This is a genomic window from Ruegeria sp. BHSA163 (assembly GCF_059613365.1).
This window is the reverse complement of the sequence record NZ_JBXWSJ010000030.1, coordinates 1-57,671: the sequence shown is the minus strand read 5'-3', so window position 1 is coordinate 57,671 and position 57,671 is coordinate 1. Positions and strand designations below refer to the sequence as shown.

Sequence of the window (57,671 nt, the reverse complement as noted above, 5' to 3'; positions counted from 1 at the left end):
CTCGGCGACAAATTGAGGGTAAGTCAGCGTAACCCGTCCGTCCAATTGAGAAATTCGCAAGCTTATCCGTCTGGCGCGGGACGATTTGCGCAGTACAAGCGGTACCGTGGGCGTTCCGGGCAATGCGTGTCGCCCCATACTTTGCACTCCTTTGCTCAAAGGCTTTGACAGCGCCTGCCGCTTATGGCAGGTCACCTGAATCATTTATAGGATTCACCTGATATCAAGGGGATTTGATATGCCCAAGGAAGAATGGGGCGTAAAGCGCGTTTGCCCTACAACAGGCAAACGGTTTTACGACCTGAACAAGGACCCGATCGTTAGCCCATACACCGGCGAGATTGTGGAGCTTGAAACCGGCAAAAGCCGGATGATCGCCGCTGATGCAGAGGATGCCGCCTCGGTCAAGGCGCGCGAGGCGACCTCGGACGAAGACTTGGTTCTGGAAGATGACGACGATGTCGATGTTGAACTGGACGACGATCTGTTGGAAGAAGATGACGACGATAACGTTTCGCTGGACGACATCAAAGATATGTCGTCAGAAGACGAAACCTGATTTTAGAATGAGGCGGCTCTGCCGCCTCGGATTTCTTACCCGATGCAGGGCAGTATCTTTTTGCTTGTTTCGGATTTTTGGACTTGCGCTTGTCGGCGACGTCTCATAAACGTCCGGCACCGCAATTTGGTAATGAGTTGGGGCCTTAGCTCAGTTGGGAGAGCGCTTGCATGGCATGCAAGAGGTCAGGGGTTCGACTCCCCTAGGCTCCACCAAAACCTAACAGAAAAACTAGATAGCAAGCATTAGAGTGGTGTGACACACAGTTGTGACACAAAATGAAGCTGCATGCGTATCTCTCACTGTCCGGACACGGCATCCATCGCTTCTGTTGGCTACCACCCAATACGAAACGAAATCTCCTACCAGGTACATGACAATCAACTTGTTGCTCACCACTCGTCGTCCTAGATAAGCTGTATCTATCTTCATACAACATGCATCATACGGCTACGCTTTAGAACGGTACGTTAGAATCCTTGGGATGAAGCACAGTAAGCTGCTGAGGCACGCCCTGAGGGACTGCGAACAAACGCAGATGTTGGACTAAATGGATGCACCATGTTTCCAAAAATATTGGAGACCTAGGCACGAACGCAAAACGTGAAAAATTTCACTCACTCTTTCATAAACATACGAATTTTGCATCCGGGAAAAACTTGCGGTTAAGGGCGCGCTATCGACAGAAGTCTCGCGACAATTAAACGTAATCTAGTAGGACCGGGTACTTGCGAGTGCCTAACTGTAGAAGAGCTTACTCAATTGTAACGCAATGACCCTCTCGAACAACGCCGTGGTGAGGCCCATAGCAACCTTCTGCACCGTGTCCATGCCAGTCACCATTGTGATGCCTGCCCGTGCATGCGGCCATAGCTATCAGTACGGCCAAAAGCGTCACCGTTCTCTTGAAATTTTTTATGCAATGGCTCTCATCCATATGCGAGCCATCTTAATAGCAGTTTGGCAACCGACGCTTTGACGTAAGTCAACGCTCAACTGCAAAGTCGTCCAAACCACTGCAGCGATCATGTACGGCGTTATCGATGTTCAGCAGCACTACCAACTTCCACGAGGTCAGGATTAATCACGAAAAAAGCTACTTACTAGTCGGCGTATGCGCTGTCGCTGCCATTGCCGTCTTTGTTACTCTTCGCCCCGGCCCAATCGAAGACGCCGAACCGCCTGAGACAGGCAAAGGCGACGCCATGGTCGCAATTCAAGTGCCGCCTATCGCAGGTAATGCAGCAATCGGCCAACGTATCTTTGATGCCTCCTGCGCATCTTACCATGGCGTTAATGCGGTCGGAGTAGAAGGCGCAGGCCCCCCTCTGGTCCACAAGATATACGAATCCAGCCACCACGCTGATGAAGCCTTTCAGAGAGCCGTTTCTCAGGGAGTTATAAGTCATCATTGGCGGTTTGGTGACATGCCGCCCGTAGAAGGTTTGACGCGAGGTGACGTGGCTATGGTGATCGCGTACATTCGTGAAATCCAGCGTGCCAACGGAATAAATTGAGGATAGGCCTATGAAGAAGATCATAACGCTCGCACTCGTGGTTGCGCTTCCCAGCGGCGTACTGGCGCATTCCAAGGTCGAAGGAACGACACCTGCCAATGGCGAGACAATGGCTGCTGTACCCTTTGAAATCGGCCTTAACTTTGACAAGGATATCAGGTTAACGCGGGTTAAGATGGAGCACGATGCAAATCCTGCCGTAAACCTCGAACTGGGCGACCAAACAAAATTTGGGCAAGAGTTCACGATCCCTCTGCCGAGTAAGGGAACTGGCACGTATGTCATCCAATGGCGTGGTTTAGGTGAAGACGGTCATGCGATGCAGGGCGAATTTTCCTTTACCGTGGAATGAGCATGCCAGACATTTGGGGAATTGCCGCAATCATCACAAAGCTAATGCTCTACATCGGCTTTGCGGGGTCAACCGGGCTTGTCATCGTTAAGTGCCTCTATTCCAGCTTGGTCACACCGATGAACCTTGTGATGAAGCGCCAAGCAAGGGCTTTAGCGTGGTTGGCTCTTACGGCCACTGTAGTTGGTTTCATGCTTAGTGCAGCCGTACTAACAGGCGGAGCGGATGGCATGGTCGATCCAGAAATGCTTGGCTTACTTTGGCAGACACCGGCAGGCGATGTACTCGCATACCGACTTGCAGGCGCGGCATTGATCCTAATCGGATTGTCTATATCACGCTTTGGTTGCTGGATTGCGGCGGTGGGTGGAACATTGGCTCTTTGGTCCTTTACCCAGATAGGTCACGTGCCAGAATTGGAGAATTTTGGTGTCCAACTCTTGCTACTGTTGCATCTACTCTGTTTAGCCTTCTGGGTGGGTATCTTTACCCCGCTGCGGGGTATGGCTCTCAAGGTTGAATACCAGAAAAATGGCGCCGAGCTGGGTCAAAGGTTCGGAAAAGCTGCTGCACTGGTTGTACCAACTATGATATTGGCAGGCCTCTGGATGGCTTGGTCGCTTGTAGGCAATATCCAATGGCTCGTCTTTACTGGCTATGGGCAGGCGCTGTTGTCCAAAGTGTTTCTAGTTGGGCTGCTGTTGATCCTCGCTGCTGCGAACAAGCTCCGATTTGTTCCGGCCATGCACAATGGAGATGCAAATGCAGCGCGACACCTCGCCCGATCCATCGAGGTTGAGGCAATAATCGTATTAATGGTGTTGGCAACATCAGCGACACTCACGACCGTTCTAACGCCTCCGAACTAAGGTATTTAGAAATGAATAAACACCTGTTTGCACTTGCAATATGCAGCATTGGTACGAGCATCGCTGCAGATCACGAGTTGATTGAAAGAAACTTAGCGAATGGGCAGGAACTCTACGCAGACCACTGTGCCTCGTGCCACGGAGTTAATCTGGAAGGCCAACCCAACTGGCAAACACCGGACGAAGACGGAGTACTGCCTGCGCCACCACATGACGTGACAGGGCACACATGGCACCATGATAACAAGCTCCTGTTTGACTACACCAAACTTGGTGGGGCAGAGGCGTTGGCAGCACGCGACATCAAGGACTTCAACAGCGGTATGCCGGGCTTTGAGGGCACACTGACTAACGAAGACATATGGGACGTTCTGGCCTATATCCGCTCTACTTGGCCTGAAGATGTTCAGCAAATGCAGGCTACTCGTAACGCCCCGCACGAATAGAAAAAAAGTGGAGTGCCCTGTTTGGCCTCCAAGAAAATTCGTCCCGCGTATACGACCTTGAAAACGAAGTGTTTTTGCGCAAACATAACGCGAAAAATTCCGATTTTTTGCAGGCGAAAGCCGCTAAATTATCGCAAAATTGAAGCAAATTTGCCCGAATTCCGCCTTTTTCTCTATATAGCGTGAGCCCCTGCCGATAGCTTTGTGGCCGGTCTGCTCGGCCAAGAGAGGATAATGCATGCCTACGGATTTCGAGAGATCAATTTGCAACTGCGACACCCCCTCTGTCCAGGCGAAGACAGGTGCGCAACAATTTGCCAGAGACGAGAATGGTTCGATTACCATTTTAGTCCTCTTTATGTTTGTGGCCGTCATCGTCTGTGTTGGCATCGGCGTAGATTACATGCGCTTTGAGAAAGAACGTGCAAACTTGCAGTACACGTTGGACCGGGCTGTTCTGGCCGCAGCGGACCTTGATCAAAAGGCAGAACCGAAATCCGTCGTTCGTGCATATCTAGAAAGGATGGGCCTTCTGGAAAATGTGACCAGCATCAATGTGGTCAACGATGTGGGCTATCGCGAAGTGTCGGCGACAGCCCTTTCCGAGTTCCCAACCCAATTCATGCACCTGTCGGGCGTCGATACACTGGCCGCCCCTGCGGCAAGCACCGCTGAGGAAAGCATCGGTTTGGCTGAAATATCAATTGTCTTGGACTTATCTACTTCGATCAATGACGAGGTATTGAGAATTGCTACGGAAAAAATGGTAAAAAGTATCGCAATAAAAAACAAACAATGGAGCGACGAGATTTCGTTCTCACTTATCCCATATTCCAGCCAAGTTAACGCTGGTCGCGATTTGCTGAACCAATACACTCTCGACCGCTTCCATGACCACTCGAACTGTGTCAACTTCATCGACAACGAATTCAGCAAACCTGATCTTTCTACGACCAGATTGCTTGAACAAACGGCTCATTTCGACCCTTACACCACGTCTAGGGAGCCGATTGAACATCCCGTCTGCCCAACACGCAAGTATTCGGCGATCCTGCCATTCCAGAACGACCCAGAAGTTCTTTTACCTTACATACGAAACCTCAACAAACTCAGCAACCCAGTGGCGGATGAGGACTCGGGCTTGGACAATGGCGCGAATTGGGGCCTTATCCTGCTGGACCCCAGCACACGTCCGGTACTCAAAGCTCTAAGCACGACTGAGTTTGCCGATCCGGAGTATACCATTCCGGAAAAATTCCAAATGCAAGATCGCCCGATGGACTACGGTAGTAATGTCCTCAAGGTTATGATCCTCGTTTCCGATGGGGATAATACAGATCAGCACATGCTCAACCCTTCGATGCGCACTACTATGTCGGATTTCTGGTACAACCCAGGAACCGATACCGATCCCGCTCGCTTCTCGATCTACCAGTCGAACGGCAACCCCAACTATTGGTGGCCGCACGACAATAGCTGGCAGGATCATCCCTATGGAAATGGAAACACACACTGTTCAGGCAATGGCGGTAAAGTTGAATGCGTCGAGGCAGAAGAACCCGGCGAGGCGGTGCAATTGTCTTACGTTGAACTTCTGGACCTCGTATCCTTGGAATATATCGAACACAACATCTTCACCCACTCACCAAGTGCTTACGGTCAGTGGGAAGGTAAGGCGTTCAGCAAGAAAAGTGCGGTCGCCAAGGATCAGCGAACCAAACACGTATGCAAGGCCGCCAAGGATGAGGGGGTGATCATCTTTAGCGTCAGCGTTGAGGCGCCGCCAGCTGGCCGGGATGTACTGGAAAACTGCGCAAGCTCGGACAGTCATTATTATGAGGCGGATGACGCAAAACTCGAAAAAGCCTTTACCTCGATCGCGTCATCGGTCCGTATGCTGAGGTTGACTCAGTGATGCTTAGGTTGTTTTCCGCTCTGGCCCGGCTCTGCCGAAAGGAAGACGGAAATGCAACCGTCGAGTTTGTCATCGTCTTCCCGGCAATCATGTTTTTGGTTCTTTCGGGTTTGGAGCTTGCCTTCGTAACGTTGAGACACGCGCAGCTAGAGCGCGCGGTTGACTTGACCGTGCGCGACATTCGGCTGAACACCGGGACCAGTCCACAACATGACGAAATCAAGGCTCTCATCTGTGACCGCGCCATTTTCATCAATAATTGCGCAGCCAACTTGCGTCTGGAAATGATCCGGCAGGATCCTTTTGCCACTGTTACAGTACCAACGGACCCTGATTGCACTGATCTGGCCGAAGTGGCGCGCCCTGTGCGGACTTTCGAAAACGGCCTTGAAAATGAGTTGATGGTTCTTCGGGCCTGCGCCAAGATCAATCCCGTTTTCCCAACATCCGCAATGGGCAGAGCATTGGTCAACGAAGAAGGCCAATACGCGCTGACCGCTACAACCGTTTTCGTCCAGGAGCCTTTATGATCAAGCGAATTTCGACGCATCTCCTGAAACGTTTCCGAACTCGGGAAGACGGCGTGATCGCCGTCGAGGCACTCCTTATTACGCCAATCCTCTTTTGGACTATAATGGCGGGTTACACGTTTTTCGAAGCTTACAGGCAGAGTGCCGCGAATATCAAAGCGGCACACACGATTGGAGACCTGATTTCCCGTGAAACCCGGGAAATTGACAACGTCTATATCGACTCGATGCAAGAAATGTTCGGTTTGATGGTGGTCAATCATGCAGACCTGAAATTCCGAATATCCGTGGTTCTTTACGACGAGGCCTCCGACAGCCACACCGTGAACTGGTCTGCAATACGAGGTGGGTATGTCGAAAAGCTGACGGACGACAATATTGTCAATTATCGAGATGCCCTGCCTCCGATGTCTGATCAGAACACATTGATACTGGTCGAAACGTCCAACACGTTTATCCCCCCCTTCAGGGTGGGCTTGGACAACGTCGAACTGAATAACTTCATTTTCACACGGCCGCGTTTTGCAAACAATATCAAAGGGAACGTCTAAGGTTATTTGCCTTTGATGCGCGGCATGACTTTGTCAAAGGAAATAGGCGTGAGGAGGGCGCGGAGCTTTTGAGCTTTTAGCTGCGACCAAACGATCCCTATTTCGCTGTATCAAAACCGACCCTGAGGCAATCCGCTTTGCGAAGATGATATATGTCCGGGTTCCGCTGCTACTTCGAAACATGGAGGACAGTAGACTTGGCCGACAGGCTGCACATTTGAACAAGTTCATCAGTGGAGAATTGCAGAGAATTGGAAATGCACTGGTCAACGGAAATCGTTGTGGATATTCGAGTGTGACACTAAGGTCGGAACACGACAAGCAGTACATCACAATAGTGCATATTATCAAAGCGTTAGCCGTTCAGCGGCATTTCCCCTAATCACCGCAGTTCTCGCACGAAAATACCTAAAATATGCAACATTGTCGTTGGTAACGGCATTTCTAAGTGGTCGATAACTTAAAACCGCGCGACAACATGCATCCTTTGTTCATACCGTCTTGAACCGACTTACTTGTACCTCGCGGCAATCTCAAAACCGCAGACGGTTGGACCGGGAGGATTTTGAAGCTATGGCTGAATACCTGGCTTTAATGTCAAAGTTTCTGATCAGCCAACACCAGGTGTGGCAGAGTTTAAGAATGGGTTCGTTCTTTAGGTGTTCTGAGGGGGGCAAGGAGAGCAAAAAAAAGCTGTTGCGACTGCGTATTTTCAGCTTCACCCCATACCGCCCGAGAACACATCGCCAAGCGTCGACATGACACTTGCTTAATAAATTCATATTTTTGACTTTGTTGGGCGAGTGGGTACAATTCGGTATGAATTTCGAGTGTTAGTGCAATGAATTGAAAAGTTTCCGTTCAGAATCACGGAGAAACATAGACCGGCGCGGGAGGGGAAATGAAGAAACTGTCTTTTGGGTTATTTGCCTTCTTGTCGCTTTCAGCGTGCTGGGAAGAGGAAGAAGAAACAACCGAAATGGTTGTCCGACCTGTAAGAGCAACTGAAATTTCAGACCTCTCCAGTTTGCATGATCGCTACTTTGTTGGCACGGCCAGAGCTGCACGCGAAGTTTCATTGGCTTTTCGTGTTCCAGGCAATGTCGTTGGCGTGGATGTGCAGGTCGGTGACTTGGTCGCTAATGGAGATGTCGTCGCGGTATTAGACCCTGCGCCCTACCAGGCGGAAGTTGATCGGTTGTCCGCGGAATTGGAAAGTGCGCAAGCAACCTTTGAAAATGCGAAATTGCAAACCGATCGGCAGCGATCATTGGTCGAGAAAGAAGTAGCCGCGCAGGCGACACTTGATCGGTTTATCGCGGGCGAGACATCTGCCCAAGCGGCAATAAATTCCGTACAAGGTGCTTTGGATCGAGCCACACTGGACTTGACCTACACGAGCCTGGAAGCGCCTTTCGACGGCCGGGTAGTCGCAAAATACATTGAGGACTTTGAGGAGGTGGCAGCGCAGACACCTGTGCTGCGGATACTGGACGCCGAGCATATCGAAGTGGTCATCGATGTCCCCGAGCGATACATCGCCCTGATCCCGCACATCGAAGATATAACGGTGACATTCGACGCGTTGGGCGACGTGGTCCTGTCGGCAGAAATCAGTGAGATCGGATCAGAAGCTTCTGCAACGACCAGAACTTTTCCGGTAACTTTGATCATGCAACAACCAGAAAACTCGCTTGTACTTCCCGGAATGGCGGGGCGTGTCCGAGGCAAGCCAAAAGAAGGGCACGAACCTTTTGACGCGATAATGGTTCCCGCAAGCGCAATTTTTGTGCCCGAGGGGGAAACAGATCCCCATGTCTGGGTGTTTGACGCCTCTTCCGAGACCGTGAAAGCGCAGAAAGTTGCGCTTGGAACGCCACGATCACAGGGAGTCGCCGTAAGCGACGGTCTGGAATTTGGCGACGTTGTTGTGACCGCAGGAGCGAATTCTCTGAGAGAGGGACAGAAGGTTTCACTTCTTTCTGAGGAAACTGAGTAATGGGTCTCGCCGACTTCTCTATCCGCAACGCCAAATTCGTTTGGTTTACTGTCGTAATGCTGACGTTGGGTGGTATTTCAGCATTTTTCAGTCTCGGACAGTTGGAAGACCCCGAATTCACGATCAAAACGGCAGTCGTTACGACGCCCTATCCCGGTGCAAGCCCCGAGGAAGTGGAGCAGGAAGTCACCGAAAGGATTGAACTGAAGCTTCAGGAAATCAAGGAAATAGACTACATCTCGAGCGAAAGCCGCGCCGGATTATCTACTATCAAGGTTGAAATCCGTCCAAACTATTGGTCCGAGGAACTGCCTCAAATCTGGGATACTCTGCGTCGCAAAGTCAGAGATGTGGAAACTCAGTTGCCCCCGGGCGCTGGCCGACCAGCCATCAATGATGATTTTGGCGATGTATTCGGCTTGTTGTTGGCAATGACATCCGATGGATTTTCCGCGCAGGAACTTGATGGGTTCGCCGAAGACTTCAAAAGAGAGCTATCGTTGATCGATGGTGTTGGACGTGTCGATCTATGGGGCGAGCGCGACAGGGTAATCTACTTGGAAACAAGGGAAGAAGCCTTGGCCGCGCTGGGTGTTTCGGCTCAGACCATCCTAAACACCTTGCAAACACAAAACGCAATCGTGGACGCAGGACGTGTCAACATTGGTGACTACCGTATGCGCATTGCGCCGAGCGGCACCTTTACCAGTCCAACCGACATTGCCGATCTGGTTGTAAGGCCCAGCGGTCTAGATCAGGCCCAAAGTGGCCAACGCAGGGGGCCAGAGCTGCTGCGGCTGGGTGAAATTGCAGAGGTTAAGGAGGGATATGCTGATCCACCAACGACAATGATGCGCTACAACGGTCTTCCGTCCATCGGACTAGCGATATCCTTTCAGTCCGGTGTCAACGTTGTCAGCGTCGGGCAGGCAGTGGATGCGAAAGTATCAGAGCTGATAGCAAGTCTGCCAGTAGGTATTGAGATCGAGCGAGTTCATTGGCAGTCGGATGACGTGAACCTTGCGGTCAGTAGTTTTCTAGTAAGTTTAGGTCAGGCTGTCGCCATCGTGTTGGTAGTTCTAACCTTGGCAATGGGTCTTCGGATGGGGATTATCATCGGTAGCGGTCTCATCCTGACGATACTCACGACATTTATTCCACTGGCGATGCTGGGAATAGATCTGCAGCGTATGTCTTTGGGAGCATTAATTATTGCGCTGGGGATGATGGTGGACAACTCAATTGTTGTGGCGGACGGCGCAATGGTTCGGATGTCACAGGGGGTGGATCGTGCAAAAGCCGCGATCGACGCAGCCACTCGACCGGCTATGTCATTACTTGGGGCCACTTTCGTGGCAGTAATGGCCTTCTACCCGATATTTGCATCTGTTGAGAGTGCAGGGGAATACTGCCGAACCCTCTTTTCGGTTGTAGGTATAGCGCTTTTGGTCAGTTGGCTGTTGTCCATGACGGTAACGCCTTTGCAATGTGTCGCAATGCTGCCAGAGCCAAAGGGTGAAAGCAGCGAGAATTTCGATACCGGGCTTTATGCCGTGTATCGCCGGTTTCTGGCCGCCGCGATCAGAGTTCGTTACCTTACCATCGGAGTGGCCGTGGCCGCTCTGGTCGTTGCAGGTGTTGGGTTCGGCTCTGTGACGCAGTTGTTTTTCCCAACATCATCCATGACCAAGTATATGATTGACTATTATGCGCCAGAAGGAACCCGGATTGAAGCCGTCTCCGAAGCCATAACACGTATTGAAGAACAGGTTGGAATGGATGACCGCGTGACTGGCATTGCAAGCTTTATTGGCGCTGGTCCGCCACGTTTCTATCTGCCTGTCGACCCGGAAGGCGCAAACCCGTCCTACGCCCAAGTCATTGTGAATGTGGAAGATTACCGCGATATTCCCGAAATGAGCAAGAATGTCTCGCTTTGGATATCGGCCAATATGCCAGAGGCGACGTCGTTCACACGGCAGTTTGGTGTCGGTCCTAGTAATACATGGGCATTTGAGAACCGTATCATAGGTCCTGCAAGCGCTGACCCAGAGACCCTACGGGAACTGGGTGACAGGGCCGTTGCCATACTTGACCAAAACAAATGGACGAAAGTCGCCCGTACGGATTGGCGCAACCGTGTGCTGAAGACTGTTCCTGATTATGATCAGGACCGGGCTCGTTGGACGGGCATCACTTATGAAGACCTCGGAAACACAACAAAGCGGGCGTTTGACGGGCGTTCTGTTGGCCTCTATCGCGAGGGTGACGAATTACTGCCAATTATCGTTCGGCCCGGGGCTGAAGACGTTGCTGCGGTGGACAATTTCGAACTGCTGCAGCTGCAATCACCATTTTCTGTTGAGCCAGTGCCTTTAGCACAAGTTGTCAGCGGCGTGAATATTGAACCAGAGGACCCCACGATAAACCGCCGCGACCGTCGTCGCGTTCTGACCGTTCAAGCTAACCCAATCGACAGCGTCACTTTGCCAAGCTATCGCGCGGCTGTACTTGCCGACTTTGAAGCTTTGGAAGCAGATTTGCCGCCAGGCTACAGCATGGAGTGGGGCGGAGAGTACGAAGATACGGTTTCCGCACAGGCGTCTTTAATTCCGGGGATGGTTCCGGCATTCTCGATCATGGCGCTAATCGTTGTTGGACTATTCAACTCATACCGCAGGCCACTTGTTATTTTCCTGACTGTTCCCTTCGTAATTATTGGTATTGTCCCAAGCTTGCTCCTAACCAACACGCCATTTGGGTTTGTCGCGTTGCTCGGTGGCATGAGCTTGGCCGGAATGATGATTAAAAACGCAATCGTCCTTATCGATCAGATCAACGACAATTTGGCGGAAGGTCAGCTGGGTTATGACGCAGTATTGAACGCAGGTGCTTCGAGGCTCCGACCCGTCGTACTGGCAGCGGCGACCACTGTTCTGGGTGTCATACCGCTACTTCCAGACGTTTTTTGGGTGGGTTTGGCGGTTACAATCATGGGCGGATTAACAGTTGGTACAATGCTCACTATGATATTGGTACCGGTTTTGTTCGCAACGCTAAACGGTATTAAGCCAACGACCACGGTCGTTTGATTTGGGATTCAATCCAATTTTGGATTGGTTTGATGTTTGAGGGATGCAATCAGACTGAAGGCTTGCGCAGCTGAAGTTGTTTTTGGGGGTATAAATTGGACAATACAGTGCTGTTCTTTTTGGTGGGCATTTTTGTCGTCGGTCTCTTGATGCTGGGATATTTTGCCAGGGGCAATGGTGCTTTGATGGTGATAGCAATCCTGATCGGTGTTTTGTTGGCAATGATAGCTTTCTTTGGGGGTTATTGGGGTGAAACTCCGAAGTAATGCTGGAGCGTTTTATGCTTGCGCTCGCGAAGCGTTTCAAACCAGACAATTAACGGTTTTTTTATTTTCAGAAGTGCGGACAAGCCGCCTTTGAGCATCAACGAAAGTTATGCAGGCAACGCTGCTATGAGGCCTCTACGGATTGCCAGAAAAACATTCTAAGCTCATGATAGAACCAACCAACAACAGTTAGAGAGATTGGCTGTGGAAGTACTAAGAACTCCTGAGGAGTGTTTCGACAACCTTCCTGGCTTTAGCTATTCACCAAACTATATCGACGACCTCCGAGGTTATGAGGGTTTGCGGGTTCATTATGTTGATGAACGGCCAAAAGACGCGATCAGAACCTTTCTGTGCCTGCCAGGGGAGCCGACATGGGCTTATCTATATCGGCGGATGATACCGGTTTTTGCGAGTTCTGGGGCTCGAGTAGTCGTTCCTGATTGGTTGGGCTTTGGCGGGTCAGACAAACCAGTTGATGATAGTGTTTACAGCTTCGACTTTCACCGAGAAATGATGCTCGAGTTCGTGGAAAGGTTGGACCTTCAGAACGTCACGCTTGTGGTGCAGGACTGGGGCGGCATTTTGGGGTTGACCCTTCCGATGGACCTGAACGGTCGAGTTTCCCGGTTGATCGTGATGAACACGGCAATCCCGGTTGGTGAACCTCTTGGCGATGGTTTCCAAGCGTGGAAAGAGTATGTGGCTAACCGTCCGAACTTGAATTGTGCGGCGTTGATGAAACGAGCCTGCCCACATTTAAGCGAGGCGGAAGCGCTGGCTTATGAGGCGCCTTTCCCTGACCAGCGATATAAGGCAGGCGTTCGAAGGTTTCCGCAGCTGGTAATGATCCAGCCGGGAATGGGAGGCATCGAAACGACAATGCGAGCTCGGCTCTTCTGGGCCGAAGTTTGGGAAGGTGAGAGCTTTATGGCCGTCGGTGCCAAAGACCCGGTTTTGGGCGTTCCGGTGATGAGTCAGCTGCAAAAGACAATCAGGGGATGTCCCGAACCGATGGTTTTAGCAGAGGCAGGCCATTTCGTGCAGGAATGGGGCGAACCAGTTGCCCTGGCGTCATTGAAGTTTTTTGGCGACATATCTTAAGCAACGCTGTCGCGGAAACATTCGCCGATTACAGTCAAAGCGTTGGCGATTTGTCACACGGACAAAATTTAGCCGGAGCAAAAAACAATTCGCTGACTGACTTTGATGGCAACCGCTACATTCCAGTTTCACATGGGAAGGCTACCCGAAGACTCTCTGTGATGATCGAGCTGGCGCTGTCATTCCTGGTGTCAGGATGTTGAATTATATAGTTGATTACGACATCGCGCATTTGGTGATGAGGAAGCCTAGGAAACACGCAGCTTTCTTCAATTTGGGTGTCTGACGATCCTGAATCTCCCTCAGCATTCAGACTACCCAAGCCCCGTGGCATTATGGCTTTTGAAGGATTTAATGATTTCCCTTCGCGATACCCGACCATATACCCAATGCAATAACCTTTTTGCAGGGCATCTTCACTCGTGCAGATGTTCAGAAGTGTTCCTCCATCCATTCCGCCTTCTGTTTGCGAAACCATACTCGTTGCTAGTGTTGCAGCGAATAAAATTACATATCTGGCTTTCATTTGACGCCTCCTTCGTTTCGAGCATTCGCCAGAAGAAGTGGCAGAGCTTTTAGGTTTCAATTTTTGAAACCAAGCGTAGAATTCTTATCACAATCTGTGTTTTTCTGCGTTGATGCAGATCATGTAGACAATCTTTTTGACGCGACAATTTCGGTAAATTTCAATAGATGGTGACCTCTTTCCGGACGTCTACATTGAGCTCAATATGGCCGATTGATGTACGGTTTGGGTTATATCAGCAACGAACAACAGGCAAAGTTGTACGGCAGGATCTGGTTGGTTCTTGCGGGGGAAATGCGTGAACTGACTTTTGTTGATATTGAGAAAATTCCTTGGTCCAACGTCAGATTACAAAAAGGCGAGGCGCGTTATGGGTCGTTGCAATCTTATGACTTTGTCCGGCTATGGTTGTTTCGGCTTGATTTGCTGATGCGGCTGTCCGATAGGGCGTTATGTTTAAGAACCGAGCTATTCTTTTTATTCTTATAACTCTGGTTATCGACGCAATCGGCATTGGTATCGTGTTTCCAATCATGCCAGATTTGATGGACCGCGTTGGTGCTGGCGATACCGGGCAAGGGGCTTTTTGGGGCGGGCTGTTAATGACAGCTTATGCCGGCGCGCTGTTCCTGTGCGGGCCAATAGTAGGAAGTATATCGGATGCAGTTGGCCGCAGACCGATATTAATCGCGGCGCTTGTTATGCTTGCGTTGGATTACGTGATTATGGCTCTTGCAGAAACATTCTGGCTGCTTTTGCTTGGCCGGACTTTGGCCGGACTTGCAGGGGCAACCTACATTACCGCAACCGCTTACATTGCTGATATATCATCTCCGCAGGAGAAGGCGGCAAATTTCGGACTAATTGGGGCTGCCTTCGGGATCGGGTTTGTGCTTGGTCCCGCAATCGGTGGCGTCGCTGCTGAAATCAGTATCGCCGCCCCTTTCTGGATTGCCGCACTTCTTTCAGCGGGCAATGCTCTGTTTGGTGTTTTTGTTCTGCCCGAGAGCCTTGCGCCAGACAAACGTCGGCCTTTCGGCAAGCGCGATTTGAACCCATTTAAGTCCATTTTCGATGCTTTCCGGTTTCCCGGTCTTGCAGTCCCGCTGATTTGTATCTTTATTTTTGAATTTGCCAACATGGTTTACCCAACTCTTTGGGCATTCTGGACCCGAGAGGTATTCGACTGGCCTACACTTTACATCGGGCTTTCTCTGGCGGCATACGGCGTGCTATTGGCCTTCGTACAGGGGGTTCTAATGCCGATTTTCATACGGTGGATAGGGGATTACCGCACCCTGATGCTAGGTATGATTTCAGCTCTGATCGGAATGATCGGTTTTGGTTTCACCGCGTCAATTGCGGCCCTTGTAATATTTCTGCTGCTTGCAGCTTTGTCTGATCTTGTTCCTGCCCTCATGACTGCAATGGCGTCAAATCAAGCAGATGAAGATAGGCAAGGTGTTGTGCAGGGCGTCATTGCATCGCTGTCATCTGTTGCCGCGGTTTTGTCACCCCTTGCGATGACTGGAATCTTTCAGGCCTCAGTGGATTCCGAAGGCGTCTATCTGCCGGGTGCACCGTTCCTTTTTTCAGCCATTTTGGTGGTTGTAATGATGCCGTTGGTATTTCGGTTGCGGCGGTATGCTTCGGTTTGAGGCTTGGAAATGTCAGCACAGTCTTTTCACGGTTTGCTTTGATGCGTTTTTGCAAGCTGCAAAAATAAATTTGTCGCGCGGTCATCACAAGCAAATACAGCAGACCTGATAAACTGCTGGTTTCAGCGCAGCCAAAACTCAAAAAAAAGGGCAACACAAGTCGCCCTTTTTTGAAGACCTAAGACAGTCCTAGCCCGGCGTATACCAAATCGGAGATGTATATGCCCGCTCTGTGGTCGTCATCGGGACATAATCAGGCATCTCTACACCAAATCGTTTAGCTTCGTAGGCCGTCCAGCGAGGCGTCGGAATTTCGATCACCCGAGCATAGTAAAATGCCTGAAGACTTGGATCAAAGTCAGGGTCTTGCCAAACACCGATCAGCTCTGCAGCTCCGATTGTATTGGTCCAAGTTGCATTCTCGATGTCGACAGTGTTGCCAACATCAGGCAGCTTGCCATCGGCGTCGAGCGCGCGATCGCCGGACCACACGACGTTATAAATCTTTTCCTGAGTTGCCCCATCCGCATCAACCCAACCTTTTACAATCTGGATACGATCAAGGTTGCCGGATAGCGGATCTTTGAGTGCTGCCAGAAGAAAATTCGGAGCGCGCCCATGGGTGGCCGCCCCAAGATCTCCTCCCATTGGTACGCCCTTTTTGTATCCTGCGTCGGCGGGAAGGCGGAGGGTGGCATCCTCGGGTATGAAATCATAGCCACCGAAAAATCGAACCAACATACGCGAACCAGTGGTCGCGTACGTCTCTTTGCGTTGCATCGCGTCAAAGATCGCCGCCCGCGTGTTTTCAGTCGCCCAGACTGCGCCTAAACCTCCTGCAGCTTGTTTCCAGCCATATATGGACAGCTCCGGGTCAGGAGCTTCAATGACCAGATGCTCCCATCTGTTCGGCTCCGGCTCGACACCGGAGTGCTTTCCAAAGAAGTTGTCTTCCTGAGCGGTCGCCATGCCGGTGTGTGCGTCCGTCGCGCCCACCATGCCAAACTTGAAAGGGTTGACCCCGAGCTTCTGCTCGATAACCATGCCTCGCTTAAGAGCTTCCCGTGCGTACTCTCCTGCGAGCATTTCTGGAACTTTTAGTTCCGTGCCGTTCAGGTTCGCGGCATCCCATGTGTCAAAATCGGCGAACTCGTCGTCTGGGCTGAGGAACGGGTGTGCCTCTCCATCGCCTTTTATCTGCGTCGCCTCATAGAGCGGTTCGAAACGCGTTCGAAGATTTGCGATTTCTTCGGTCAATTCCGATCCGTCATACGCGTTGAACGAGAACATGCGACCGTTTGACAAATTCCCGTTATGCGCAATCGCGAGAACTTCGCCGCCGGTCCGTTCCTCGTATTCAGCAAGGAATGCCCAAAGGTCTTCTGGGTTCTTGCTGTCGTATTGTGAGAAAGGTCGTGTTTGGTTCGCCCGGAACCGTCCATCGCGGAACAACACGTTCCGGTGCAAGTTGTTGGCGCCCTCGGTTGTATATTCATAACCGATTATTGCGGAAAACACGCCGGGTTCGTTGTAGCTGTCCGCCAGTTCAGTATATTCCTCCCACGCGTGTTTTATGGCCTTTGGGTTGTCAATTGGAGGTTCGTCACCGGAGAGCGAAGCGACAATTTCCATAGCCGTATCAAAGGCCAATTGGGCATCTCCCGACGTTAAGGCCTCGTACCAGATCTTGCCCTGTTCATTTGACAGTACTTCTGCGTCACCTGCCAGCAACTGTGGCATAAGCCCGTACATTTCAGCGTGGTCAGATACAACCAGCCAATCTAGGGGGCGCGACAGTTTCGCCCGTAATCCATGGGTTGTTGTTACTTCTTCCCCTCGCGCGAACCGAAAGGCCTGTTCCTGAGTGAGCCTTGTCATCGTGCCCGCGTCAACCGACACAGCTGTATGCAGATGGCTGTCGCCCCACAGCGGAATCTGCGGAAAATTGCGACCGGCATAGGGAGAAAATGCGTCAGGAGCCAAGACCACCTGGGTGTTCTCCTGCTCGGTCTGAAATTCCTGTGCCGTAACAGGCCCGACGGAGAATGCGACCAGCCCTGTCGTCAGATATACTGCTGCTCTTAAAGAATTTCGCCAACCTTTAAGCGATGTTTTGTGCATAAGATTTCCCCCCAAAAAAAGTATTTGCTACTGCACCAACAGTGCCACCTAATTTCAGAAGAGTATCACAAGTATAGAAAGTGGAATACTTAAGATAAATACGCGATTCAGGCTGTCTTGGTGAATTGCCAGTGATCAGCAGTTCATTCTAACAAAGACCGAAATTGGGGAAAAATTTAACACAAATATTTCAATGCCATGATATTAGTTGAATGGAATGTATAGTTGGCGGCGCTGCCTGCCGGATTCGTTATGCTGCAGAATTGGGAGGTTCTTATGCTTCGAAATTACGCGTGTTTGGTTGCTATGGTTTTTGGCCCGGCGAGTGTTCTTGCCGACGCTGTTCCCAGTAAAGAAGCGGCAGAAGGTACCTTTGCCGAGCGGCCATTTTCTCCTTATGCCAATCGAACTTTTCCAGAGCGTCCGCTTTGGGGTGACACGCATTTGCACACCGGTCTTTCGCTGGATGCCGGAGCTTTTGGCAACACGCTACTACCAGACGAAGCATGGCGTTTCGCCAAAGGGGAGCAGGTTATTTCATCGACTGGGCAACCCGTAAGGTTGGCACGGCCGCTTGATTGGATGGTTCTGACAGATCATACGGACTTGATGGGATTTGCGCCCGATCTTCAGGCTGGCAAACCTGGCGTCATTTCAGACCCGAAAGGTTTAGAATGGTACGAGGGATACAAAGCAGGCGGTGAAGAAGCTGGGAAAACAGCTTTCGACATAATCACAAACTTTTCTCAGATGACCTTGCCCGAGATTTTGTTGGAGTCATACAGCCCAGGAGCGGACGCTTTTGCGTTTACTTGGGAACATATTGTATTGGCCGCAGAGCGGCACAATGACCCCGGTAATTTTACGGCGTTCATAGGCTTTGAATGGACGTCGGTGCCGAAAGGTTTCAACCTACACAGAAACGTCATGCTTCGCGACGGACCGATCCGCGCCTTGCAAGTCGTCCCGCCGGTCACACAACCTCCGTACGGAGATACCGACCCAAAGGCGCTCTATGCGTGGTTGGAGGAGTATGAGGCCAAAACCGGTGGCCGGGCGGTTGCCTTTGCCCATAACGGCAACCTGTCCAACGGTTGGATGTTCCCTACGGAGGATACCTATCACGGCGGCAAGGTCGACGAGGAATACGTACAGAACCGCGCAAGATGGGAGCCTCACTACGAGGTAACGCAAATTAAGGGAGACGGAGAGGCACACCCGTACCTTAGCCCTGATGACCCGTTTGCCGATTATGAAAATTGGGATGTCGGAAACCTCGATATCACTGAGTTGAAAACCGAAGACATGCTGGCCGGCGAATATGCCCGTGAAGCATTGAAGCGTGGCCTTATGCTTGAAGAAAAATTTGGGGTGAACCCTTATAAATTCGGGATGGGTGGCGCGACCGACAGCCATACTTCCTTGGCTACCGCAGAAGAAGATAACTTCTATGGAAAATCTGTAAGCGTTGAACCTTCACCCACAAGGATTCAGCATCCGTTTATTGCCAATGATCTTGGGGAGATACCAGGAGACCTGCTTGTCGCCTCAGGTTACACGGCAGTATGGGCCACCGAGAACACACGCTCGGCCATATTCGATGCTTTCAAGCGTCGGGAAACCTATGCCACGACTGGCCCAAGAATTGGCCTGCGCTTTTTTGGTGGTTGGGAATTTGATGAAGGCGACCTAGAGACCCGCTTCCTGGCAGACGTTGGCTATACCAAGGGCGTGCCAATGGGCAGCGACCTGCGCCCGCGTGAAGGTGACGGCGCGCCAAAGTTCCTGATTGGTGCCTTGCGCGATCCTATCGGTGCAAATCTGGATCGGGTGCAGGTCGTCAAAGGATGGTTGGATGCCGAAGGTGAGTTACAAGAAAAGGTGTATAATGTCGCATGGTCGGACGACCGTCCTTTGGATTCCGAAGGTAACCTGCCCGATGTCGGCAACACTGTGGATATAGAAACTGCCAGTTGGAGCAATACAATAGGCGCGTCAGAACTTATTACTGTATGGACTGACCCAGAATTCGATCCTGCTGAGCGTGCCTTCTACTATGCACGGGCCTTGGAAATTCCGACGCCTCGTTGGGTCCTTTATGACAAACTCCGGTTTGGGATTGACCTGCCCGAAGACGCGCTGCTAACGCATCAGGAAAGGGCATACTCCTCTCCGATCTGGTACACCCCCAGCGAGTGAATGGATAATTGTGAATGTTGTAATCACGGGATGAACGATTTCGTCCCGCGATTTCTTTTGCCAAGTCGGAGAAAATGTAAAATTGCGTTAGTCGTTTGACATGTCGAACAGCTCGCATCAACGTTCGGGCGTCGAATTATCGACTAGCTGGGGATATTCATGCGTGTAATTAAAGAGCCTTTATTCCATTTCATTCTTATTGGCATTGCCATCTTTGGTTGGTTTAACTGGGTATCGCCTCAAAGTGAGGGCGATGATAATGGTGAGAAGATCGCAATCAATGAAGTCGATGTGGACTTATTGAGCACTCGGTTTGAAGCCAGTTGGAAGCGAGCACCAAGCGAAGCTGAACTAGAAGCACTGATCGATGCTTTGGTTCGAGAAGAAGTATTGGTCCGAGAAGCGCGCAAGCTTGGCCTGGACAAGGGCGATCAAGTGATCCGGGCAAGGCTTGCTCAAAAGATGGAGTTTCTGACCACGGCCATAGCCTCGTCGGTGGATCCGGACGAGGCCGAGTTGCAAGCTTATCTGGAAGATAATGCCGAGCGTTTCATGACGCCATCTCTTGTCGCCTTTGATCAGGTTTTTCTAGGAGAAACCGCTGAACCCAGCGAGGTGGCAGAGGTACTGTCTGCACTGAATTCTGGGGAAGACTGGTCACAACTTGGAGTTCCGTCGCTGTTGCTCCAAACAATGCCTCTATCCGCGTTAAGTGTTGTAGACTCGGCATTTGGCCGCGGGTTCTCGGGAAACCTGACAGACTTGGAAATGTCGATTTGGTCTGGTCCGATACAATCAGGTTACGGACAGCATCTTGTTCGAGTCACAGGCATTCAGGCCGGAGGCTTACCGTCGCTGGATGACATTCGTGAAGCAGTATTGTCGGAGTGGCGCCGTGAAACCGGTGACGATTTGGCACAAGCGCAGTATGAAATTCTGGCTGCTCAGTACGAAATCCAGACGCCCACTGGCGAAGGTGATGATCAGTGAGGTTTGTACTGGGTTTTCTTCTTGCGTTGTTGTTTTTCTGGACTCCGCAAACGGTACGCTCCCATGCGCTTGATCCAGGGTATTTGGATCTCCAACAATTGGCAGAGGGCACCTGGCAGGTCCTGTGGCGTGTTCCAGACGTTAATGGCAGGCCAATGGAAATCGGCGTTGTTTTGCCCAATCAGTGCGCTCCTGCACGCGGCCCGCAACCTGCGTCAGACAGTGTTGCATGGGTGTCCAGGTGGGTCGCTGAATGCGAAACTGAGATTGCTGGACAAACGGTGGCCATAGAAGGCTTGGAGAAGCAGCGAAACGATGTGCTTTTGCGTATCCAACCATTGGAATCCGAACCAGTCACACTGCGTTTTACTCCCGAAATGACGGTTCTGACAGTTCCTGAACGTCCTTCGATCTGGTCGGTCTTCACCAGTTATTTTCAACTGGGTTTCGAGCATATCTTGGAAGGTTGGGACCATTTATTGTTTGTATTTGCCTTATTCATACTTGTCCGAGATCCTTGGCGGCTTGTGGGCGCGATCACAGCGTTCACAATTGCCCACTCGATAACTCTGGCCCTTGCGACCCTCGGGGTTTTAAAAGTTCCAGCCGCCCCGGTGGAAGCTGTTATAGCCTTGTCGATTGTATTTTTGGCTCTGGAAATACTGAGGCATAAGGAAGGTCAAATCAGGTTGTCCGAGCAGTATCCCTGGATAGTTTGCTTTTGCTTCGGACTTCTGCACGGGCTTGGATTTGCCGGCGCGTTAAGTGAAATCGGACTACCTTCGCAAGACATTCCTGCCGCGCTGTTTGCGTTCAATGTAGGTGTCGAGGCTGGCCAGCTCGCCTTTATTGCTGCAGTTTCGTCAGCGCTCGCGGTATGGCGACTAATCGCGCCCTCCGGATTCCCAAGAATCTATGCCAATGCCACCCCAGTGATCGGCTATGCGATTGGTTGCGTATCTGTTTTCTGGCTTGTCGAACGTGTCAACGGATTTTAGCGTAATAACTGAATTATTGCATGATCCGTCAGTTCAATAACCGCTGTTTCTCCAAACACTACAAGTCTTTACCTCTTAACGGAAAAACCTTATCGGGTGTTAGGCATTGACCTAAGATATACTTTACCAACTCGCCAATCTGGGGGGCTTCTGATTTTCGAGGACCTGCGATATTCAAAACCGACACGGGCGTGGACAACAACCAACTTCGTATAGCCCGCGCACATTTCTCCACGCCATCTCTGACATCAACTACCAAGTGCGACTTTCCCAACTCTCGTGCGAAAACGATAGTTTTATCAGTTCCTGGACTGGTTGATCCATCTATGAATACAAGGGTTGCGTCACTGGTTGCCACATTTAGCCGGGTCCTTTCGATCACATCGTCTGTATCCGTCTCCTTCAGCCCGGGGATGTAGTCGGGAATTTTTCCAGCCTCATTTGTCCGGCCATTTGGAACCCAGCCTTCGCACGGAATTGAGTGCTCAACGGCGAATTCCAACGCGGACATGTCAACACCGGTTTGTCCACCAGACACGATTTTCACAGGGGATCACCCAAAACCAAATGCGGTACGAATAGTTACAGTAAATTTAATCGTTCGCACGCCCGAGAGCAAACGCTAGAACCAGATCGCGGTATGTAAAAGTAATCCCGGTTTTCCAACGCTTAACTGTAGATTGGAAGCAGGTCACCCTCGGCGAGCTGAAACCCGCCCGCGGCGACTTCGCGCCACGAGCGGGAAAAGATTAGGCGAATGCGACTCCATTTTCATTCATTGGCAGTTCGGACACGCGCAAATCCAGCTGAGCGATGGCATTGGCCAGCGCCGGGGCAGAAGGCGGTGTACCCGGTTCACCGATACCCGTCGGGGCCTCTGTTGACGAGATGATATGCGTTTCGATCGACTTGATGTCTGAAATGCGAAGCGGTTCGTAGTCAGGAAAATTAGACTGCTCAACCGAGCCTTGGTCCAAGGTTATCTGATCGCGCATTGCATGTCCGATGCCATAGCCAATGCCACCCTCGACCTGGGCTTTGATCACGTCCGGGTTGACTGCAATACCGCAATCAACCGCGGCAGTTACTTTTTCAATCTGAATTCCATCGTCCAGATTGCCGGATATTTCGACGACTTCGGCCACGTAGGAACCGAATGACTTATGAACAGCTATGCCTTGGACATTGCCATCGGCGAGCTTACCCCAATTTCCTTTCTCGGCCGCAAGTCTTAGCACCGCGGCTTTGCGTTGCTGATCCTTTCCGCCCGCAAGATAGCCCAATCGGAATACCACAGGATCAATGCCAGCGGCTTTGGCTGCCATATCCATCATAACCTCCATTACATATCCGGTGTGTGTATGCCCGACCGAGCGCCACCAAAGAACCGAGGTGGCTTTTTCCGTATCCGTCAGGCCGATTGCCATACTGGGAATGATATAAGGATTTTCCGTTACTCCCTCGACAGTCGAATGGTCGACTCCGTCCCGAACGGCGAACGCCTCGAACGCGGTACCTTTCATGATGGATTGACCTGCAACTTGGTGCTCCCAGCCGACAATTTTTCCGTCAGCGTCCATTCCGACGCGGACTTTGTGACCGACGGCGGGTCGGTAATACCCGCCTCGGATGTCGTCTTCGCGGTCCCAGACCAGTTTAACTGGGCGCGACCGGTCCGTCATTGAAAAGGCCAAAGCCGCCTCGACTTGGTAATCGGCGTCCGGAGTTGCACGACGCCCGAAAGAGCCGCCAGCCAGCATAGTCTTGATATGAATCTTTTCAGCTGGAAGGCCGAAAATCTGCTGGTAGGCCATGTGTGGACCGGTTGGCATCTGTGCGCCGTCATGCAAAACGATGTCGCCATCAGCAGTTTGCTCGATCGTGCAATTTATTGGTTCCATCGGGGCGTGGGCCAACAACGGAAAATAGAATGTCTTTTCAACGATGGTCGCAGCCCCTTCAACTGCTGCTGTGACAGCGGATTGATCGGCTTTGTTCACGTTGTAAACAGGTGCATTGTCCAACGCAGCCAAGATCTCATCCCGGATTTCTTGCGAGGACCGTGTCTCCGCCGCAGACATGTCCCAGTCAACATTCAGCGCTTCGCGGGCTTGCATCGCGGCCCATGTATTTTCTGCGTACACGGCAACACCATGCTTCGTAGGTAGAGTTTGGGCCATAATGAAACCCTTAACGTCCCTTGAACCGGTGTCATCGAAGCCAATGACTTTTCCACCTTGCTGTGGCGTACGTTTGACCATGACAACCATCTGATTGTCCAGTTGCACGTCCATGGCGAATTTCGCTGTGCCGTTTACCTTGATCGGGCTGTCTTTTCGGCGTGTCGCCTCGTTGCCAATAATTTTCCATTCGGACGGATCGCGCAGACGTGGGCTTTCCGATGGTGCCAGAGCGCTTGCGGCGGCCACAAATTCTCCTAACGGCGCTGAGTTGGACGACCCGCTGATCACTCCGCCCTGAATATCCAGTGCCGTGGTTTCGACGCCCCAAGCTTCCGCTGCGGCTCTGATCAATACTTCGCGTGCCCCGGCGCCAGCTGTTCGGTATTGTACCCAAGAGTTTGAAATGGCCGTAGAGCCGCCAGTTCCCTGAAATGGTCCAAAAAGTGTATTGTTGTAGACGTTGGGATCTGAAGGTGCGAACTCGTAATCGATCTGATCCATTCTGACCCCCAGCTCTTCGGCGATCAATGAGGTAAGACCTGTAGCTGGTCCCTGACCTTTTTCGAAGTGTTTGACAATCGCAACGACGTTGCCGTTGCTGTCGATCTTTACGAAAGGATTCAACATCGCATCGGCCGAGCTAGACGCGGCCATTGTACCATTTGCGCTTGTTCCGACATACAGAACAGCACCTGCGGCGGCGGCTGTTTGTAGGAAACCACGGCGGGAAAGTTTGACGGTCATAGTTGTTAGGCCTCCAGAATTTCGGATGCGCGCAAAACCCCGGCGCGGATTCGTTGGTAAGTCGCGCACCGGCAGGCATTGCCATACATGTACTCATCGACTTCTTCTGCCGTGGGCTTGGCGTTTTCGCGCAGCAGCCCAACTGCGTTCATGATCTGACCTGACTGGCAATATCCACATTGAACCACATCCAGTTCTATCCATGCCTGTTGAACTGCGGCCCCGATTTTGTCCTGATCCATTACCTCGATCGTCGTGATTTCCGCGTCTTCAACGTCTTCAATGTAGGTCTGGCACGAACGCACGGGCTCGCCATTCAAGTGAACAGTGCAAGCGCCACATGATGCGACGCCACATCCGAATTTGGTTCCCGTCAATTTTAACTCGTCCCGGATAACCCACAGCAGTGGTGTGCCGGGCTCCGCCTCGACGGAATGTGATTGACCATTTAATTTAAGCGTTAATGCCATGGCTTTTGGGGCCTCCCTATTGGCTGTTGCTTATTCAAACTTCTCGAATTTAGCGAAGGTATCTGCATAATCCGGATGCCATCGGGACAGGGCAGGGCGGTTTTCGATAATGTCACCCAATGCCCAGGTTACCCGGCGCTTGTCGCGTTCAGGCGGCACGTCATTGTCAGGGCAGAGGATATAAAAATCCCCTTTCGATATGCGCGTAATCAGGTGGTCGACAGTTTGTTCCGATGTCCAAGCGGCAGCGGGTTTGTCGGGGATATGGCGCGCAATCATTCCGGTATATGTAAAGCCCGGAACGAAGAGATGGGCCGAGATTGGTGCTTTTTCCTGACGTAGATCGTGCGCAAGCATCTCGGTCAGAACTTTGACACCTGCTTTTGAAACATTGTAGGCGGGGTTGCCTGGTGGCGTGGTGATCCCCTGTTTTGAGCCGGTGTTGATGACAACGGCGGGGCGATCTGCGGCGATCATGCGCGGTAAAAAGGCTTGAACACCGTTGATCACCCCAAAAAGGTTCACTTCAATGATGTCGCGCCAGGCGTCAGGCTTTTCCCAACTGCCGCTGGGACGTGCTATCCCAGCATTGTTCATAAGCACGGCCACTTCACCGGCCGCGAATGTTGCATCGGCCAGGGCCTGCACCGCCTCGGCATCGCTTACATCGGTAGGAACAGTAAAAACCTGAGCGTTGTTTTGCAGATGGCCACGAACTTGCTCCTGTGCCTGATCCAAAGTCTCACCTGGCAAGTCGGCTAGCATGACACTGAGCCCCGCTTGGGCAAAGCGTTCAGCAGCGGCAAGTCCGACACCGCTTGCTCCACCTGTTACAACTGCAATGCCGCCTTGTTCTATCGATTCAAAATACATTTCCGTGCCTCCCGATCTGAATCTAGAGCCCCAGATTTTGCTTCAAGGCTCCGATAAAAGTCGCGTCGTCCTGAGTTTTTCGAGTGTCCAGCAATTCCTCTGCGTCCTGTCCAGCGCGGTATCGCAGTTGAGAACTGCCGTCAGTCACGGCGTCCCAGATAACCTCTGCCACGACAATGGGTTCAGATGCGGATTGTGCTTGAGACCAAGCACCGAACAGCGCTTGTACAACAGGTTGATATTCCGTCATGGTCTCGTCGTTCACCATATCGAACGAACGGCCGCCGAAATCAGTTTTGATCATTCCGGGTTCGACGATCTTGACCTTTATTCCCGCAGCTTCGAGTTCGAAATGCAGCGCCTCTGAAATTCCTTCGACGGCGAATTTTGTTCCATGGTAAAGCGTTCCCAGCGGAAAAGTCATCTGTCCGCCAATCGAGGAAATATTAACGATCGTCCCAGTGCCCTGCCGACGCATATGCGGCAAAACTGCCTTGGTCGTTTCTAAAAGGCCGATCACATTTGTGTCGAATTGTCGGCGAATGCGGTCCATGGGAAACGCTTCCAACGGACCATATGCGCCGTAACCTGCATTATTGAGTAAAACGTCAATTTTTTCGAAAGCTTCAAGGCCCGCAGATACAGCGGATTGAATCGAAACTGGATCTGTTACATCCAAGCGGGTCACCATAACGTTATTCATGCCAACCAAGTCTTGCTCTTTTTCAGGGCTGCGCATTGTGGCAATCACGTTCCAGCCTTTTGAGGCGAACAACCTTGCTGTCTCTTTTCCGATGCCTGAAGAAGCACCTGTGATCATTATTGTCTGCGACATGAGATAAATCCTGATTGAGCTATGAAACAAAACTAGTGTCATTGCCCACAAGGTCGCTGCCTTATCCTCCAAATGATCTGCCTAATTCTCCGACCATTTGGTGTTTGCTGTTCACGAAACGCCTATTGCGCCTATATTTCTAAGGAACAGGAGGCCTGCCATGGTATCGAAAAATCTGGTCTACGATGTTTTTAACCTTGTGAAAGCCAAGGGTGCGCTGGGCGTAGGCTGTGAAACTGGCGTGGACGGCTTTTACGCCTTTGGCAGCCTTGAGACTACGGAATGTGCGGCCGGTTTTTATGAACCGATTATGTGCTTGGTCCTGCAAGGCGCTAAAGAGGCCTACATCGGTGGACGCGTCGTGCGATATGCCGCAGGCGATACTTTGATTGTCAGCCACGCGGTGCCTGTCGACGCAGCAATAATTCAAGCCAGCCCTGACGAGCCTTATACAGCGCTTGCACTGAAATTGGATTTGGCGCTGGCGCGCAGTCTTTACGACGAGATTGGAGAAGTCATTGAGAACGAAAGCGACGCCCGTACGCTGGATGCAGACGTTTCGGAAGAAGCTGTAGTGGATGCCGTTGCACGACTGTTCCGCTTGGCTCAGGATCCAGTCGAGGCACGGGCGTTGGCACCATTGGTTCTGAAAGAGATTCACTTTCGTCTGTTGCGGGCACGTCATGGAGCGATGCTGCGAAAACTTTTGCGGCATGAAAGCCCGGCGAGCAGGATTTCGAAAACCATCGCGTTCATTCGTGACAATTACAAAGCCACCATCCCGGTGGCTGACTTGGCAGCCGAGTCAGGTATGAGCCTGTCCGCGTTTCATGAACACTTCAAAAGCGTCACGTCGACATCCCCGCTTCAATACCAAAAAGAACTTAGATTGCTTGAAGCACGCCGTCTGCTTTTGTCTGGACATGTATCGGTCGCATCCGCTGCATACGACGTTGGATACGAAAGCCCCACTCAATTCAGCAGAGAGTTTTCTCGCAAATTTGGATTGTCTCCCAGCGAGCAAAAATCAGGAGCGACCCTGCTGGCTGGATAAAACCGAGTTTGGCAGCGACCTTGTCGTGTCTAAACGCAAATGGCTACAGATCGCTTTAGCGTTGAACGATATTGAAAAATCCGGCAACCGTGCTTTCCATCGCGCGGTATGTCGCATGTATGACATCTTAAACTGCTGCTCTGGTTACAAATATGTTTGATATGCAGGCATATGGAGAGTTCGGGTATCATGTCTGATAAGAAACCTAAATTTGCCACTTTTTTCAGGTGCCGGCCCCGCGGTTTGGTAGTCTGCAATGATCGTGCAAACAAGTTTTCGAACCACATTAAGACTTGCTCCGGCGCAATCCTGCGTCGCACACATATTACCGGAGTCAATTCATGACCCATGTTTTGACCTTGAATGCGGGGTCCTCGTCGCTGAAATTCGGCTTGTTTGCTTTAGGGGCAAGTGATCCTTCAGCAGTCAGTACCGGGTTGGTGGAAGAGATTGGAAGCGATTGCGCGCGCATTCATGCGAGTTCTGGCGACGGTGAAGTAATTGCGGACAATCGGCCAGAGCCGATTCAGGATGACGCAGTGGCCCTTGATCGGGTGCTTGCGCTATTAGGCCATCATTACCCAGATGTGCGAATCTCGGCAGTAGGTCACCGAATTGTACACGGCGGCCAAGATATAGTTTCACCACAGCCGTTGAGCGAGGAGGTATTAAAGAAGCTTGAACGGTTATCACCGCTTGCACCTTTGCACCAACCGCAAAACTTGTTGGTTGCACGGATTGCGATGGCGCGGTTTCCGAAGGCGCTGCAAATAGCATGTTTTGACACCGCATTTCATCGTCATCACCCTTGGGTAAATGATGTCTTTGCCTTACCAAGAGAATACTACGACAAAGGCGTGCGCCGGTACGGTTTTCACGGGCTGAGTTATGAATACATCTCTGACCATCTACGAAGAACTGCACCATTATTTCATGCTGGCCGGGTCATCGTAGCGCATCTGGGAAACGGCGCGTCAATGTGTGCAATGGTCAGTGGCAGATCCGTTGGGTCGACGATGGGATTTTCGGCCCTTGATGGGCTGCCAATGGGTACACGTTGCGGACAGCTTGATCCAGGAGTCTTACTTTACCTGATGGAACAAGAGGGTATGAGCGCCAGCGAAATAGCGGACCTACTTTATAAACATTCGGGTCTGTTGGGTTTGTCCGGCCTGTCCCACGATATGCGCACACTTGAAAAGGCCGACACCCCTGAAACCCGACAAGCAATTAGTTATTTCACCTTTCGTATTCGCCGCGAGTTAGGCGCATTGGCAGCGGTTCTTGGCGGATTGGATACTGTGGTATTTACGGGTGGAATTGGCGAAAACTCTCGTCTTATCCGAGACCGGGTATGCGGTGACATGGGGTGGCTGGGCATCGAGCTGGATCACGATGCGAATGCCGACAACAACCGCATCATCTCGACCGATTTGTCGCGGGTTTCGGTCATGGTTATCCCAACCAACGAGGAGCTAGTCATTGCCCGCGCAGCGGCACTGCATCTGGCATCGGAAGCTACTAAGGTTCATGACAGATCGTAGGGCTAAGCGACCTGATGAAGCCTAATTCATGACAGCCTCTTTCTCTGCGCGTCTCTGATCAAGGCTGCGAGACGATAGAAACCGTGCGCCATCTTGGTATAGGGCGTCAACAGAAAGAAGGTCAGGACAGATCCCAGATGGATGGCCAGCAATGCGGGCATAAAAGAGGTCGAACCAAGAGCATAAAGGACAAGTCCGCTCAAACCTACAAACCCAAGTAGCAGGATAAAACCGAATTCGCCTCCCCACGCCGAAGGGTCGCCCAGTTCGCGGTCGGACTTTTGCTTCAGAAACGCCATCGCCCCACAACCCACGGTCAGCAATAACCCACCGGAAATCCCGAATAATTTAGGCAATGACCAGAACCCATAGGGTGCGTGCATTCCCAAACCGTAATGCATAATTGTCGCCGCCGAAGTCGACGCAAAACACAACAGGAAACCGTACATGATGGATTGGTGAATGTGACGACGCGCCTGGCTAAATCGGTCTTCGTCCTCGAAATTGCAGCCGTCACCATGACCAGCGGCGAGATCTTGCATCTGACCAACGCGTTTCAAAGCAGCCGTCACGTCAGAAAATTGGATGGGTTTTCCACTGACCTCGGTCCAATACCGCTTAAGGCTTAGGCCAACGCTGATCAATGGAAGAAGGAATGCAGGAGCAAAAATCGCCACCATCGCGTTATGGGAAAGAACGGCATAAAAGCCGTCCCCATCGCTAGATCCAATTGCACGAGCTGCCCAGAACAAAAGGGCAAATCCGACTACTAGCGCCAGCGCGATGGCCCCTCCATCAGTGTGAAAACGACGCGCCAGTGGTTGCGGCCAAGCAAAACTTTCCCAACTGTCGCGTCGCACCTCAGCAAGTGCTTTTGGCAAGTTCAGATCGAATTCATGCGGGGCGGTATACTGACACGCATAATAACAGCCCCGGCAGTTGTGACAAAGATTTGCAAGCTGAGTTATGTCGCCAATCGAAAATGCCCGTTCCGAATGAAGGGACGGAAATACCGAGCAATAACCCTCGCAATAGCGGCACGCATTGCAGATTTCAGCCTGACGGCGGGCTTCTTGAATTAATTCAGTTTGCATAAGCAGCGGCCTCACGTCCTGCAATCCGTCCAAAAACGGTTCCAATTGTCATCCCGAACCCTGCAAGATACCCTTGGCCTAAGATCGATCCCGCCATGGTTTCTCCGGCCGCCCATAGGTTTTGGATTTTTCCCGAGGATGTCGAACACTGTGCGTTGTCGTTCACTTTCAACCCCAAATAGGTGAAAGTTACGCCTGTACGTAAGGTATAACCGTAGTAAGGCGGCTTGGAGATCGGTCTCGCCCAGTTGGTTTTGGGCGGCGTCAGGCCAGAGGTACTGACACCGTCCAATTCGGTTGGATGAAACCCGCTTGTATCGCCGCAGGAGGCATTGAATTCGGTGACTGTCGCGATCAGCTTTTCGGCCGGCAGACCCATCAAGTTTGCTAGGTCTTCAAGCGAATCCGCCTTCAATGGTGGAAAGACTGACGGCATGAACAAGTCCAGCGATTTTGCGTCGATGATCACGTATCCCACCTGGTCTGGTTGGGCCGCCACCAGCCGACCCCATATGGCATAACGTTTGGGCCAGACATCCTCGCCTTCGTCGTAGAATCTTTCGGCATTCTTGTTCACGACGATTGAAAACGGCACACAGTCCAAACGCGTGACGATGCCACCGTCGAACTTTGGCGCGCGGCCGTCGATTGCAACGGCATGGCATTGTGTGGGATCTCCTACGCTTTCGACGCCTTGATCCAGCAGGTCGGCCAACACTACACCTCGGTTATAAGGCGTCCCCCGGATCAAAAAATTCTTTGCAGGCTCACCCCACGCCCGGGTTAACCAGTCAGTGTCGGCCTGAAACCCGCCTGAGGCAACGATTACTGCCTTTGGTGCGATCCGGTGGGATTGTCCTTTGTAAGTGTAGCCCACCCATTCAACTCGATCATCGTTCAGTTCCAAATGCGTGACGGCGGCTTCATACAGCACCTCGACGCCCAATCTCTCAGCCGTTCGGTAATATGCGTTAACCAGTGATTTCCCACCGCCCATGAAAAAGGCATTGGTTCGCGCCAATGACAGAGTGCCGGACAGCGACGGCTGGAAACGCACCCCATGTTGTTCCATCCAAGGCAGGCATTCCTCAGATGAGCGGATTGCCATTCGTGCCAGATTTTCGTCGGTTTTACCGCCAGTAACCTTCATAAGATCGGACAAGTATTCTTCTTCGCTGTATTCTTCGATCAGTGGTCCCAAAGGTCCGGTATGCTTGCAACGAAAGTTTCTGGTGTGCCGGGAGTTTCCTCCGCGATAGGGTTTGGGCGCGGTTTCGAGTATCAGAACCTTAGCGCCTGCTTCAGCCGCTGTAATGGCAGCGCAAAGCGCTGCGTTGCCGCCCCCTATGACCGCGATGTCGTGTGTCGCCGTTTGATTGGCCGCATCCGTTGTTTTCATCAATCTTGTTCCGCGTTGCGATTGCGTTTTTGCAAAGCGCGAATCCTGATACGCTGTGCTGTCTGGATGTGGGCGCGCATTTCCGCCTCGGCTGCCGCGCCGTCCCGTTCCAACAGTGCTGACATTACCCGCCGATGTTCGGTTACAGCTTCTTCGGCGCGTTCGCTGTCCAGCAGTTGCGAGGGCCCAAGGATCAACAGCGCTTTTTGTAAGGACAGCATTGACTTGGACAAGAACCGGTTTTTGGCTGCATCCAGAAGTGTATCGTGGAAAACTCGGTTGATACGAGTGGCTTCCGGACCTGTTCCTGCCTGGGCCAATTGTTCGTTCAAATGCGCAAGCTCGCTCATCTCAACTTCTGACGCTGCCCGGGCAGCGAGCCGTGCAGCGGTACCTTCAAGCACCGCGCGCATTTCATACAATTCCATTACTTCGGCATATTCGAGCTTGCGGACCGTCGCGCCCAGCCTTGGAATGTGGGAAACGAGCCCATCTGCCTCAAGATTTCGGATCGCTTCGCGAACGGGGGTCCTGCTCACGCCTATCCGATTGGATAGTTCAACTTCTCGCAATCGGTCACCCGGCAGAAGAGCGCCGTTTCGAATCTCATCCAGTAACCGCTGATAGGCGGAACTGCCCTGCGGGCCTGAGGAAAGCGAGTCGTCTTGATTGGTCACCGATAATAATCCTCTATGCATCCGGTTGCATACATTTGTATTCAAAATTTGTCAACAAGCCCAAACCTGTTGGTTTTCGGGGGGTATTCAAAGGCGAGATTGACCAACTCAAAAGCCGCGAACTTACGGTAGTTACGGGCTTTCGCTACAGTAGATTTGCCGGGAGGCAACTTCCTTGACCGGGGTCACCTGAGCGCCGGGGTCGACATCAGTCCAGAAATACGGGCACGTGTTTTGGTCTCAAACCAAGCGCCTCGGCCACGCGCCGTTTCAGGCTGCGCTGCGGCGCGATATCTTGGTTCATATCGAACACGAGACCGTTCAATTCGGGGTTTCGCAGCAAGGCGAGTTCAACTCCCCAGACTGCAGCCTGCTTGGGGTCAAGGCCCTCGGGTCTGCCCATTTTTGTATCGAGCATTCCCGGGACCCAGTCATTTATTATTATGTTTGGAAATCGCTTACCGACGTCTGCGACCAATGCGGCAGAAAACAACCTGAGTGCACCTTTCGAAACGCTGTAACCGGTACTTCCCGGCAAAGGGGCCTGATCAGCAAAGCTGCCGACGTTTATTATTCTGCCCTGGCCATTTCTGATCATGCGCTGCAAGGCAAGATGAGAATATGAAACGGCACCGCCAAAATTCGTCTTTATTTCCCTCTCAAAAAAATCCAGCGACGCAGTCGCAAAATCATAGCGATCATAGACACTTGCGTTGTTGATTAGGATTAGATGGCTGAATTCAAGTTGATCTAGTTGATGAAACACGCGTTCTGCCGCAACGTGGTCCGACACGTCTGCAGCAATGGAGATAATATTTTCTGGGTGCTTACATGTTTCTTTAGTGCCAAGAATCGAGTCATTGAGTCTTGCTACACCGACAGCACGAATGCCACGCTCGGCAAACTGGTGACACAGCGCGCGCCCAAGGCCCGAGCCGGCTCCTGTCACAATCGCAAGCGTATCATCAAATTTTGCGGCCATTCGGTCTCCTTGATCTGTCATCAGCAATCAGGTGGAAAACAAAGCGTTTTCAATTATATGATCTCCGACCCGTAACGCATTTGCCGCAATAGTCAGACTTGGGTTCACACCATTCGAGGTTGGCATAAAGGACGAGTCCACGCAAAACAGGTTATGCAGATCATGCGCCCTGCAATTTCTATCCAACACGCTTGCGCCTGCGTCGTCTCCAAACCGGGCAGTACCGCAGGCATGCGCATGATTGATTTGAGGAAGTCTGTTCAGGTGCAAGCGCCGCCGCCGCGGAAGCGCCGCATTGATCATTTTGGTGAACACTGCGCGCCGAGACATAAGCTCATCTGAGACGTTATAAACGACTTTTATCTGATCGGTTCTTTCCCCGCCATTTGCGACGTGATTTTCCGTATTCGGAAAATCTTCGAGTATGCCGACATATAATTCCGCATTTCCCAAAACCTTTGCGGCAATCGTCGATACGAAGTGCGTGGAGTGGTGTTTGAAGGTCTGCTTAAGCGAACTTCCTTTTTCAACCGATTGAGAAAGAAAATGCGAAATTGTGCGATAGTCTGCAGATACGCCCAAGGCTTGAAAAACGCCTAGTCGGAATTGGCCCGAAGTGTAAAAGTCCTTCATGGAGAATGTTTTACTGTATTCTGATCCATCATGGTGCAACCCGGACCAAACCGCAAAAAATTCATTCAAATGAAACATCAAATTTTGGCCGAGCAGACCAGACCCGTTCGCGCATCCATTTGGCCAATATTCGCTAATTGATCTTTGGAGGATGCGCGGCGAGTTCAATGCTCCGGCGGAAAGAATGAAAACCTTGGCATTCAAAAGAAATGTCTTGCCTTTGCAACGGACTTCAAGCTGATCGATTGCGTCCGTCGTTCCGTGGAACCTAACAGCCTCGCACCAATCTAAAAGTTCGGCGTTTCCGGTCGCAAGAGCTGGATCAACCCCCGCAGTGCGCCCATCCATCTTGCAACCGCGCGGGCACTTTCGCCCAAAACACATCTTGCAGTTATCAAGGAACTTTGCCCCCGTTGGGCTTCGATAAGGGTTCAGGCCATAAGTTTGGAAAAACTGTCTTAGTTTCTTTTGATATTCGGTGTCCTGCTTTGGCGGAGCAATTGCATTTTTGCCTGACGGTTCTACAGGGTTTCTTTCCCCCACGACATGATACAGATGTTCTGCTTCCGCAAAGTACCGATCAAATTCCGCGTATTTCACGGGCCATCCCCCAGTCGGGTGAGGCCGAGAATCGGTTTCGTCAATGTCTTCCGGAGCCGGCCTTTCCAACGTGGAAGCATAAAAAGACGATGTACCGCCTACACCGGCGCCAATCCCAAAGTCCACAGAGGTTGTCTCACCGTTTGATGTAATTGACGCGTCGCTGGGCCATATCCCGTGCAGCATACGCGAATACTCGTCACCAACCGGGTAACCGTCTTGCTCTTCGGTACTCGGTCCATACGGGCCATATTCAACAAACAAAACTTTTGCGCCGGCTTCGGCAAGTCTTCGACCAATCGTACCGCCACCGATTCCTGTGCCTATTACGATGGCATCCCATGTCTTGGAAAGGATTTCTTCAATGCTCATCTTTTTTTCTAGGCCAATACTCGTTCACTGGATTTCTGGGTTTCATTATGCGTCTCGAATAGGTGTATTCTTTGGACGCAAGAAGGTTGTGGTTAAGGGGTTCAATTCATCATGCGTTTGATTTCATTTGCTACTGCTTCTGCGGACTTAGCCTGTCCCTTCGCGTTCCAGTGATCGTCTCCTCCTTTAAGAAACAAGTCGTTCACATCGCCACTTTTCAAGACGGGATATAGATTCAAGACCTCTTGATCATGGTCGACTACCGAAGCTTGCAGCAGGTTCGTCAGGTTTTTCGGATTGTAAGTTGGATACTTTTCCTTGTTGATCTGCCCCGATGAATGGGCACCATCCAGCAGATCCATCGGATGTGGAATAACAACGAATAGTAAAGGTACGTTCGCATTCGCAGCTACAGTAGATATCTCGCCTATGATCGCGTCCATCAGTCTGATCTTCAAGTCAGCCGATGCTGAGCTCGGGGAAACGGCAATATCCGTTGAATAGGGGTCGACAGCGAATTCTCCAACGATTTTCTCACCGGCAACAAAGCTTTGGTATTCTTCCTGATGCCTGGCCATAGCCCAGTCAATCCACGCCTCGGGGTCGAATTGTTCGGGTGTCGTTCCGCTGTTTCGTAGCGCTTTCAACGTACGTCGAAGCACCCGGACAATCGCCAGTTCGCTTTCGTTTAACTGCCCCTCCCTTGCTTGTTCGGCGCTCAGAAAAAACTCGCGCTCAACAAGACTGCCGTCACCGTCCAGATCGTACATACGGTTGCGCAGTAAATCCCCAAAATCGTTCCCCGAGAAAATGGAAACAACCACAAAATCCGGACTGTACTGATCCAGTTCTGTTTGCATTCGCCGCAAAATCTGATCTGGGCCATAGCCCGAGATACCCGCGTTTATAACTTCTGAGTCAACTGCCAGCTTTTCGGTCAGATCTTTCTGCAATACAGATGTAAACCGCTCGTCGAACGGAGTGTAATTCGCATGAATAAACGAGTCACCGTAAACCAAAACACGGAACTCAGCTGGTGGATCGCGCAGCTCTGGGCCTACGAAACCGTCGGTGTTTACCTGATAGAGAACGGTTGCGCCTCCAAATTCTTGCGGATGGGTCAACACACCAGATGAGCCTGGCTTTAGTTGAAAAAGCAACCTGTCGTCATATTGGTAATTAGTAAAATAGTTTGGTCGGAACATCACCTGAAGTAAAATTTCCACGGCAACAAGCGATAGAATGGTTGCCACAAAGATAGAAAAATAAGTCGAGGCTGCGCGAGTAGGTAAAAACGCTGCGGCCATCGTGATCAGACCAGCAATCAATACTACGCTTTGGAAAAGACCAAACCCAGCTCCTCCACCTATGCTGGGGTGATCCGACAAAGCCCATATACACAGCCCTAAACCACTGATCAGGCAGGCGGATCGTACGATCAAACTACCGTGCTTGGTGGGTTTATTTTTTGCCATAATTAACCTCGGCCTTTAGACGTGCCAAAAGGCTGGACCTTATCGCGAGGCTCGTTGTCATTTAGTCCAGTTCGTATTTTTGTTTGTAATCTTCTGCCAACTTTGGATCCTGCTCCTCTTTCATTAGAACAGAGTTCCCCACTACCAGATACTCGATATCGGTTCCCATGAAGCAACGAAATGCATCCTCTGGCGTACAAACAATCGGTTCTCCTCGCACATTGAAAGACGTATTCACGACTATTGGGCAACCCGTACGTTGTTTGAAAGCAGAAATGAGTTGGTGGTATCTAGGGTTCGTGTCCTCATGAACCGTTTGAATGCGAGCCGAATAGTCAACATGGGTAATGGCCGGAATATCTGACCGTTTTACATTTAGTTTTTCTATTCCAAACAATTCATTTTCTTCTGCAGTCATTTCCCGGCGATGTTCCGGTTTCACTGTGTCAACCATAAGCATGTAAGGACTGTCTTCGTCAAAGTCGAACCACTCGGACACATCTTCTCTTAGGACAGATGGCGCAAATGGCCTGAAGCTTTCGCGATACTTTACCTTAAGGTTTAGGGTGCGCTGCATCGTTTCTGAACGAGGGTCACCCAAAATAGAACGCCCGCCCAAGGCGCGTGGACCGAATTCCATCCTACCATTGAACCAGCCGACTGCTTTGCCGCCTTCCAAGGCATCTACCGTTTTTGAAATTACTTCATCTTCCGATAAAGTGCTGAATACGGCTCCTGCCTCGCTCAGGCGTTTTTCGATATCTGCCTGTTCGAACACCGGGCCAAGGTAAGATCCCTTCATTCGGTCTTTTCCGGGTTGCGCGGCCTTTCGGGGGTTACCCAATTCACCATGCCACGCTGCGTAAGCCGCACCCACCGAACCTCCGGCGTCACCTGCCGCAGGTTGAATCCAGATGTTTTGGAATGACTGGTCACGCAGAACTTTACCATTCGCCACACAATTCAACGCGACCCCGCCGGCCATGCAGAGATTTGGTATATCGTATTCCTTTGCCAAGCTGCGCGTCAGCCTTAGCACGATCTCTTCCGTGACAGCTTGCACAGACGCTGCAATGTCCATGTGAAACTGCTCGAGCCGGTCGGTTTCAGGTTTGCGGACCGGCGCTCCAAAAAGATCACTGAACTTGTCATTGGTCATCGTAAGTCCAGTGGAATAGTTGAAATAAGACTGGTCAAGGCGATACGAGCCGTCTTTTTTCAGGTCGACTAATTTATCAAGAATTAGGTTTTTAAAGCGAGGTTCACCGTACGGTGCCAGCCCCATGACTTTGTATTCGCCGCTGTTGACTTTGAACCCGGTGTAATAAGTGAATGCAGAATACAACAGGCCGAGTGAATGTGGAAAGTGGATTTCTTTCAGGATTTCCAGGTTTTTGCCCTTGCCGATCGCAACAGTTGTCGTCGCCCACTCTCCAACCCCATCCAGGGTTAGAACGACCGCCTCATCAAATGGTGATGGATAATATGCACTGGCTGCGTGGCTATAGTGATGTTCAGCAAACAGAAGATTTTCTGGTTTGATCGTCCCTTGGCCAAGCTTTTTGAGCTCTTTAAGTAGCAAGCTTTTTTGAAAAAGCTTTTCCCGAAGCCAAACAGGCATGGCAATTCGGAAAGAACCAAAACCTTTGGGTGCGTTTGCTACGTACGTCTCAAGAAGGCGTTCAAATTTCAAAAATGGTTTATCGTAGAACGCGACATGGTCCACATCCGATAGCTGCAGCCCAGCCTCTTGCAAGACATAAGAAATTGCGTTCTCTGGAAATCGCGCATCATGTTTTTTTCGAGTAAAACGCTCTTCTTGCGCTGCGGCGACAAGCTCACCATCAATCAGCAACGCGGCCGCGCTGTCATGATAGTACGAAGAAATACCAAGGATCGCGGTCATACTAAAACAATGTGTATATGAAAGGCGCGACGGCCGAGCCTTGGGTCAGAACGATCAGGCCACCAAAGATAACCATGACTACCAGAATGGGCAGAAGCCAGAATTTCTTTCTGACTCTCATAAAGGTCCAAAGTTCGCTAAAAAAAGACATGTAGATTTTCCTGTACAGAACTATTCAAGTGTCGTTTAGAATTGTTGCCGCATCGTCGACTGGTTGCTTTTTTCCGGATCTACATCGATCCAGTAGGTATCAGCGTCGTGGTCGATTTTTTGACCGATTGGATCCGAATTAAACAATCGTCTGATTAATCCAATTGGTGTGACAGTCGTAAAAAAGATTAGGCCCATGACAATCGGCGAAATGATACTGTTCAATAGCATCCCGAACTTAAACCACAGGCGATTCAGCGGTCGCAGTATTTCAGGACGAACAATACCAGCTACGAGAAAGCCCGCTGCGACTAACAAAGACCAAATTCTTACGTCACCGCCAAAAAACACCGGGAACAAGGCTATGATGAAGAAAACGGTAGCAAACACCCAGGCGAAAGAACGTTCGGATCCCATTTGGACTTCGGTCTTACCGTCCAGGTCCAGCCCGCCGGGTTTTGATTTCGCATTCTCAGATCCGAACATGATTCGACAACTCTTACACTCACCAGTCGGGTCGGAAGTTACCTGAACCCAGACTGATTAAAAACGCAGAATCGGAAAATTCCAAAAATTCGCGATTATGAGTAGCTACAGGCGAAATCTTAGGGACAATAGGTGGAATGAGTGAACATTGTCCAAAGGTGGGCAACGGGACCATTCTTTTCAAATTTTGGTCTGAGAAAAGTTGTTACGGCAGAATGAAGCCAAAAAACTAAAACGGTATTTAGGGACCCAGAAAATACGTTTCTCCGAAATTTCCCCTTTTGTGTTAAGAAAGTTCTGTTCCACATCTCCTGTGCCGTCTGTCGTGCCAGGATTTCACTGATGCGCTGTCTGAAACCCGAAAACAGCGTCTAAATCGCTGCTGTTCTGCTTTTCGGTCACCACGGGCGGTGCGTTGCATTGACTTAATGGACGTAATTGTCAACTTCAGAGACAGGTTCGTAATAGGTAAAAAAACATTATGCAGCGGTTTTCCCTTAAATTTTTGGTTGTAACTGCGTTTGTACTGACGTCCGGCACGGGTGTTGTGCAGGCGCAATCTGGCGACAATCTGGCAATTGCCGGGCATATCAACTCACTATGGAATCATGCACTTCATAGTACCAGCAAGCGTACCTCTGTTTCATCCTGGCTCGATACGATGCAGGCTGCGAATGGGCACCGTTATGCTGAACGCATGGAATTTGGGTTCTTTGACAGTTTTGCCGCGCCACCAAATGCGTCGTCCACAGGGAATGTTAATGGCGGTTCTGGCATTAGCGCGTTGGGCTCCGAGGGATGGTCCAAAATCCAATATGGATTTAACGGCACTGCGCGCGGTGGTGACATTGTGTTTTCGTCTGACAATTTCGGCATGGGGGTAGTTTCACCGCCGCGTATGAAAATACGACCAAGCGACGACGGAAACCTGACGCCGCAGAGAACAAGCTACATCGAAGCCGCTTCGGACTTGATTGCCGGATATGAGGCCAACGTCAAAGCCCCCAAGCGTTACTGGATTTTCTCTGGCTTGCCTGGCTTCGACGAATATTCATACGGGACTTGGCCATCTGATACGAATATCGAACCTTGGAAGGTTCACGTGCGAGGGGATTGGACGGATTGGCAGACCGAATTTGTCGAAGGTCTCAGAACTGCAAATCCTGGATATGAAATTGGGTTGATTAATGCCGCCGAGGTTTTTGTTGATACCTGGGAAAACGTCGTTCCAGATATGACACATACAGATTGGTTTGAAGACCTGGCGCCACATGGTCATCCGGACACTTATGCTGTTCTTGCTGCAATTGTATACTCGACGTTTTTTCAGGCGGAAGCCCCGGATATTTCCAAGGTCTTGGGAAGAGCATCGGTTGATCCAAGAGTTGTTCAGAATTGGACTAAGATTACTGATTATGTAAACCGCGCGGTTAACGGCTAGTGTGTGTCCGTCTGATGCTCCAGCCAAATAGAGTTTCGCATGTAAACCCTAGAGCGCCAACGTCATCGCAGATGAAAATAGGCGCTGCAGCGTCTCCAACTGGGATCTGAGTTGTGTCACTAGTATCCCAAATTCAGCTTGTGCTGCGCGGAGACAGCATGAAAGCTCGGGCCATCCGCGGCACGGCTCTTAGCATTATTAGTTTTGGCAGCGGCCAATTTATTCGCCTGGTTTCAAACCTCATTTTGACCAGAATACTGTTTCCGGATGCTTTCGGTCTTATTGCCTTGGTTCAGGTCCTGTTGATCGGGCTGGATAACTTTTCAGATTTCGGCATCGGCCCTGCAATCATTCAAAGCAAACGTGGAACTGAAAAGGACTATCTGAACACGGCCTGGACCATTCAAGTTGTCCGAGGTTTTGTTTTGTGGATTATCGCCTGTGCTCTTACGATTCCTGTAGCCGAGTTCTACCGGCAACCCGAATTGCTCCACGTCATTCCCGTACTGTCATTGGTTACCATTATCGATGGGTTTTGCTCTACCCGAAGATATTCAGCCACACGAGAAATCAAGCTAGAGTGGGTCACGGTCGTTGAGTTGGCGTCGCAGCTATTGGGCACATTGATAATGATCCTTGTCGCATTGTGGTTGCGGTCAGTTTGGGCGCTGGTTGTTGGAAGTATGGCCCTCTCTCTTATCAATACAGTGTTGTCTCATATCCTTATACCCGGTCCAAGAAACACGTTTCGCTGGGACCGCGAAGCTTTCCATGAGATTTTTCATTTCAGCAAATATATTTTCATAGGCACGATCGCCGGATACTTCCTTCAGCAAGGCGACAGGCTGATACTCGGTCGGTATGTTTCTTTGAATGATTTGGCGATTTTTTCTATTGCCCAAATCTTTGCGACTTTACCATTGGTGATGAGCTTTCAGCTTGTAGAAAGGATTGTGCTTCCACTCTATAGGAACCGCCCACCGATAGAGAGCGATTCAAACCGCATAATGGTTGGGCGTGCTCGTGCGTTGTTGGTGGCAAGTCTACTGTTGATGACTGCCGTATTAGGCGTTTTTGGAGAATCTCTAATCGAGTTCTTGTATGACGAACGGTATCATCTTGCTGGTCCGTTCCTTGTTTTGATCAGTATATCCATTATCCCCCGGCTAATTTTCGGCGGCTACAATTTTGTCCTGCTTGCAAATGGAAATTCTCGAGCCTTCACGATACTGACCTGTTGTTCCGCTTCGTTCAGAATGTGTGCGCTTGTGATTGGGATTCAACACTACGGTGTGGTCGGAGCAATCGTTGCACCGGTCATAGCGGATATATTGGCCTATCCGTTTCAGATCGCTTACGTCAATCAATACAAGGGATGGTATGGTCTTTATGACCTTGGATTGCTGGCATTTGGAGTTTTGATTGCAGCAGCCGCTTTTTGGGCTAATCCGGCGGCCCTGGCGCTAATTCTGGGGTGAAGCGGCCAACACTAAACAACTCAGCACGCGTGTGTTGGACCAATCCAATTGTTGATCTGTTTGGCAAATGCGCAAACTCTCTTTGCTCTATTGGCGGGTGTGTCATAAACGGCAATGTTCGGACTGCTCCATCCACTGACGAAAAATTGCCAAGCAGTGAACACTTCGTTTGGTGCAGCGTAAGTCGCTGCGAACCGGTCGGCGTCAAACTCTCTCTGGAAAGGGTGAATGTGCGGGTTCAAGTGGTGTCCCAAGGCCACGTGCCCGTGCTCATGAACTCGAAAGAACCCGCATGCTGCGCCTATATTCTGACAAATAGTGGGATTGTAAATTATGACTGCACCCGTCGGAGAAGTCGGGTCGGGAAAGACTGCAGCGATATCATTATAGCTGGCATTTGGTATCTCCGGCGTCGCCGTTTGTGCTGAAAGAGGAGAATAGTAAAGCATTAGAAGTATTCCAAGAATAAAGTATTTCATTGCTGTCTCTAAATGAAAATCATTGGCTGCTATGTAGATACACACTCAACTATAAGTTGTGCTCAAATATGGCGGTGAAATTTTACGTTTTGTCAGTTTCCGTTGCGAGGTTAAGACACTGGTTGCTGTAGCGAGAGCGTTCGAGAGCTTAGTACTGGAAGGTTTTATTCCCAAAACGTACCCTTCTTCCTAAGTGTGCGTGGGTTTTGATCATCATTAGTGTGGGCTTCCCCATCCCTTGTTTCAAAATGAATAAAACACCCTTGACTTGAAAAATTTCACTTTCAATTTTAGCCGAAAACATGATTATTCTCAGAGGCACCTAAAATCGATTTTCACAATATTTAATATTAGATGAAGTATAAGGCAAACTCTATACAATGGTTGAATTAATTTCATATATAGATGTTTTTATTGCCATTTCGAACTTTTATTTGTGGAGCACGATGTTTTTGTTGGCGCATTTCATTCCACTTTTTAAATTTAAAGAAGATTTTGTCGAATTTTATGTGAAAGTTAGAGGATCCCCGCCATCGCAGGCTAAGCTAGTACTAAACCTCTACGGAGCAGGAAGTTATTTTTTTATTTCTGAAAAATTTTGGAAGTCACCAACTGTAAGTTCGATAAGAATATGTCCGACAATATCTTTGCTTCGACTGTTGTTAATGCAATTTTTGAGTGTGGTATTTTCTACGGCGCTTTGGTCTGTCACAATTTTCCTTTGGGTCAGTGATTAATTGCTAACGCTTTTAGTAAAATTATTTTTCCCACCAAAGTTTGTTCAACACACGGGAATAAAAAATAATTTAACAAGATAACGCAATTTGATGATCCTAAGCAATGTTAGAACCCGGAAAAAGGAAGATAATTTGATTATGTGTTCAAAAAACTAATAATAATTCAGACTGACTTCCGAAGGCGGTGATTGAATTTATTTATGATGTCCTCGCGAACTTTGTAGGGAGGGAGCAAACCACTCGCGATGAATTAGATGAAGTGGCTCACCTAATGTAGTTCGCTCTGCTTCGCCTTGATTTGACTTCTGGTGTTTCCAAGTCCCTTTGACACTTATCTGATCATATCCGGCGAATTGAACGATAGATCCAACCCAGGAGTCCATGAGCAACTAGCGTGCCTCAGCTTGGGACTCAGGAATCTAAAGCGCAAGAGATTAGATCAATGGATCCAAACTGAGCGCCCAAGTGTGATCAAATTTAATGGCAATCCGGTAATATTTACCCGGAAAATAAATGGTAGCGGAGGTCCGTCTTGGACACAAACCCCACACATTAACACTCTGTAAAATATGGGTGCCGTGACCTTCAAGGGGTAAGCCGAAAGGTCAATTGTCGTAGCGGTGCCCTGACTGGCGAATTCGATCAAAAGAAATTGGCCTTCACCGGGGTGCTCTGCGTTGAAGGCTGTCGCTATTGCGGCAAGGCGAACGTCTTACATAGCCTCCAAGGTATGCTGGAGGCCATTTCGAATGTGATCTTCCAACAACCTCTTCGCCGTGTCGGCGTCTCTGGCCAGCGCGGCATCGAACATGCCCTTGTGCTCTTTGACGGCCTCTTCGCCGCGATAGGTCAGCACGAGCATCTGATACCGCAGATACTTGTCGTAGATGATCGAGTGCAGCGACAGAAGGTTCTTGGAATTGCAGGCCGCGATCATCGCTTGGTGAAACTCCCAATCATATCGTTTCCAGGTTTCTTTCTCGGACTCGTCGCCCTTGAGAAGCTGCTGTTCCATCAGGTGCAGTTTGTGGTGCGCGGCAACGAGGTTGCCTTCCCAGTCCGTGTCGCCATTCGCAATGGACAACTCCAACGCGTGGCATTCCAACAGAACGCGCAGCTCTGATATTTCGGTCAGGTCTTCTCGTGAAACTGGCGTAACCAGGAAACCCCGTTGCTCGGGAGCTTCGACAAATCCGTCGCTGGCGAGCCTGTTCAGCGTTTCACGAAGTGTCGAAAGGCTTGCCGAGTAGCGTTCCTTCAAGGCGTCCAGCTTCAGTTTGGAGCCGGGCTGCAGCTCTCCGAAGATGATATCCCGCTTGATGCGCTGATAGGTGTTTGCACCTATCGTAGACGGCTGTTTCGCCATGCGTCTTACCCGATATTATCAGTTTCCTCGTTCACTTAGCATTTTTCGGAGGCATCAACAATCCAAACTGATATATGGTAAAATTAAAAATATCATACATTATTGCGGAATCGCGAAAATCCCAATACGGTCGTGGCCAAGTTGGGCAAAGCAGCCTGATCGCAATCATCGGTTTTGGGATTCTCCGGACCCTTCGGAAGGAAGCAAAGTGTCTAAGAACTTTCGCATTGCCATTGTCGGCATTGGCCTTGTTGGACGCCGCCACGCAGACGCTATCCGAGCGTTGCGCCATGTTGATCTCGTCGCGGTGGTCGACCCCAGCGATGAAGGCCGTGCTTACGCCGTTGAACACGGCGTCACATGTTACGAGACGCTGGAGGCATTGTTCGCAAATCAGATGCCGGACGGTGCTGTTCTTGCGACCCCGACCACGCTTCATGTTGAGCAAGGCCTTACGTGTGTTCGACATGGTTGTCCCGTTCTTGTCGAAAAACCGATCGCCGTAGAAGCCGCTGCTGCGCTTGAGCTTGTTCAAGCAGCGGAGAAGGCCAATGTGCCACTGATGGTCGGACATCATCGTCGACACAATCCTCTGATCCGGTCGGCCAAGGAAGCCATTGTCGATGGGAAGATTGGAGATGTGCGCGCTGTCCATGCGAATTGCTGGTTCTATAAGCCAGACGAGTATTTTGATGCTGCGCCCTGGAGAAAGAAACCCGGTGCAGGGCCCATCTCGGTCAATCTTGTCCACGATGTGGATCTGCTGCGGTACCTGGCTGGAGAAGTCATGACCGTACAGGCTCAATCGGCTGCATCGCAGCGGGGCTACGACAACGAAGATGTTGCCGGTGCTCTGTTGACGTTCGAAAGCGGGGCGATAGGGACGATAAGTGTGTCCGACAGCATCGTAGCTCCATGGAGCTGGGAGATGACGTCTCAGGAATATCCAATCTATCCTTCAACCACTGAGAGTAGCTACATGATAGGTGGCTCTCATGGTTCGTTGTCCGTTCCCGATCTTCGTTTGTGGAGCTACCAGAGTGAGCAAAGGGACTGGTGGACGCCTATCTCATCAACCGCGCTGAAGAAGGGTGCGTCTGATCCTCTGGTCAATCAGCTTAGGCATTTTGTTGAAGTAGCTTTGCACAAAGCAGAGCCGATTGTGTCTGGATGGGAAGGTTTCAGAACGCTTCAAGTTATTGAAGCTATTCAGAATTCCTGCAGAACAGGTGAGACGGTCAGGATCAAAAACCTACAAAAAACACCAAAGGTAGATATGACGGCTGCATAAAAATATCTGATATTTTATAAAAAATCTTGCAAAACGTCAAAAATAGGTCAAAACTCTGAATCGCAAAAAAGAAGCATCATGATGTCTCAGGGAGGAGCAAAGTGATTACCAAACTTACCCGCCGGGCTGCTGTATCAGCCCTGTTTGCAACCGGTGTTCTGTTTAGCGCAACAAGTGGTGTGCTGGCGGAAGACAAAGTGCAACTTCGCCTCGCAACATCAGGATCGGAGACCGACCAGCGCTCGGTCGCTATGGCCGAGGTTTTCGCGCCTATGGTCGCTGATTTCGCAAGCTATGAGCCCAGCTATAATGGCACAATCTTCGCCCAAGGCACCGAGCTGGACGCCATCAGCCGGGGCAACCTGGAAATGTCGATCACCTCGGCGCAGGAACTGGCACAGTTCTTCCCCGAGTTTTCGATCTTTACCGCCGGCTATGTCCATCAGGACGCCGCGCATCAGGTTGCCGTCTTCAACGATCCCTTGATGGACGCGTTCAAACAAAAGGCCGAAGAGGAGCTGGGCGTCAAACTGCTGTCGGTCATGTATCTGGGCCGTCGCCAGGTGAACCTGCGCCAGCCCAAGGATGAATTGACGGTCACGACGCCAGCAGATTTGGAAGGTGTGAACCTGCGGATGCCGGGCACGGATGCGTGGCAGTTCCTTGGCAAAGCGCTGGGTGCCGCCCCGACACCAATGGCCTTCTCCGAAGTCTATACCGCGCTTTCGACCGGTGCCGTTGACGGTCAGGATAACCCATTGCCGACTGTGGTTGATGCCAAATTCTACGAAGTGACCAATCAGATCATCCTGACATCGCATCTGGTCGACCTGAACTATATCGCCATCGGCAAAGAGGTTTGGGACGGGCTGACACCGGAACAGCAAGCCAAGGTTCAGGAAGCTGCGGATGCAGCGGCAGAATCCGGTCGCCAGAAGCAGCTTCAGAAAGAAGAGGACCTTGTCAGCTTCCTCAAGGAGCAGGGCATGGAGGTCTACGAGCCCGACCTCGCGGCGTTCCGTGATCAGGTGCAGTCGATGTATCTCGAAAGCGAATTCGCCGGATCATGGCCGGACGGTGTTCTCGAGCAGATCAACGCTCTGGGCAACTAAGCCCATCTACACAAGGGAGGGAGAACCACAATGAAAGGCTTCACAAAGGGGTTCTCCCGACTGACCGAAGCGATTGCCGGCGGGATGCTGGCGGCAATCTTCCTAATCTTCCTTCTGCAAATTCTCTTGCGGTATTTCTTTACCCCCGCCGGTTGGACGCTTGAACTGATCGGCATCCTCTGGGTCTGGGTGATCTTTTTTAGCTGCGCGTTCATCGTGCGCGAGAGAGATCACGTGAAGTTCGACATCATCTACCTTTCGGTGCCGATGCGCGTTCGTCAGGTCTTTGCGATGCTGGCGGCCGCGGCGATTGTGGTCGGGATGCTCTACAGTTTCCTGCCGACGTGGGACTACATCGACTGGATGAAAATCCGCAAAACCTCGACTGTGCGCAATCCGTTCTCGGGTGAGAAGATACCACTGCGCACCGTGTTCTCAATCTATGCGGTGTTCATGCTGGTCGTAGCTGCGCGGTATGGGTGGTTGTTCTTTGACATCCTGCGAAATGGCCCACCAAAAACCGAGCTGGAACTGGTCGTTGGGTACAACGTGGTTGACGATCATCCCCGTGTCGACGGTGAAGACGACGAGGAAGCAGGCAAATGAGCTTTGAACTTCTTTCCTGCCTGCTCGCGCTCTTTCTTCTGGCAGGCATCGGGACACCTATCGGCTATTCCATCCTTTTGGCCTCATTGGTTTATCTGGGCACGGCCGGATTGGACGTCGCACTCGCGGGCGAGAAAATCCTGCAAGGCTTCTACAAAAGCACGATCCTGCTTGCCGTGCCTTTGTTCATCGTCGCCGCCAATATCATGAACGCGGGGTCGATCACCGACCGCTTGCTGAACTTCTGCGTAGCCGCTGTCGGTCGTTTCAAGGGCGGCCTCGGGCACGTCAACGTGGTAGCGTCCCTGATCTTTTCCGGTATGTCCGGCTCGGCTGTCGCGGATGCCGCGGGGATCGGCAAGATCATCATTGAGATGATGACCAAGGATGGCCGCTACAGCCGAGGTTATGCTGCTGCTATTACCGCGGCGTCGGCGACGATTGGCCCGATCATTCCGCCCTCGATCCCAATGGTTTTGTACGCGCTCGTTTCCAAGGCCTCCATCGGATCTCTGTTCTTAGCCGGTATTCTGCCGGGCCTGATCATGGGCGTCGTCCTCATGGCAATGAACTATTACCTGGCCGGAAAGCGGAACTTTGCATTGGAAGAACCTGTTCCTCTGCGCGAATTGCCGGCTAAAACCGCCAACGCGTTTCCGGCACTGCTGATGCCCGCAATCCTGCTGTACGGTATATATGGCGGCGTCACCACTCCGACCGAAGCCGCCGCAGTTGCTGCATTCTACGCTCTGCTACTGGCAGCGTTGTTCTACCGCGCGCTGACCTTCCGTGGCCTTTATCAAGTGTTCGTCGACAGCGCGCGCTCCTCCGCCGCCGTCGGGGTGGTCATTGGTGGCGCGTTCATTCTGAACTTCATCGTCATTCAGGAACAGATTCCACAGTCGATCTCGGCACTGCTGGAGGGTTCGGATGTTAGCCCGATTGTATTCCTGATCCTCGTAAACCTGCTGATCCTCGCGCTGGGATGCGTGTTAGACGCAACAACGATCATCCTGGTGATCGTGCCCCTGTTCATTCCAACCTGCGAAGCGCTCGGGATTGATCTGGTGCATTTCGGAGTGCTGGTCGTCGTGAACTCAATGATCGGTTTGATCACGCCGCCCTATGGCATTCTACTCTTTGTGATCAACGCCGTGACGGACATTCCGCTACGCGAAATCATCTCCGAAATCTGGGCCTTTCTCGCGGTTCTCATCTTCGCCTTGGTGATAATGATGCTGATGCCGGATCTGGTCCTGTGGTTGCCGCGTATGTTTGGATATCAGGGATAATGTGCCTGTCGGTTTCGACAACGTCGATCCCCGGCGATCTGGCTGAAAAGCTGAGTGCTATCGCTGACGCGGGATTCGGGGGTGTCGAATTACACGAACCGGATTTGACCGCTTTTGACGGACCGCCATCGCAAGTCCGCAAGATTGTATCGGACCTCGGCCTGAAGATATGCCTGTTACAACCCTTCCATAATCTTGAAGGCCAGCCCGAAGCCGGACGTGAGCGCGCCTTTGATCGACTGAAGCGCAAACTCGACCTGATGAGCGAGCTGGGAACGGAATTGCTGCTTATCGGGTCTGCCTTCGAGGTCGATGTCGCTGCGACCGAAGAACAGGTAATCGCAGATCTTGGTGAGGCGGCCCAAATCGCTAAAGAAATGGGGATGCGTCTGGCCTATATGGGCTTGCCATGGTCGGATCTTATTCACTCGGATGAACAGGCGTTAGGCGTCGTTGATGCCGTCGACAGCCCTCATCTGGGTTTGGCTTTGAATTCCTTCTTCTCGCTTGCCGACGGATCCAAACCAGCCCGCCTTCGGGACATTCCCGGAGAGCGGCTGTTCCATGTGCAACTGTCCGATGCACCCCGGCTTGAGATGGATATACGTCGGCTCAAGCGGCACTTTGGGCTTCTGCCGGGGCTTGGGTCGCTGAACCTTGCGGGCTTCGTTCGCGTGTTGTCCCGCGCCGGATACAAAGGGCCTTGGTCGGTTGCACGCGTCAACGAAGCAGCTCCTCAACCCGGTGGCCGAACACTGGCCCGAGACAGCTACAGGTCGCTGGTGAACCTCCTGGATGAGGTATCCCGGACCGAGCCGGGAACCGATTTCGGCATCCCGAACCTGCCGGAACGCGTCTATGCGTCAGGCTTCGAATTCGTCGAATTTACAGCCGACGAAACAAGCGGCGCGCAGCTGGCAGATATGTTGTCAGCAATGTGTTTTCGAATGGAGCGAAAACACGTATCCAAGTCCGTTGAGCTGTGGCGGCAGGGCGCGATAAACATCGTTGTGAATACCGAAAAGGAAGGATTTGCCCATTCGGCGTTCCTGGGTCACGGCCCCTCCGTTTGTGACATGGGGTTGCGTGTCAAAGATGCGGATCAGACGGTTCAGCGGGCGACCGCGTTGGGCGCGCCGAATTTCTCACAACCGGTGGGAACAGGGGAACTGGATATCCCGGCCATTCGGGGCGTTGGTGGCAACGTCGTTCATTTCATCGATGAGAAATCCGATCTCCATCGGGTATGGGACATTGAGTTCGAGCCGGTTGCGAAAACTAAAGCCACCCAACCTGCCGGTCTGCGTCGCATCGACCATCTGGCCCAGACGATGCGTCACGATGAGATGCAAAGTTGGCTACTCTACTACATTTCGACTTTCGAGATGGCAAAATCCCCTATCGTGAACGTCGCCGACCCGTCTGGTGTCGTGCAAAGCCAGGCTATCGAAAGTCCCGAAGGCGAAGTGCGCTTAAACCTGAATGGGGCAGTTGGGCGTCGAACGCTGGCGGCGTCATTCCTTGAAGATGGCTTTGGGGCTGGTGTTCAGCACATTGCCTTCCAGTCGGATGATATTTTTGAAACTTCAGCCCAGTTGCTCAAGTCTGGCTTTCCCAGCCTGTCCATCCCGGAGAACTACTACGCTGATCTGCAAGCGACATTCGGATTGGATGACGATTTGGTCGCCCAATTGCGCAGGGGGAACATTCTCTACGATCGGGCGGCGGGTGCTGAGTATTTTCAGATATACAGCCGCCCCATCTTTAACGGCTTCTTCTTCGAAATTGTTGAACGCCGTATGGGCTATGCCGGTTATGGCGCGCGCAATGCACCCATTCGCCTTGCTGCGCAAAGCAAAACCCAGCCGGTGAAAGAGGTGCAGACGCAATGACCGCGCAGATGACAGACGATGAGCGCGCCGTTCGCCAATGGTGGCGTACCTCCATCATCGACATGAAACCCGGACAGATCTCTTTTCGTGGCAACGCTATAGAGGACCTGATCGGGAACGTATCTCTCCCGCAGATGATCTGGCTGATGGTGCGGGGCGATCTCCCCAGCGACGCACAAGCGCACTTGTTCGAAGCCGCTTTGGTCGCAGGCGTGGACCACGGCCCACAGGCTCCATCAATCGCGGCTGCGCGTATGGCTGCCACCTGCGGGGTAGGTCTCAATAATGCGATGGCGACTGCGGTGAACATGCTGGGCGACGTGCACGGCGGGGCAGGAGAGCAGTGTGCAGAGCTGTACTATAATATAGCAGTCCGCATGGATGCTGGAGCTGCGCTGAATGACGCTGTTCGGGATGGCTTGGACAGCTGGCGCGAGACCTACGGCAAGATCGTATCGGGCTTTGGTCACAGGTTTCACAAGCCCGTCGACCCACGCGCACCACGATTGATGCAACTTGTTCGAGATGCGGCGGCAGAAGGCACAGTTTCTGGCCGGTTTGCCGATATCGGAGAAGAGGTTCAAGCCGAACTCGGTCGTCAACGAGGCGGTCGGCCAATTGCCATGAATATTGACGGCGCGACAGCTGTGATCTTCTGCGAACTTGGCTTTCCTGCGCCCTTGTCGCGAGGGCTGTTCTGCCTGTCCCGCTCGGTCGGAATACTCGCCCACGCTTGGGAACAGATGAACCAGGGTGGCCGCAACAAAGGGCCGATGCCCCCTAATTACTTACCCCTCTACGAAGACAGGAATGATGACACGTGAGACATCGAAATCCTTCCGGGTCGGCCTTATCGGCTGTGGTCGTATCAGCGATATTTATCTAAAAACACTATCCAAATTCTCAAACGTTGAGGTCGTGGCTTGCTCAAGCCTTGACCCTTCGGAAAGCCGCACCAAGGCAGATCAATACGGTATCGCCAAGGCCTGTGCGCCAGATGAGGTGTTTGACGATCCGACGATTGACTGCGTTCTGAATCTGACAATTCCGGCGGCGCATGCCGAAATCAGCCTGCGTGCGTTGGAGGCGGGCAAGCACGTCTATTCCGAGAAGCCGTTGGTTATGAATCGAACGGATGGTAAGGCGATCCTGCACATGGCCTCTGAAAAGGGATTACTGGTCGGTTGCGCGCCCGACACATTTCTTGGCGGTCGCTGGCAGACCGTTCGGCGCTTGATCGACGAGGGTGCCATTGGCAAACCGACAGGGGTTTTTGCCCATGTCGGTACCCACGGGACTGAACGCCACCATCCCAACCCGGATTTCTACTACCAGGCCGGTGGCGGGCCCTTGCTGGACCTTGGGCCATATTACCTGACCGCCATGGTTTGCTGCCTTGGTCCGGTTGACCGGGTCGCCGGAATGGCTCGGCGCACGTTCGACAAAAGGATGATCGAAAACGGCCCTCGCAACGGTGAATGGATGGATGTCGAGGTCGACACGCATTCCCTAAGCCTGCTGCAGTTCTCTTCCGGGGCTATAGGGTCGATGACCATGAGCTTTGACGTCTGGGATAGCGAAACGCCGCGGTTCGAGATCTACGGTGAAAAAGGCACCATCAGCATCCCAGACCCTGACCCGGTACATGGTGCCAACATCTTTCAGGGGGATGTCTGGCTGAAAACGCGGGAGACCTCGCGCTGGTCTCATCAGCCGCGCCCATCCGGTCGCGAAGGCTGGCAGGTGGTCGTCAACAAACACGGGTTCAATGAGGACAGCCGTGGTCTCGGCCTTTTGGATCTGGCCCTGGCGGCGCAAGATGGACGCCAACCCCGTGCAAGTGGAGCGCTCGCCTACCACGTTTTCGAGGTCATGGACGCGATCGAACGGGCACCGAAATTCGGAGCGTATCAGACGATAGAGAGCCGTTGCGCGGCTCCGGAGCCTTTGCCGGTCGATTTCTTAAATGATGAGAGGAAGGAATTGGTTTATGCCGATTGAGACACTCGACTTTGCTCAGCCATTCTTTCGCGTCCAGCACATCACCAGTGAAGACAGAATTTCTGTCGAGGGTCGTGCAATTGTTCTGAACCTTGGGGGTCGAGACCTTTCGGTCGAGGATCAGACCATTGCACCGCTTTCCTCTGTGATCGTGCAAGACAGCACGCTTAGCGGCGTGGAACGTGCAGTCATTGTCCTCGATTTCGACGCCCATGCCGATGAGAACGAGTTGTTCGCATGGGTGAAAGATACGTGGCCATCTGCTTTTGATGTCCGCCAAGAGGAGCGTCTGCGCGGTGTCAGCCACTACATGTCGCCGAAGGTCTTCGTGGGTAACGTTGGGCTGACCATGTACCACTCGGGCTCGGTGCCGCTGAATGTCGGATTGCACAAGGATCATCCATTCTGCCCGGTACCGGGGTTTCGCGAAGTGCATACGCAAATCGTAGGCTTTGGCAAAATGCAGCAATGCCGCGAACGGGACGTTGAAACCCTTTACCTCGAAGAATTCATGGCCCCCGGCACGACGCACAAACCGATGTATGACGCCGAAGGCAACTATCCCTGGCATCAATACGAGACGATTACCCCCAGCATCTTCATGGCGGTGGAAATGCTGCCGGAAGGCGTAATGGTCCCGGAAATGGAGGTTCAGAATGGCTGAGAGACTTTTACCCGAAGACCTGAATTTTGACGGACCTTTCCCCCGGTTGTCTCGCCGTTTGCGGCTGGGCGTTGTTGGCGGCGGACGTATCTCTGTCACGCAGGCAACGGCCGCGCGGATGACCGACCGGTGGGAGGTTACCGCAGGAGCGCTCAGTTCTGACGCCGCGCGAAGCAAGGCGCGCGGGGCCGAGTGGTTCCTGCCGGCAGACAGGTGCTATGCGTCCTTCGACGAGATGGCAAAGGCCGAGGCGGCACGCCCGGATGGTGTGGACGCGGTGATGATCACCACCCCGAACCACGTTCATTTCGAAGTGGCCAAAGCGTTTCTGGAGGCAGGCATTGATGTACTGTGCGACAAGCCCCTGACCAACGAAGTTGCCGAGGCCGAGGGGCTTGAGGAGATCGTCGCGCGCACGGGACAGGTCTTTGCCGTCGGATATGCGATGTCGTGTTTTCCTGTGATCCGGCAGGCCAAACAAATAGTGGCGGAAGGCGGCATCGGTAAAATCAACCAAATCCACGTCGAGTTCATGCAAGACTGGATGACGCCCGAGGACGTGGCCGATGCGCCCCATGTGAAATGGCGGCTGGACCCAAAGATTTCAGGTCCGACCAGCTGTGTCGGCGATATCGGCACCCATGCCGCGCATCTCGCCAGTTTTGTCTCGGGCCTGCCCTTGACCAACCTACGGGCCGAGTTTCATGTCTGCGGCGCGCCAAAGCCTTTGGAAGACACAGCATTCATGTTCACCCGCTATCAAAACGAGGTTCCGGGAACCCTGATGGCGACACGCCTTGCCCCCGGAAATCGAGGCGGTTTGCGCTTACGGATATTCGGGAGCGAAGGAGGCCTCGAGTGGGACTTGGAGAATTCGGAACAGCTGAAGTTCAATCGGTTCGGTGAGCCGGATCGTACCATCAGCCGTGGTCACGGGCATGGTATCGGACCCGGCGCAGAACGTCTGATCCGTACCGCGCGGGGCTTCCCTGAGGGGATTATCGAAGCCTGGGCCAACCTCTATACGGAATTTGCTATGGCCGTAGCCGCGCGTCGGGATGGCGTTACCGTTCCGGATGATTGGCTTACTTATCCCAGTGTCGAACAAGGTGCAGATGGCGTCCGGTTTATTGAAGCCTCCGTGCGCTCACACCAGTCCGGAGGTGACTGGGTCACTCTCTAAGGCTTTGCCAACAAGAATGAAAAACACGCCCGGGCAGTTGCCCGGGCGCTTTCATTTCCTGCTCAGTATTAAAAGTTGATATTTTAAAAAATATCAGATATTTTTTACTACGTGTGATGAATTTGAGATTCGCAGACACGTGGAGCTGCCGTTCATGGTGAAACCCGAAGAGGCTGGCGCAAGCCCCTCTCTCTATTCCTTGGCGCATCTGACGCTGATTGGCTGTACGCCGCCCGAGTTGGTCTATATCGCAGCGCGGGCCGGTTACGATGCCGTCAGCCCCCGCTTCATTCCGATGCATGTGCCCGGTGAATTCACTCAATCTCCAATCGACAAGGCGCAGGTGCATGCCACCAAAACTGCTCTCTCTACCACTGGCTTGAAAGTCCTCGATGTCGAACTTGCGCGCATCACAGAAGATGTCGATCCGCGCAGTTTTGAGCCTTCTCTTGAGATCGGTGGGGAATTGGGTGCCAAGCGCATGATCATGAGCGCGTGGACCAATACCCGCGATGATCGTGACTTCCTGATCGACGTCTATTCGGAAACCTGCGAACTGGCGGCACCCTACGGGCTAACAGTGGACCTGGAGTTCCCAAGCTTTTCCCGCCTTCGTACTCTGGATGAGGCGCTTGACATTGTCCGCGCCTCCGATCAGCCGAATGGCGGTATTCTGGTTGATACGCTTTATCTGCATCTCAGCCGCGTTGATCTCGGAGAGCTTCTGCACGTCCCCTCGGAGTTGTTTCACTTCCTGCATATCTCCGATTGCCTACCCGGGATCGCCGATACGCGCGAGGGTATGATTCAACTGGCCCGCGATGCGCGGCTCTATCCCGGCGAAGGCTGGATTGACTTCACCGGCATCATCGAACGGATGCCACCTGTCGATTATTCTATTGAACTGCCCAACCAAAGTCGCGTTGCCGAGTTGGGATATGAAGAACACGCGCGTCGCTGTCTCAGCCACGCCAAGCGAACATTCGGCGAGGCGCGGTCACAGCGCCGTATGCCCGATGCAGCAATTCCAAAACACCAAGAGGATTATCATGGGCAAAGAGCTCACTGAAAACGACCGCAATATGGCGGCCGATATGCTGGCACGCGCCCGCGCTGCCATGGCCGAAATCGAGGATTGGGATCAGGACAGGTTGGATCGCCTGTCTCAGGCCATTGCGTGGTATGCGGGGAACGAGAAAACCTTTACGCGTCTGGCTCAGCAGGGCGTGGACGAGAGCGGTATCGGTGATCGCGAGGGACGGCCTGCGAAACGGTTCAAAATCCATATGGTACTGCGCGATGTCCTGCGCACGCCCTCGACGGGGGTCGTCGAAGTCGACGAAGAAAAGGGCCTCGTGAAATATGCCAAACCTGCCGGTGTGATCGCGTCTCTGATCCCGATGACCAACCCGGCGATGACACCACCGGTGACCGGCGTGTCCGCCGCGAACGCCCGGAATGCGGTCATCTTCAGCCCGCATCCACGCACCGCCCATACCACCTATGAAATGGTCGAGGTCATGCGCGCGGCCTGCCGCGCCGCCGGTGCCCCCGAAGACCTATTCCAGTCGATCCCCAAACCATCGATCCCGTTAACACAGCACCTCATGGAGATTTGTGATCTGACGCTGGCAACGGGCGGCAAGCCGATGGTCAAAGCAGCCTACAGCTCGGGGCGCCCGGCTTATGGCGTCGGCGCGGGCAATTCGTCCATCGTCATTGATGAGACGGCCGATCTGGATATCGCGGCGCAGAATACGCGTATTTCAAAGACCTCTGATTTTGGGTCCGGTTGCTCAGCCGACGGCAACATCATCATCCAGCGTTCGGTTTACGACGATATGGTCAAAGCGCTTGAGGCCGAAGGTGGATACCTCTGTTCGGATGAAGAGAAGGCCATGCTCGAAGCGGCCATGTGGGATGAGAAGGGAAACCGTACGTTCCCGACCATCGCCTGTCCGCCGCAGCAAACGGCCAAGGTCGCCGGTTTTAGCATCCCCGAAGATCGCAAGTTTCTGATGGTTGAAAATCAGGGGCAAATCGGGCCGCAGCACAAGTTCTCCAAGGAAAAACTGACCACGCTGATGGCGCTTTATCACTTCGAAACGTTCGATGATGCGCTGGAAACGGTCAGCCAGATCTACAACACCGGGGGAAAGGGCCATTCCTGCGGCATCTACAGCCACAATGACGATCACATCGACCGGTTGGCGCGTCTGGCTCCGGTCAGCCGTATGATGGTGCGACAGCCTCAATCCAAGGCCAATGCGGGTGCCTGGACAAATGGCATGCCTATGACCAGCAGCTTGGGCTGCGGCATTTGGGGCGGCAACATCACCAACGAAAACGTCACCATGAAACACATGATGAACTACACCTGGGTCAGTCGTCCGATCCCTGAGGATCGCCCCTCGGAGCCGGACCTGTTCGGTGAGTTCTACGGACAGGAGGTCGCGTGATGGACGGAGCAAAACTGGACGGCAAAACCGTTGCCGAACATATCGTTGACTTTCTCGAACGCCGTGAGGTCAAGCACGTTTTCGGCCTGTGCGGGCACACGAACATTGCGGTTCTGGCTGCGCTGGCGGAAAGTCCCATCGATTTCGTCACAGTACGACACGAACAAATCGCCAGCCACGCGGCGGATGCATATGCCCGCGTGACGGGCAAGGCCTCGGTGGTGCTGTCCCATCTCTCCCCGGGGCTGACCAATTGCGCCACCGGGGTCGCCAACGCCGCACTGGACTGTATCCCGATGGTCGTGATCGCGGGTGACATTCCCACGCATTACTACGGTAAACATCCGCATCAGGAAGTGAACCTGCATGCAGACGCAGCCCAATGGGAGATTTACCGACCCTTCGTGAAGCGCGCTTGGCGCGTGGATCGCGCCGACCTGATGGCCGAGATTCTGGAAAAGGCGTTTCATCTCGCTGAAAGCGGCCAGCCCGGGCCGGTAC

The 57,671-nt window shown here is 52.0% G+C and carries 51 protein-coding genes and 1 tRNA gene (1 of these 52 running past the window's edge); 33 read left to right on the top strand and 19 right to left on the bottom strand.

Annotation, left to right across the window (positions count from 1 at the left end; all coding sequences use genetic code 11):
• A protein-coding gene (locus tag AC2FNV_RS14730) for a M48 family metallopeptidase (protein WP_254442473.1) crosses the window boundary here: on the bottom strand, window positions 1-138 show its start. Its footprint begins 558 nt before the window's first position; the window shows 138 of its 696 coding nt (coding positions 1-138); it begins with the start codon at window positions 136-138; its stop codon lies beyond the left edge, outside the window.
• A 100-nt stretch (window positions 139-238) separates the two neighbouring features.
• Between AC2FNV_RS14730 and AC2FNV_RS14725 the strand changes: the two genes are divergently transcribed.
• The 13 genes from AC2FNV_RS14725 to AC2FNV_RS14665 all read left to right on the top strand — a co-directional run bounded on the left by AC2FNV_RS14725 (window position 239) and on the right by AC2FNV_RS14665 (window position 13,200).
• Complete coding sequence (locus AC2FNV_RS14725; protein WP_170604385.1) at window positions 239-559, top strand: TIGR02300 family protein; 321 nt, start codon at window positions 239-241, stop codon at window positions 557-559.
• A gap of 139 nt (window positions 560-698) precedes the next feature.
• Window positions 699-774 (top strand) — tRNA-Ala (locus tag AC2FNV_RS14720).
• Window positions 775-1,602: 828 nt separating this feature from the next.
• Window positions 1,603-2,076 (top strand): c-type cytochrome, encoded by a 474-nt coding sequence (locus AC2FNV_RS14715; protein WP_254442474.1) that lies wholly within the window; start codon window positions 1,603-1,605, stop codon window positions 2,074-2,076.
• 10 nt (window positions 2,077-2,086) lie between these two features.
• Window positions 2,087-2,428 carry a copper resistance CopC family protein gene (locus tag AC2FNV_RS14710; protein ID WP_170604387.1) on the top strand — a complete coding sequence of 114 codons (342 nt, stop codon included), beginning with the start codon at window positions 2,087-2,089 and terminating at the stop codon, window positions 2,426-2,428.
• Window positions 2,429-2,430: 2 nt separating this feature from the next.
• Window positions 2,431-3,297 carry a CopD family protein gene (locus tag AC2FNV_RS14705; RefSeq protein WP_170604389.1) on the top strand — a complete coding sequence of 289 codons (867 nt, stop codon included), beginning with the start codon at window positions 2,431-2,433 and terminating at the stop codon, window positions 3,295-3,297.
• 11 nt (window positions 3,298-3,308) lie between these two features.
• A complete protein-coding gene (locus AC2FNV_RS14700; RefSeq protein WP_170604391.1) occupies window positions 3,309-3,743 on the top strand; it encodes a c-type cytochrome in 435 nt (144 codons plus the stop codon).
• A gap of 238 nt (window positions 3,744-3,981) precedes the next feature.
• On the top strand, window positions 3,982-5,658 hold the full coding sequence (locus AC2FNV_RS14695) for a TadE/TadG family type IV pilus assembly protein (protein WP_170604393.1): 1,677 nt from the start codon (window positions 3,982-3,984) through the stop codon (window positions 5,656-5,658).
• Window positions 5,658-6,188 (top strand): TadE/TadG family type IV pilus assembly protein, encoded by a 531-nt coding sequence (locus AC2FNV_RS14690; RefSeq protein WP_170604395.1) that lies wholly within the window; start codon window positions 5,658-5,660, stop codon window positions 6,186-6,188. Before AC2FNV_RS14695 ends, AC2FNV_RS14690 begins: the two co-directional genes overlap by 1 nt.
• A complete protein-coding gene (locus AC2FNV_RS14685; RefSeq protein ID WP_170604396.1) occupies window positions 6,185-6,739 on the top strand; it encodes a TadE/TadG family type IV pilus assembly protein in 555 nt (184 codons plus the stop codon). The genes AC2FNV_RS14690 and AC2FNV_RS14685 overlap by 4 nt, the downstream gene beginning before the upstream one ends.
• 901 nt (window positions 6,740-7,640) lie before the next feature.
• Window positions 7,641-8,738, top strand: a complete 1,098-nt coding sequence (locus AC2FNV_RS14680; protein ID WP_170482156.1) for an efflux RND transporter periplasmic adaptor subunit — start codon at window positions 7,641-7,643, stop codon at window positions 8,736-8,738.
• Entirely contained in the window at window positions 8,738-11,830 is a 3,093-nt protein-coding gene (locus AC2FNV_RS14675; protein ID WP_170604398.1) for an efflux RND transporter permease subunit, read from the top strand. The genes AC2FNV_RS14680 and AC2FNV_RS14675 overlap by 1 nt, the downstream gene beginning before the upstream one ends.
• 95 nt (window positions 11,831-11,925) lie before the next feature.
• Window positions 11,926-12,096, top strand: a complete 171-nt coding sequence (locus tag AC2FNV_RS14670; protein ID WP_170604401.1) for a hypothetical protein — start codon at window positions 11,926-11,928, stop codon at window positions 12,094-12,096.
• Between the two features lie 204 nt (window positions 12,097-12,300).
• Window positions 12,301-13,200: a haloalkane dehalogenase gene (locus AC2FNV_RS14665; protein ID WP_170604403.1), complete on the top strand. Its 900-nt coding sequence runs from the start codon at window positions 12,301-12,303 to the stop codon at window positions 13,198-13,200.
• 115 nt (window positions 13,201-13,315) lie between these two features.
• On the opposite strand, the gene AC2FNV_RS14660 is transcribed toward AC2FNV_RS14665, so the two are convergent.
• On the bottom strand, window positions 13,316-13,726 hold the full coding sequence (locus AC2FNV_RS14660; protein ID WP_170604405.1) for a Rap1a/Tai family immunity protein: 411 nt from the start codon (window positions 13,724-13,726) through the stop codon (window positions 13,316-13,318).
• A 452-nt stretch (window positions 13,727-14,178) separates the two neighbouring features.
• Between AC2FNV_RS14660 and AC2FNV_RS14655 the strand changes: the two genes are divergently transcribed.
• Window positions 14,179-15,384 (top strand): MFS transporter, encoded by a 1,206-nt coding sequence (locus AC2FNV_RS14655; protein ID WP_170604407.1) that lies wholly within the window; start codon window positions 14,179-14,181, stop codon window positions 15,382-15,384.
• A gap of 189 nt (window positions 15,385-15,573) precedes the next feature.
• On the opposite strand, the gene AC2FNV_RS14650 is transcribed toward AC2FNV_RS14655, so the two are convergent.
• Window positions 15,574-17,505, bottom strand: a complete 1,932-nt coding sequence (locus tag AC2FNV_RS14650) for a DUF3604 domain-containing protein (RefSeq protein ID WP_170604409.1) — start codon at window positions 17,503-17,505, stop codon at window positions 15,574-15,576.
• 276 nt (window positions 17,506-17,781) lie between these two features.
• On the opposite strand from AC2FNV_RS14650, the gene AC2FNV_RS14645 reads away from it, so the two are divergent.
• The 3 genes from AC2FNV_RS14645 (at window position 17,782) to AC2FNV_RS14635 (ending at window position 21,692) form a co-directional block, all read left to right on the top strand.
• Entirely contained in the window at window positions 17,782-19,704 is a 1,923-nt protein-coding gene (locus AC2FNV_RS14645; RefSeq protein WP_170604411.1) for a DUF3604 domain-containing protein, read from the top strand.
• A 159-nt stretch (window positions 19,705-19,863) separates the two neighbouring features.
• Window positions 19,864-20,694 (top strand): peptidylprolyl isomerase, encoded by an 831-nt coding sequence (locus tag AC2FNV_RS14640; RefSeq protein WP_170604413.1) that lies wholly within the window; start codon window positions 19,864-19,866, stop codon window positions 20,692-20,694.
• A complete protein-coding gene (locus AC2FNV_RS14635; RefSeq protein ID WP_367648111.1) occupies window positions 20,691-21,692 on the top strand; it encodes a HupE/UreJ family protein in 1,002 nt (333 codons plus the stop codon). The genes AC2FNV_RS14640 and AC2FNV_RS14635 overlap by 4 nt, the downstream gene beginning before the upstream one ends.
• Before the next feature lie 58 nt (window positions 21,693-21,750).
• Here the strand turns inward: AC2FNV_RS14635 and AC2FNV_RS14630 are convergent, their stop codons facing one another.
• The 5 genes from AC2FNV_RS14630 to AC2FNV_RS14610 all read right to left on the bottom strand — a co-directional run bounded on the left by AC2FNV_RS14630 (window position 21,751) and on the right by AC2FNV_RS14610 (window position 26,797).
• Window positions 21,751-22,239: a putative molybdenum carrier protein gene (locus AC2FNV_RS14630; RefSeq protein WP_170604415.1), complete on the bottom strand. Its 489-nt coding sequence runs from the start codon at window positions 22,237-22,239 to the stop codon at window positions 21,751-21,753.
• A 202-nt stretch (window positions 22,240-22,441) separates the two neighbouring features.
• Complete coding sequence (locus AC2FNV_RS14625; protein WP_170604417.1) at window positions 22,442-24,619, bottom strand: xanthine dehydrogenase family protein molybdopterin-binding subunit; 2,178 nt, start codon at window positions 24,617-24,619, stop codon at window positions 22,442-22,444.
• Between the two features lie 5 nt (window positions 24,620-24,624).
• Window positions 24,625-25,089, bottom strand: a complete 465-nt coding sequence (locus AC2FNV_RS14620) for a (2Fe-2S)-binding protein (RefSeq protein ID WP_170482186.1) — start codon at window positions 25,087-25,089, stop codon at window positions 24,625-24,627.
• Between the two features lie 30 nt (window positions 25,090-25,119).
• Window positions 25,120-25,962 (bottom strand): SDR family NAD(P)-dependent oxidoreductase, encoded by an 843-nt coding sequence (locus tag AC2FNV_RS14615; protein WP_170604419.1) that lies wholly within the window; start codon window positions 25,960-25,962, stop codon window positions 25,120-25,122.
• Window positions 25,963-25,984: 22 nt separating this feature from the next.
• The gene (locus AC2FNV_RS14610; protein WP_170604421.1) at window positions 25,985-26,797 is read right to left on the bottom strand and encodes an SDR family oxidoreductase; all 813 of its coding nucleotides are present in this window, start codon (window positions 26,795-26,797) and stop codon (window positions 25,985-25,987) included.
• Window positions 26,798-26,957: 160 nt separating this feature from the next.
• Between AC2FNV_RS14610 and AC2FNV_RS14605 the strand changes: the two genes are divergently transcribed.
• Together AC2FNV_RS14605 and AC2FNV_RS14600 are read left to right on the top strand one after the other, a co-directional pair.
• Window positions 26,958-27,851, top strand: coding sequence for an AraC family transcriptional regulator (locus tag AC2FNV_RS14605; protein WP_170604423.1), 894 nt, complete (start codon window positions 26,958-26,960; stop codon window positions 27,849-27,851).
• Between the two features lie 341 nt (window positions 27,852-28,192).
• Complete coding sequence (locus AC2FNV_RS14600; RefSeq protein ID WP_170604425.1) at window positions 28,193-29,395, top strand: acetate/propionate family kinase; 1,203 nt, start codon at window positions 28,193-28,195, stop codon at window positions 29,393-29,395.
• 26 nt (window positions 29,396-29,421) lie between these two features.
• On the opposite strand, the gene tcuB is transcribed toward AC2FNV_RS14600, so the two are convergent.
• The 9 genes from tcuB to AC2FNV_RS14555 all read right to left on the bottom strand — a co-directional run bounded on the left by tcuB (window position 29,422) and on the right by AC2FNV_RS14555 (window position 39,169).
• The gene (gene tcuB, locus AC2FNV_RS14595; RefSeq protein WP_496773710.1) at window positions 29,422-30,489 is read right to left on the bottom strand and encodes a tricarballylate utilization 4Fe-4S protein TcuB; all 1,068 of its coding nucleotides are present in this window, start codon (window positions 30,487-30,489) and stop codon (window positions 29,422-29,424) included.
• Complete coding sequence (tcuA, locus tag AC2FNV_RS14590; protein ID WP_170604429.1) at window positions 30,479-31,888, bottom strand: FAD-dependent tricarballylate dehydrogenase TcuA; 1,410 nt, start codon at window positions 31,886-31,888, stop codon at window positions 30,479-30,481. Before tcuA ends, tcuB begins: the two co-directional genes overlap by 11 nt.
• Window positions 31,888-32,565, bottom strand: coding sequence for a GntR family transcriptional regulator (locus AC2FNV_RS14585; RefSeq protein ID WP_170482207.1), 678 nt, complete (start codon window positions 32,563-32,565; stop codon window positions 31,888-31,890). The genes tcuA and AC2FNV_RS14585 overlap by 1 nt, the downstream gene beginning before the upstream one ends.
• A 208-nt stretch (window positions 32,566-32,773) precedes the next feature.
• The gene (locus tag AC2FNV_RS14580; protein WP_170610388.1) at window positions 32,774-33,547 is read right to left on the bottom strand and encodes an SDR family oxidoreductase; all 774 of its coding nucleotides are present in this window, start codon (window positions 33,545-33,547) and stop codon (window positions 32,774-32,776) included.
• Window positions 33,548-33,574: 27 nt separating this feature from the next.
• Window positions 33,575-35,152 carry a GMC oxidoreductase gene (locus AC2FNV_RS14575; RefSeq protein WP_170604435.1) on the bottom strand — a complete coding sequence of 526 codons (1,578 nt, stop codon included), beginning with the start codon at window positions 35,150-35,152 and terminating at the stop codon, window positions 33,575-33,577.
• A gap of 101 nt (window positions 35,153-35,253) precedes the next feature.
• The gene (locus tag AC2FNV_RS14570; protein WP_170604437.1) at window positions 35,254-36,627 is read right to left on the bottom strand and encodes an SGNH/GDSL hydrolase family protein; all 1,374 of its coding nucleotides are present in this window, start codon (window positions 36,625-36,627) and stop codon (window positions 35,254-35,256) included.
• Window positions 36,628-36,688: 61 nt separating this feature from the next.
• On the bottom strand, window positions 36,689-38,533 hold the full coding sequence (locus tag AC2FNV_RS14565; RefSeq protein ID WP_170604439.1) for a carbamoyltransferase family protein: 1,845 nt from the start codon (window positions 38,531-38,533) through the stop codon (window positions 36,689-36,691).
• 1 nt (window position 38,534) lies between these two features.
• Window positions 38,535-38,684, bottom strand: a complete 150-nt coding sequence (locus AC2FNV_RS14560; RefSeq protein ID WP_170604441.1) for a DUF5989 family protein — start codon at window positions 38,682-38,684, stop codon at window positions 38,535-38,537.
• Between the two features lie 35 nt (window positions 38,685-38,719).
• On the bottom strand, window positions 38,720-39,169 hold the full coding sequence (locus tag AC2FNV_RS14555) for an SxtJ family membrane protein (protein ID WP_170604443.1): 450 nt from the start codon (window positions 39,167-39,169) through the stop codon (window positions 38,720-38,722).
• Window positions 39,170-39,650: 481 nt separating this feature from the next.
• Between AC2FNV_RS14555 and AC2FNV_RS14550 the strand changes: the two genes are divergently transcribed.
• Together AC2FNV_RS14550 and AC2FNV_RS14545 are read left to right on the top strand one after the other, a co-directional pair.
• Window positions 39,651-40,610, top strand: coding sequence for a hypothetical protein (locus AC2FNV_RS14550; RefSeq protein WP_170604445.1), 960 nt, complete (start codon window positions 39,651-39,653; stop codon window positions 40,608-40,610).
• A gap of 158 nt (window positions 40,611-40,768) precedes the next feature.
• Window positions 40,769-42,088: an oligosaccharide flippase family protein gene (locus tag AC2FNV_RS14545; RefSeq protein ID WP_170604447.1), complete on the top strand. Its 1,320-nt coding sequence runs from the start codon at window positions 40,769-40,771 to the stop codon at window positions 42,086-42,088.
• A 20-nt stretch (window positions 42,089-42,108) separates the two neighbouring features.
• Here the strand turns inward: AC2FNV_RS14545 and AC2FNV_RS14540 are convergent, their stop codons facing one another.
• Entirely contained in the window at window positions 42,109-42,567 is a 459-nt protein-coding gene (locus tag AC2FNV_RS14540) for a M48 family metalloprotease (RefSeq protein ID WP_170604449.1), read from the bottom strand.
• 1,449 nt (window positions 42,568-44,016) lie between these two features.
• Entirely contained in the window at window positions 44,017-44,670 is a 654-nt protein-coding gene (locus tag AC2FNV_RS14535) for a GntR family transcriptional regulator (RefSeq protein ID WP_170604451.1), read from the bottom strand.
• A 208-nt stretch (window positions 44,671-44,878) separates the two neighbouring features.
• Here AC2FNV_RS14535 and AC2FNV_RS14530 point away from each other — a divergent pair, with 208 nt between their 5' ends.
• The 12 genes from AC2FNV_RS14530 to AC2FNV_RS14475 form a co-directional block, all read left to right on the top strand.
• The gene (locus AC2FNV_RS14530) at window positions 44,879-45,961 is read left to right on the top strand and encodes a Gfo/Idh/MocA family protein (RefSeq protein ID WP_170604453.1); all 1,083 of its coding nucleotides are present in this window, start codon (window positions 44,879-44,881) and stop codon (window positions 45,959-45,961) included.
• A gap of 101 nt (window positions 45,962-46,062) precedes the next feature.
• Window positions 46,063-47,073 carry a TRAP transporter substrate-binding protein DctP gene (gene dctP / locus AC2FNV_RS14525; RefSeq protein WP_170604455.1) on the top strand — a complete coding sequence of 337 codons (1,011 nt, stop codon included), beginning with the start codon at window positions 46,063-46,065 and terminating at the stop codon, window positions 47,071-47,073.
• Between the two features lie 30 nt (window positions 47,074-47,103).
• The gene (locus tag AC2FNV_RS14520; RefSeq protein WP_170604457.1) at window positions 47,104-47,679 is read left to right on the top strand and encodes a TRAP transporter small permease; all 576 of its coding nucleotides are present in this window, start codon (window positions 47,104-47,106) and stop codon (window positions 47,677-47,679) included.
• Complete coding sequence (locus AC2FNV_RS14515) at window positions 47,676-48,971, top strand: TRAP transporter large permease (protein WP_170328647.1); 1,296 nt, start codon at window positions 47,676-47,678, stop codon at window positions 48,969-48,971. Before AC2FNV_RS14520 ends, AC2FNV_RS14515 begins: the two co-directional genes overlap by 4 nt.
• Window positions 48,938-50,863, top strand: a complete 1,926-nt coding sequence (locus tag AC2FNV_RS14510; protein WP_367648112.1) for a bifunctional sugar phosphate isomerase/epimerase/4-hydroxyphenylpyruvate dioxygenase family protein — start codon at window positions 48,938-48,940, stop codon at window positions 50,861-50,863. The genes AC2FNV_RS14515 and AC2FNV_RS14510 overlap by 34 nt, the downstream gene beginning before the upstream one ends.
• Complete coding sequence (locus tag AC2FNV_RS14505) at window positions 50,860-51,687, top strand: citryl-CoA lyase (RefSeq protein WP_437436812.1); 828 nt, start codon at window positions 50,860-50,862, stop codon at window positions 51,685-51,687. Before AC2FNV_RS14510 ends, AC2FNV_RS14505 begins: the two co-directional genes overlap by 4 nt.
• Window positions 51,674-52,864 (top strand): Gfo/Idh/MocA family protein, encoded by a 1,191-nt coding sequence (locus tag AC2FNV_RS14500; protein ID WP_170604459.1) that lies wholly within the window; start codon window positions 51,674-51,676, stop codon window positions 52,862-52,864. The genes AC2FNV_RS14505 and AC2FNV_RS14500 overlap by 14 nt, the downstream gene beginning before the upstream one ends.
• Window positions 52,854-53,528: a hypothetical protein gene (locus AC2FNV_RS14495; RefSeq protein ID WP_170604461.1), complete on the top strand. Its 675-nt coding sequence runs from the start codon at window positions 52,854-52,856 to the stop codon at window positions 53,526-53,528. Before AC2FNV_RS14500 ends, AC2FNV_RS14495 begins: the two co-directional genes overlap by 11 nt.
• Window positions 53,521-54,711 carry a Gfo/Idh/MocA family protein gene (locus tag AC2FNV_RS14490; protein WP_170604463.1) on the top strand — a complete coding sequence of 397 codons (1,191 nt, stop codon included), beginning with the start codon at window positions 53,521-53,523 and terminating at the stop codon, window positions 54,709-54,711. The genes AC2FNV_RS14495 and AC2FNV_RS14490 overlap by 8 nt, the downstream gene beginning before the upstream one ends.
• 154 nt (window positions 54,712-54,865) lie before the next feature.
• Window positions 54,866-55,780, top strand: coding sequence for a sugar phosphate isomerase/epimerase family protein (locus AC2FNV_RS14485; protein ID WP_170604465.1), 915 nt, complete (start codon window positions 54,866-54,868; stop codon window positions 55,778-55,780).
• On the top strand, window positions 55,761-57,170 hold the full coding sequence (locus AC2FNV_RS14480; RefSeq protein ID WP_170604467.1) for an aldehyde dehydrogenase family protein: 1,410 nt from the start codon (window positions 55,761-55,763) through the stop codon (window positions 57,168-57,170). Before AC2FNV_RS14485 ends, AC2FNV_RS14480 begins: the two co-directional genes overlap by 20 nt.
• Window positions 57,170-57,671, top strand: a 502-nt coding sequence (locus AC2FNV_RS14475; RefSeq protein WP_496773701.1) for a thiamine pyrophosphate-binding protein, incomplete at its 3' end; no start/stop codon positions are given. The genes AC2FNV_RS14480 and AC2FNV_RS14475, both read left to right, overlap by 1 nt.

Excerpts from the sequence above, each read along its gene's own strand:
- AC2FNV_RS14725 (WP_170604385.1), top strand. The coding sequence starts at position 239 with ATGCCCAAGGAAGAATGGGGCGTAAAGCGCGTTTGCCCTACAACAGGC.
- AC2FNV_RS14715 (WP_254442474.1), top strand. The coding sequence starts at position 1,603 with ATGTTCAGCAGCACTACCAACTTCCACGAGGTCAGGATTAATCACGAA.
- AC2FNV_RS14710 (WP_170604387.1), top strand. The coding sequence starts at position 2,087 with ATGAAGAAGATCATAACGCTCGCACTCGTGGTTGCGCTTCCCAGCGGC.
- AC2FNV_RS14705 (WP_170604389.1), top strand. The coding sequence starts at position 2,431 with ATGCCAGACATTTGGGGAATTGCCGCAATCATCACAAAGCTAATGCTC.
- AC2FNV_RS14700 (WP_170604391.1), top strand. The coding sequence starts at position 3,309 with ATGAATAAACACCTGTTTGCACTTGCAATATGCAGCATTGGTACGAGC.
- AC2FNV_RS14695 (WP_170604393.1), top strand. The coding sequence starts at position 3,982 with ATGCCTACGGATTTCGAGAGATCAATTTGCAACTGCGACACCCCCTCT.
- AC2FNV_RS14690 (WP_170604395.1), top strand. The coding sequence starts at position 5,658 with ATGCTTAGGTTGTTTTCCGCTCTGGCCCGGCTCTGCCGAAAGGAAGAC.
- AC2FNV_RS14685 (WP_170604396.1), top strand. The coding sequence starts at position 6,185 with ATGATCAAGCGAATTTCGACGCATCTCCTGAAACGTTTCCGAACTCGG.
- AC2FNV_RS14680 (WP_170482156.1), top strand. The coding sequence starts at position 7,641 with ATGAAGAAACTGTCTTTTGGGTTATTTGCCTTCTTGTCGCTTTCAGCG.
- AC2FNV_RS14675 (WP_170604398.1), top strand. The coding sequence starts at position 8,738 with ATGGGTCTCGCCGACTTCTCTATCCGCAACGCCAAATTCGTTTGGTTT.
- AC2FNV_RS14660 (WP_170604405.1), bottom strand. The coding sequence starts at position 13,726 with ATGAAAGCCAGATATGTAATTTTATTCGCTGCAACACTAGCAACGAGT.
- AC2FNV_RS14655 (WP_170604407.1), top strand. The coding sequence starts at position 14,179 with ATGTTTAAGAACCGAGCTATTCTTTTTATTCTTATAACTCTGGTTATC.
- AC2FNV_RS14650 (WP_170604409.1), bottom strand. The coding sequence starts at position 17,505 with ATGCACAAAACATCGCTTAAAGGTTGGCGAAATTCTTTAAGAGCAGCA.
- AC2FNV_RS14645 (WP_170604411.1), top strand. The coding sequence starts at position 17,782 with ATGCTTCGAAATTACGCGTGTTTGGTTGCTATGGTTTTTGGCCCGGCG.
- AC2FNV_RS14640 (WP_170604413.1), top strand. The coding sequence starts at position 19,864 with ATGCGTGTAATTAAAGAGCCTTTATTCCATTTCATTCTTATTGGCATT.
- AC2FNV_RS14625 (WP_170604417.1), bottom strand. The coding sequence starts at position 24,619 with ATGACCGTCAAACTTTCCCGCCGTGGTTTCCTACAAACAGCCGCCGCC.
- AC2FNV_RS14620 (WP_170482186.1), bottom strand. The coding sequence starts at position 25,089 with ATGGCATTAACGCTTAAATTAAATGGTCAATCACATTCCGTCGAGGCG.
- AC2FNV_RS14615 (WP_170604419.1), bottom strand. The coding sequence starts at position 25,962 with ATGTATTTTGAATCGATAGAACAAGGCGGCATTGCAGTTGTAACAGGT.
- AC2FNV_RS14610 (WP_170604421.1), bottom strand. The coding sequence starts at position 26,797 with ATGTCGCAGACAATAATGATCACAGGTGCTTCTTCAGGCATCGGAAAA.
- AC2FNV_RS14605 (WP_170604423.1), top strand. The coding sequence starts at position 26,958 with ATGGTATCGAAAAATCTGGTCTACGATGTTTTTAACCTTGTGAAAGCC.
- AC2FNV_RS14600 (WP_170604425.1), top strand. The coding sequence starts at position 28,193 with ATGACCCATGTTTTGACCTTGAATGCGGGGTCCTCGTCGCTGAAATTC.
- tcuB (WP_496773710.1), bottom strand. The coding sequence starts at position 30,489 with ATGCAAACTGAATTAATTCAAGAAGCCCGCCGTCAGGCTGAAATCTGC.
- tcuA (WP_170604429.1), bottom strand. The coding sequence starts at position 31,888 with ATGAAAACAACGGATGCGGCCAATCAAACGGCGACACACGACATCGCG.
- AC2FNV_RS14580 (WP_170610388.1), bottom strand. The coding sequence starts at position 33,547 with ATGGCCGCAAAATTTGATGATACGCTTGCGATTGTGACAGGAGCCGGC.
- AC2FNV_RS14575 (WP_170604435.1), bottom strand. The coding sequence starts at position 35,152 with ATGAGCATTGAAGAAATCCTTTCCAAGACATGGGATGCCATCGTAATA.
- AC2FNV_RS14570 (WP_170604437.1), bottom strand. The coding sequence starts at position 36,627 with ATGGCAAAAAATAAACCCACCAAGCACGGTAGTTTGATCGTACGATCC.
- AC2FNV_RS14565 (WP_170604439.1), bottom strand. The coding sequence starts at position 38,533 with ATGACCGCGATCCTTGGTATTTCTTCGTACTATCATGACAGCGCGGCC.
- AC2FNV_RS14560 (WP_170604441.1), bottom strand. The coding sequence starts at position 38,684 with ATGTCTTTTTTTAGCGAACTTTGGACCTTTATGAGAGTCAGAAAGAAA.
- AC2FNV_RS14555 (WP_170604443.1), bottom strand. The coding sequence starts at position 39,169 with ATGTTCGGATCTGAGAATGCGAAATCAAAACCCGGCGGGCTGGACCTG.
- AC2FNV_RS14550 (WP_170604445.1), top strand. The coding sequence starts at position 39,651 with ATGCAGCGGTTTTCCCTTAAATTTTTGGTTGTAACTGCGTTTGTACTG.
- AC2FNV_RS14545 (WP_170604447.1), top strand. The coding sequence starts at position 40,769 with ATGAAAGCTCGGGCCATCCGCGGCACGGCTCTTAGCATTATTAGTTTT.
- AC2FNV_RS14540 (WP_170604449.1), bottom strand. The coding sequence starts at position 42,567 with ATGAAATACTTTATTCTTGGAATACTTCTAATGCTTTACTATTCTCCT.
- AC2FNV_RS14535 (WP_170604451.1), bottom strand. The coding sequence starts at position 44,670 with ATGGCGAAACAGCCGTCTACGATAGGTGCAAACACCTATCAGCGCATC.
- AC2FNV_RS14520 (WP_170604457.1), top strand. The coding sequence starts at position 47,104 with ATGAAAGGCTTCACAAAGGGGTTCTCCCGACTGACCGAAGCGATTGCC.
- AC2FNV_RS14515 (WP_170328647.1), top strand. The coding sequence starts at position 47,676 with ATGAGCTTTGAACTTCTTTCCTGCCTGCTCGCGCTCTTTCTTCTGGCA.
- AC2FNV_RS14505 (WP_437436812.1), top strand. The coding sequence starts at position 50,860 with ATGACCGCGCAGATGACAGACGATGAGCGCGCCGTTCGCCAATGGTGG.
- AC2FNV_RS14500 (WP_170604459.1), top strand. The coding sequence starts at position 51,674 with ATGATGACACGTGAGACATCGAAATCCTTCCGGGTCGGCCTTATCGGC.
- AC2FNV_RS14495 (WP_170604461.1), top strand. The coding sequence starts at position 52,854 with ATGCCGATTGAGACACTCGACTTTGCTCAGCCATTCTTTCGCGTCCAG.
- AC2FNV_RS14490 (WP_170604463.1), top strand. The coding sequence starts at position 53,521 with ATGGCTGAGAGACTTTTACCCGAAGACCTGAATTTTGACGGACCTTTC.
- AC2FNV_RS14485 (WP_170604465.1), top strand. The coding sequence starts at position 54,866 with ATGGTGAAACCCGAAGAGGCTGGCGCAAGCCCCTCTCTCTATTCCTTG.
- AC2FNV_RS14480 (WP_170604467.1), top strand. The coding sequence starts at position 55,761 with ATGGGCAAAGAGCTCACTGAAAACGACCGCAATATGGCGGCCGATATG.